The following is a 57,671-nucleotide window of genomic DNA, read 5'->3' as shown; positions in this document are numbered from 1 at the left end:
TTTTTCGTTCACGATACGAACTTCCTTTCCCTCACTAGTTTATTTGTCTTTGAGCATCTTCACCAGCCGCTTTGGTGCCGTCCGGCAGTATGCCTCAAGGATCAAGCTCTGAATCTCGTTCCAATTTAGACGGTCCGAAGTGTAAATGGAGGTCCAGCCGTGCTGGCCTATGTAAGCCGGTCTGAAAAAACGCTCGTCCTGCAAAAGGATCTCCTGTGTTTCTGGCAGTGTTTTCATCGCCAAAGAAGTTCCCTGTTCATTTTCCCCCATGATGACGAAAGGCTTGTCCTTCACACGGAAGGACGTATGGCCAAAGCCATCAATCTGCTCCGTCACTTCCGGAAACCCTTTGCAGATCTCCCGCACCTGCTGAAGCATTCCCTTGCCTGCCTCAGAAAAAATTTGTTTATGGCTTGCCACTTACGTTCCCTCCTTCGAATGATCAATGCCGAACGTTTTTTTCAGGCCGTCTTTCCCCTCTTCGGTCACCTTTACCGCACGATTTTGAGGAACACGCTGAATCCATCCCAGCTCTATTAACCGTTCTAAAACCGCTTGGCCGAGTGCACCTGCCAGATGATGGCGCCGTTCACTCCAGTCCAGACACCGGTAAGAGAACGACCGGCGTTTCTTGCTTACCGTTTCGAGTGGAATTCCCAGTTCTTTAAAAAATAGCTCACCCTTTTCCGTAACACGGAAGTTCTCGTGGTCTTCACGTAAAACACCCGTTTTCAAAAGTGCATCCGCGAGTTGGACTCCGAGGCTCCCCGCCAGATGGTCATAGCAGGTTCGTGCATACCTCATCGCCTTATCCTGTGAGGACTGCTTCAGCGATTTAATTTTGACAGGCGGTGCTATGAAAAGAAAAGACTCCATCACCTTCGCGACCTCTTCGTTCTGAATGCCGTAATAACGGTGCCGGCCCTGTTTTTCCTGTACGATCAAACCGGCTTCCTGCATTTTTGAAAGATGAAAGCTCGCTGTCTGAGGTTTGATGCCAGCCATAAAGGCAAGTTCGCTGGCCGTATGAAACCGGCCGTCCATCAAAACTGTCAGCATCGCCGCTCGTGAAGATTCACTCACGATCGAAGCAATCTCGGCTACATTCGATTGTGCCATCCACCATCGCCTCCTTTTACATCCATATTTCGATGAACATCGAAGAATTCCTGCTTTACAATAATTTAAGTCAAAAAAGGAGCGATCAACATGAAAGAAATCCAAACGATTACACCTAAAATCCTATACTATGGCACTCCCGTCATCCTGCTGAACACGCTAAACGAGGATGGCACAACCAACATCAGCCCCATTTCATCGTCCTGGGCTCTGGGAAACAGCATCATTTTAGGTATAGGGCTCGGCGGGAAGGCCATTGAAAACTTGGAAAACACACCAGAATGCGTACTGAACATCCCGGACGCCTCATTATGGGAGAAGGTCGAGAAACTCGCTCCCTACACGGGGAAAGATCCAGTTCCTTACGAAAAACAGATGCTGGGGTTCACCTGCAAAAAAGACAAGTTTACTGAATCTGGCTTCACATCCACACCATCGGTGAGCGTCCAGCCGGACCGAATCCAGGAATGCCCGCTTCAGATCGAAGCAAAAGTGGAGCAGATCCGTGTTCCTGATTATTCACCGTTCTTTGCTATCGTGGAGACACAGGCCGTAAACGTTCATGCTCATCCAGAAATCATCACAGGAACAAACCACATCGATCCTGCCCAATGGCGGCCTTTAATCTATAATTTCAGGCACTATTTTGGCCTTGGAGAAGAACTCGGGAAAACGTACCGTTCAGAGACGTAACCTAGCGAAAATTGAGCAGAGCCCCTGACAAGAGGAATTTTTGAATCAGCAGGCATAGTCCCCATCCGCCGATGCCAAGTACAATCGACAGAAAGAATGGTACAGAATGCTTAAGACATACGGCGACAACGAAAATTAAAACGATAGTGCTCGGCAAACCGTACAGAACGCCGTACAAAAACTGGCTGAGGTGATCGGCCCGCTCTCCCTGATTTTGCAGCCAGAACAAGCTCAGCAGGCTGATCAGCGGAAGAGCGGCAATGATCCCGCCATAGCGCGGTGAATGTTTGGCAAGAGCAGTAATCATACCAATGACCAGTGCCGATATTGTAATTTTAACGACCGTATACATGTTTTGCCTCCGTTCTAAGCTTCTCAAATGCGTCCATCAGACTCTGCTGCTCGTCCTTGCTCAAACGGTCCAGGACAGCCTGGAGTTTTTGTTCATCGAGTTCGGTGTTCCGTTTCAGTGCGTCTTCACCAAGCACAGTCAGTTTTACAAAAACCGTCCTTTTGTCTGAAGCTGATCGTTCTTTCTCTAAATAACCTTTATCGATCAGCCGTTTCACATGCTCGGATGCAGAATGATGCGTCACTTGCAAAACATCGGCCACATCAGCAACCGTCGCATCCTTCTTCTTTTTTACCGCCTGCATGCACCTCACGTTTTGGTGGGTTAATTTTTCTTCATGTCTGTAATGCAGCAAATAATACAGATCTGTCCATAGTTCATTAAAGAATGAAACATCCATTTTCTTCACCTCTTTTTATATCGTACAATACGATGTATTTTTAAGCAAGAGGGAGGCGCTCTTAAAACGCCTCCTTTTTTTAAACAGCTGCTGCTTTCTTTGTTTCTTTTTTAACAGTCTTGTTCAGTGGTCCCGTAACTTTTGTAAAACAGTAGATTCCAAGCATCCCGGACACGAGATAAGCGAGTGCCATCCCCCAGGATGGGACGAATGATCCGATCGTGATGCCGGCCGCTCCAAGAATTTTAGCCATCTGGAAGGTTAAGCCCTGAACCGCCATATAGGAGCTTCGCGCATCATCATTTACGATATCAGCCATAATCGATTGCTTGACCGGTACGTACATGAGCTCGCCGATCGTAGCGATAAAGATGGAAACGAGCAGCAGGGCCACCGAATTGCTGTAGCCAAGCACAGCGTAACCGGCTGTGTACATCCAAAAGCCGGTATAGATGACTTTCTGGTCCGAATATCTTCTCATCCAGCGCGTAACAAGCACGGTTCCCGCAACGACGAGCACTGTATTCAATGTCCGGATCCAGCTGATCATCCGCAAGCCGTCGAGCTGGTAGGTAAACCAGTCGCCGAACGATACCATTTGAGAGGTGAATTCGTCCTCAAGCCGTACGGAGATGTAGTTTCCTGTCTGAAACTCAATCGCGACGATGAGAGTGGATGCTAAACAAAACCACAAGAACACTTTATCTTTCATGACCGTTTTGTAGTTGTTGGCCATGTCCCTGAACACGTTGATCTTTTCAGGATCTGCGGCAGTCTTGGTGTAGGACTCCCTCATCACATAGGTGACAAGGTACAGCGTGAGGATACTGACGGCTGTTATAGCTATAAACAGTTCAAAACGGTGAGACTTAAACAGGAATCCCCCTGCAATGGAACCGAGCGCGATGGACAGGTTGACCGCCCAATAGTTGATGCTGTACATGAATTTCCGGTTTTCCTTCGTGCTGACGTCAATCAGCATCGCCTCAGCCGCCGGATTCATCAGCCCTGAGCTGATGCTTTGGATGAGCATCATGAACGATGTAACCCAGGCGGAATCATACCAGGGGGAATTGGCGGCCGTCATAAACAGGAATGCGGCCACAGTAATCAGCTGTCCGATGACCATGACCTTTTTACGGCCGACCCTGTCCGCGACATACCCTCCATAAAACCCAACCAAAATGGAGACAAACACGTTGATCAGCAGGATGATTCCCGCGAGCGCCTGACCCATTTTGTCCGACAGGTAGATCGCCATAAACGGAAAAATCATCGTTCCAACGGCACGTGTCATAAATGACGTTATAATCCTTATCTTTATATTCGGATGTAAATCTCGAAACATTCTTTCTCCCTCCTTTTACCAGTTGTTCTATCTGGAGTTTATTTTCCTCTAGTAAAAGGGGAAGAAAAAGTGTAAAATTCAGAAAAGAATTTCACCTTTTATGGAGGAAACCGGCATGGAGATCCTGGATTACTACATCACCCTGCACTTGCAGCATCCCGAACAAAAAGAGGAAGCCCCTGCAGAAGTCACCATCAGCCAGCTGGAAACCTTATTTTTCTGTACAAAGCGAAACGTCAATCTTCTCCTAAAAAGGATGGGCGAGGAAAAGTGGCTCACGTGGATCCCGGGGAAAGGGCGCGGGAACCGCTCGAAAGTGCTTTTCCATTACAGTCTGGAAGAGGCCGTCGACGCCTATTTCTCAAAGCTGCTGGCAAAAAATCTGATCACGGAGGCTGCGGAATTCCTGAACCGCCCGCTTCTTCCTGAGCATTTAGCGAAAAAGCTGCAGAGCCGTATTCAGGACAACTTCGGGCTTCATGTCAAACAGACCGTATCCAGCCGGGTGGATCTTTTGAAGATTCCGATGAGGCGTCCGCTCGCCGCACTCGATCCCGCTCATTCCTATTCGGCAGCAGAAGCTCATTTTGTCCGGCAGATCTTTGATACGCTAGTGAACTTTAATCCTGTCACCGAGAAGTTTGAACCTCATCTTGCCCACCATTGGGACGTGGATCCTGAAAGAACCGAGTGGACCTTTTATTTGCGGAAAAGCGTTCGGTTTCACCACGGGCGAATCCTTACTGCACAGGATGTAAAGTATACGCTGGACCGGCTGCGGGATCCTTCGATAAGATCACCATACCTCCATCTGTTTTCCGAGATCCATACCATCCAGACGTTCAATGACTACACAGTGAGGATTATTTTAAAACGGCCGAACGTGTTCTTTTTGCATTACTTGAGCTCCTTCCATGCACCAATTTTGCCGCATGATGTACCGATTGTAACCGGCAAGGAGCTCATTGGAACCGGTCCGTTTAAAGTAACGGAGTATAACGAAAAAGTATTTATCCTTGAAGCCTTTGATGAACACTTTAACGGCAGGGCACTGCTTGACCGTGTAGAGCTATGGTTCGTCGAGCTGAACGCTGACCGGATCGTGCACTATGAACTGCCGGGAAGTGAGGGAATGGAAAACCGCGAGATGAGGGTAGACAACAACGGCTCTCAATATTTAGTCTTTAATTTCCAAAAAGATGGCCCGCACCATGACCTTTATTTCCGCCAGGCCATCGATGAGCTCATCGACCGGAACCGCATGATCGCAGAGCTTGGCGGACGGCGAAACAGTCCGGCAAGCAGCATGTGGGCGGAGCGGAGCAAGCTTTCAGCGTTTCATCCAGCTTCCATCGACCGTGCGAGGGGCTTATTGAGCAAAAGCTCCTATCAGGGAGAGACTCTTACCTTTAAGTACTTGGACTATACGAGCGAGGGCCTCCGGGAAGCAGAATGGCTTCAGAAAACATTTTCTCGGGCCGGCATTTCCGTTGAGCTTTCTCCTTACACCCTGCTGGACCCTCAGCCGTTGGACGCTGAAATCCTCTCCAAGGGCGAAGTTCTCGAACGCGATACCCAATACGGCTTCCTCTCTTTTATAAAAAGTGAGCGGAGCATGCGTACTCTTTTGTCTGAAGAGCAAATCGGCATATTGGACGATCACCTGGCCAGGTTTACCCGTGAGGAAAGTTATGAGGAACGCGATTTAATTTTAGAGGAGATCGAAACGTACATGGAAGACGAAAAGATCCTCCTCCACTTGTATCACATCGCCAAACAATGGAACTATCCGGTGCTGTTGAAGGGCGTTCGGCTGAATGACTTCGGCTGGGCGGATTTCCGAAAGCTATGGGTGAAGCCTGAAATCGGGAATAATAATGAAAAAAGGAAATAAACGGTGTCTGGCACCGTTTATTTCCCTTTTATCTATGATTTAGTTCTTTACTGACACCGCAGTTCCTGAGCTTTCTCTGCTCTTCTTCCTGTTGATCAAAGGATAGATGATAAAACCTGCAAGGAACAAGCCAATCCCCAGAGCAAATGTTTTAATATCCGCTGTACCTGTAATAATGACCCATACCGAGTAAATAAGTGCTAAAATCGCGATAATGACGTCCATGACACGTGATCCACCGGAAGTTTCCCCTTTTAACGTCAGCTTCAGGAAAAAGACAGCTGAAACTAGATAAGGAATCAAATAAGCAAGCGTGGCTGCTGTCGTTAAGAACGTATACGCCTGGCTGATGGTGCCTGAAATGGTAGAGAAAATTAAAATCTGTGACATCACATTTGTGACTGTAAGCGCTCGTGTCGGGCTTCCCTTTTTGTTCACTTTTGCAAAGTAGGCAGGAAACGTTCCCGATTTTGCCGCCTGATAAGGAACCTCGGAGCTTAACAAAATCCACCCGATCGTTGCCCCAAATAAGGAAACGAGTGCAAGGATCGCCATCACCTGTCCGCCCGCACTTCCAATCAAAGCAGTAAGCGCGTCAACAAATGGTTTGTCCGATGCTTTTAACACGTCCTGAGGCAGGATCCCCATCGTTAGAAGCGTAATCGCCATGTAGATGACAAGCGCAACGATAAGGCCGAAGATCGTAGCGCGGCTTACATCCCGCTGTGACTTCGCGCGCCCTGATAAAATAACGGCGGATTCAATGCCGATAAACGCCCATAACGTTGAGATGGCTGCCAGTTGCACCTGGCTGAACAAACCATGTGATGTTCCGCCTTCCTCCACGACAGGTGTATAGAAATCACCGAAGTTGGAAGACTGGAATGCAAAAAGGGCAGCAACAATAAAGAGTGCAAAACCAGCAACCTTGGATGCTGTCGCAACAAAATTCAATTTCCCTGCTCTGTTCATGCTGCTTACCAAAATAAAGTGAATGCCCCAGAGCAATACCGTACATACGCCAAACGTTATGATTTTACCGAGCCGGATATCCTGTGAACCGAAGGAAAACACAACATTTTCAGCTCGCATAATCGGCAAGAACGCAGACAAGTAGCCAGCAAAGCTAGTGACCATGGCCACGTTGCTGATCCAGTTGGCTACCCAATACCCCCAAACCATGCTAAAGCTTGCTAAGTTCCCTTTTTTCTCTGATTTGAATAGCGCGCGTGCATAGCTTTGCGGTCCTGCAGTTAAGTCTGGACGGCGAATCGACAGCTTACTGAAAATGAGTGCGATCATCATCACCCCGAAGCCTGTAACGAGCCAGGCAAAGGTAACTCCTAGCGGGCTCGCCGTTTGTGCCAGTGTACTCGGAAGCATGAATATGCCTGAACCCACCATATTTCCGATAACGAAGGCCGCTAAAAGCCAGAACCCCCATTTTTTCGTTGTATCCGTTGTATGCATCTAAATCTATCCCCTCTAATATAAAAAAACGCATGGCTGTTCACCACCGCGTTTCATAGTGAAATCTGTTTTATAGTTTATTACTTTACCATGCTAATATATCAGACAGATAAAGAAAGTGTCAACCCGACGGTATCTGGTCATAGTGGTATATTTTAACTATTGCCTCTAGTTTTCCATACCTGCCTTACTAAAAAATCTTGTCCACTTTGTGTACAAAAGGTAAAATATACCTAAAATCAACAGGATGTGAATAGCACATGGAGATCACTGTGCACTTCTGGTTTAACCTCTCATTACTCATTGTATTGCTCTTTCTTTGCCTGCTTGGAACTGGAAAATCCCACGCCCAGGAGCGCTACCGTAAAATGACCTATGTCTATTTCACTGTATCCCTTGTTCTTTGTTATTTGTTCTCCTATAAGCTCAGCAGCAGCATGTACTTGGACCTTCGAAATATTCCGGTCATCGCCGCCGGTTTTTATACGGGGTATGCTCCCCTCTTTTGTTTGATGGCTGTACTATTAAGGGCCTTTTACGGGGTTGACACCGGATTTTTCTTAAATATTCTGCTTTATGCCGTGCTCGGCGTTTCCTTGTGGCGCCTCTCGCCCTGGTTCCTTAATCTCTCGTCTAACTTCAGGGTCGCTTTAGCTTCCCTCTATACATTGATCATCAGCTTTTTAACGATGATATGCACCCAGATGATGTTCTCTTCAAAAGAGCTTGTAGACGTCTGGTTTGCCTATATGGTCATTCCGCCGCTCGGTGTCGGCATGATTTTGTATTTTTTGGAGCTGATTGATAAAAATATGGTGCTGCGGGAGCATGTTGTGAAAACAAGCAGGCTTGAAGCCGTGGAACAGATGGGGGCAGCGATCTCGCATGAAATACGAAATCCGCTGACTACGGCGATGGGTTTTGTCCAGCTTCTTCAAGAAGAGGATACCTATTATGAAAAGCGCACCGAATATTTGTCCCTCGTAAAAAGTGAATTGGAATCTGCAGAAAGAGTGATTCAGGATTACTTGACGTTTTCTAAACCTTCCATCGTTTCTTTAAGCCATATCTATCTTCACGACGAACTTCATCATGTCATTAAAATACTTCATCCGTTCGCTAACCAATATTCCGTAGAAATTACAGAAAAACTGGAACCGGTATCATCCATTTATGGAGACCGGCAAAAGATACGCCAGTGCTTTTTAAATCTCGTAAAAAATGCCATTGAGTCGATGCCGAGCGGCGGACAGCTTACCATCGAATCCATCGCTACACCATTACAGGCCATGGTCCGGATTGAAGATTCAGGAGTCGGCATGACCAAACACCAGATGGACCGCTTGGGTGAGCCTTACTACTCAACGAAAGGATCCAAAGGCACCGGTCTTGGAATGATGGTCGTGTACAGCATCGTCCGAGCAATGAAAGGCAACATTAAAGTGCATAGCAAGGTCGGAAAAGGAACGGTATTCATACTTACCTTTCCCATTCAGCCCGAGTCCTTACAGCCCCAGAATTCATAATTCTAAAAGTAAAAACTCCTCTGCGGGAGTGGTTTTCATCATAGAACCCGCCATCTTAATGGCGGGTCTCGATAAATTGAAAATAGCTGCCTTTTCCGCCCACGGTGATGAACGAGTGGGTAAATAGGGCTCCTCCGCTTTTTTTGCGGACACCATTCAAGAGAATGCCGTCTGTAATGCCTGTCGCGACAAAGAAACATTGGTCACTTTTCACGAGATCATCCATCCTCAGGATTTTACCTGGATCGCTCATGCCCATCGCCACACAGCGCTTAAACTCTTCATTACTTTGACAGACGAGCTGAGCCTGAAAATCACCGCCTAAGCTGCGCAGCGCCGCTGCCGAAATGACTCCCTCTGGTGCTCCGCCTGTTCCAACCAGCAGATCTACATCAAGCTCCTCGATCGCCGTAGCAATCGCGCCTGTGACATCGCCATCAGAAAACAGCTTCACTTTTGCTCCTGCTTTGAACACCTCTTGAATGAGAGGCTGATGACGGTCTCGGTCCTGAATCATGACGGTTACCTCACTCACATCTTTTCCCAATGCGTCCGCAACAGCAAGGATATTATCCGTCAATGGAGCCTCAATATCAATTCGTCCCTTCGCTTTAGGTCCCGCAGCCATTTTCTTCATATACATGTCCGGCGCGTTCAGCAAGTGCCCCCGCTCCGCAACCGCAATGACCGTCAGCGAGTTATCCTGTCCCTTTGACATCAGCGTCGTCCCTTCCACTGGATCAACCGCAATGTCAACAGAGGGACCAGCCCCCGTGCCTACCCTTTCTCCGATATAAAGCATGGGCGCCTCGTCCAATTCTCCCTCTCCGATGACAATCGTTCCTTCCATTCCGATCGTATTCATCCGGGTGCGCATCGCTTCCGTCCCGGCTCCGTCGGCTTCGTTTTTCTTGCCCTTTCCTACCCACGGATAGGAAGCAATGGCCGCTTGCTGGGCAACTGAAAGAAAATCCAGCGCCAGCGTCTGAATATCTTCTTTTTTATCCAGGCTCATGTTCATGTTCGATTCCTCTCCTTCCGGTTTTGGACATAAAAAAAGAGGGCCGCCTTCCTGGTTGTTTTCAGTTCAGCGGTCCCCGGGATATTGCGATTACACGGTCTGGACAGAAGTGATGATGCTTTCAAAAGCGGATAAAATAAGGTAAGAAGAAGTGGCACCGGGATCCTGGTTGCCGAGCGAACGCTCTCCCAATCTGCTTGAACGCCCTTTTTTAGAAAGAAGATCTTTGGTAGATTCCATGCCTTTTTTAGCAGAAGTAACCGCTTTCGCAAATGCTGCAGTAAAATCACCGGATGTCATAAACTCCTGTCTCAGCGTTTCCAGTGCCGGCTGAAGTGTATCGATCATCGTTTTATCGCCAACCTCCGCCTGTCCTCTTTCTTTGATTCCTTCAATAAAAGCGGTCCAAAAGCGGTATAAGTCTTCACCGGAAAGCTCGTTCTTACCTTGAATTTCCTTGCCGCCTCTTAAGAATCCTGTCGCATAAAGAGGCCCGACGGTTGAACCGACAGCGCTTAGAAACGTTCTCCCTGCCATGATACTGATCTTTCCACAGTCCTCTTCATCCTGCAGTTCACCCTTCAGCTTGTCTTGAACAGCCTGCCAGCCAATCGACATGGTCACCCCGTGATCTCCATCTCCCAATTTGCGGTCTAGCTCAGACAAATAATCTTTATTTTTTTCTACTGTATCCACCACGCCCTGTAAAAAGGCTTTCCATTCTTTCGCTGTAAATGACATGTGATTTCCTCCTTAGCGTTGGATATACATCGGACAGTCAGCCGGTGCATCGATAAATTCCAGCAGTTCATCATCAAGCTTGATGAGCGTGACGGAGCAACCGCCCATCTCAAGGGATGTACTGTAATCGCCGACGAACGAGCGATGGATCTTTATTCCATTGTCATTTAAAATCTGTTCCACCCTGCGGAAAACGATATAAAGCTCCATTTTTGTCGTTGATCCCAAGCCATTGACGAGTACGGCTGCTTTTTCGCCTTCACCAAATGGCATGTCGGCTAAAATGTCGCTGACTAAACGGTCGGCCACTTGATCGGCCGGCTGCAGATCGCCTTTTTCAACACCCGGTTCACCGTGATGGCCAAGACCAATTTCCATCTCGTTTTCTTCCAGTTCGAAGCTTGGCTTACCCGTTTGCGGGAGCGAACAAGGGGATAGTCCGACACCCATCGTACGTGTCTGTTCATTCGCCTTATTAGCCACTCGGACGACGTCCCCCAAGCTATAGCCTTTTTCTGAAGCAGCACCGGCTACCTTTGTGACGAAGAATTCTCCAGCGATGCCTCTGCGCTTCTCTTTTTCCTCTTTCGGGGCGGATGCCAAATCATCTGTGACAATGACTTTGCCGACCTGAATGTCCGCTTCCAATTCTGCCAGTTCTGCGGCCATCCCGAAGTTCATCAGATCTCCAGCATAGTTGCCGTATACATAGATCACGCCGGCCCCTTTATCGATCGCTTTTGTTGCTTCAAGGATCGGATCCGGCGGGGGTGATGCAAAAATGTTTCCAACGGCAGCTCCGTCTGCCATTCCTTGCCCCACGTAGCCCATAAACGCTGGTTCATGCCCTGAGCCGCCGCCGATGAGAACACCGACTTTGCTTTCTGCCGTCTCCCTGGCTGTTACAATCGAGCGGCTGTTTTCTTCCAGCACTCTGACATGCTGCGGGTGTGCTTTTGCGTATCCGTCGATCATTTCTTCTACTACACGGTTTGGATTATTTATAAGTTTTTTCATGATGAACACTATCCCCTTTCAGAAATTCTTGTTCTTTATCGGTGATCTGCTGCACTTTTCTTCCGGAATTCCCTCCAGAAAAATGAGAATCGAGATAGGTTTTCACCACCTGTTTGGCCAGTTCTATTCCAATGACCTTGGATCCCATGGTGAGCACTTGAGCATTATTGCTTTTCTGTGCTCGTTCTGCAGAATACGTATCATGGCAAAGGGCTGCCCGGATGCCAGGGACTTTTCCCGCAGCGATCGCTACACCAATCCCGGTTCCGCAGCACAGGATTCCTCTGTCCAGTTTATTTTGAATGATGTCTTCTCCTACCTCAAACGCTACTTCCGGATAATCGACCTCGGAACACGAATGGCAGCCGTAATCTATTACCTCATGCCCCAGCTCTTGTATATAGGTTTTAATACTTTCTTTCATGTCAAAGGCATTATGGTCAGAACCCAATCCTATCCTCATTATACAACTCCCTTTCTCTCTCTTTTAGTTTTAAGACGAAATTTTCTAATTATTGTTTTCTTTCGTTTATTTTTTCATTTATTTTGTTTTATGTCAATTATTTATTTTTATTTATTTTCATTTACTTTCATTTATTACTTTTTTGGTAAAAAGAAGAACGCCTCGTAAAAGACGTTCTGTTCACCTTTAAATTCACCAACCGGCTTATGCCTTTTGTGCGGTTTTGAACTCCTGCATGGAAATCCGTTCAGCTTCTTCTGCTTCCTTTTTAGACAGAGTTACAAATTTCATCAAAACAGCACTCACGATGTATAAGCCTGTGTAGATCCAGATGATTCCCACTGTATCTACCATTCCGATAAATGCGCCTACGATGGCAGGGCCCACGAAAGTACTTAGCCCTGCACCAAGATTAAGAATGGACATCGCCGCACCTCTATTTTCTGGAGCAAGCGAAGGAATTAACGCAGATAGCGGCACGAACCCTGCAAGACATGCGCCATAGCAAGCGGCAACCGCGGTTGCTACAAAGTAATTGGGACCAGCTGCGAGCGGTACATAATAGAATGCTGCTGTAAAAACCGCACAGCCCACGCCGCCAAACCACATCACCGTGTTTCTCCAGCCGAGCTTGTCGCCAACGATCCCAAAAATAAGGTTAAAGATGATGTTGCTCGTCCAGAGCGATCCATAGATCTGCAGCCACTCCGATCGAGTGAACCCGATCTCCATCATGAACGCTGGCATGAAGACTACAAAACCGTAAGCAGCGGATGTGTTAATCGTCCTCACAATTCCACCCATGCCTATTTTCGGATTTTCAAATGCGATGGTCACGCCTTTTAACAGATATTTTAAAGCGTCGCCTTTATTTTCAAATTTCTTTTTGTGTTCTTTGTCTTTATTTAGGAAAATCGCAACGGTCGCTCCCAGTAAGACAAAGATAAGGGCGCTCCATAGTGTTTTCATCTCACCGAGCACAGGCAGCGCAAAGCTGGAATAGTAAGCGCCCAGTACGTTTAATCCGCCGCTGAAAGCGAACCAGAACCAGCCGACCGCGGTTCCAAGCTTGTCAGATGGTGCATAGTAAGTCACCCATACGAGGAAAGAATAAGCAAAGAGCGGATATCCCAATCCCCTTAAGGCATAGGTCGGAAGCATGATGGCAAGATTCATGCTCGTAATCCCAAACGTCAGGAAAACAACCGAGCCGGCTACGAACAGGAGCAGCCCGATGATCATCGCCTTCCTTGGCCCCAGCACCTCTGCCAGAACGCCTGACAGCCAGGCTGCAATCGCTACAGCAAAACCATAAACACTAAATATAAGAGCGGACTCCTGCATCGTTAGACCATGGTCTGTTAAATAAGATGAAAGCCAGCCTAATTCAAGCCCATCACCCATCATAAAAATCAAAACCCCGAAATAACCGAGAGCCATTTTCCGGTCCATTCCGATTCTGTCCAAAAGACGATCCACTTGTATTCCTCCTTTGCCCTTTCATTTGCAAGCTCGATGGCCAGCTTCCCGCCGGCAGCCATTAATTTTTACAGATTCGGATCAAGCACAACTTTCAAGGACTCTGCCCCATTCTTCACAAGCTCGAATCCTTTTTCGAATTCCTCCAATGGAAGCGTGTGCGTCACAACACCATCTGTCGGAAGGTCCCCATTGGAGATTCCTTTAATGACATGCTCATAGCAGTAAGGGCCAAGGTGGGAACCGAGGACATCCAGTTCTTTTCGGTCACTGATGATGCTCCAGTCCACCGTTACCGGCTCTTTAAATACACTGAACTCCACAAAACGCCCGAGCTTGCGGATCATGGCAAGTCCCTGTTCCACCGACTTCTGCGCCCCGGTTGCTTCAATGTAGATGTCACACCCATAGCCGTCTGTTAATTCTTTAACGATCGCGTTTACATCTTCCTTCGCCGGGTTAAGCACCAGATCAGCGCCAAACTCCTTCGCCAGCTTTAAGCGCTCTTCAAAAAGATCAAGGACAATCAGTTTTCCAGGCCCCGATTTTTTGATGGCCCCGATCATTCCAAGACCGAGCGTTCCTGCACCAGCAAGGACGACGACATCTCCAAGCTGAATCTGCGCACGCTGTACAGCGTGGAAGGAACATGCATAAGGTTCGATCAAAATGGCTTTTTCAATCGGCAGATCCTCAGGCACTTTATAATTGATGGCTTCTTTCGTAAACTTCATATACTCAGCCATGGCACCGTTTACATTGTTTTGAAACCCGTAGAGGTCGTGCTTTTCACACATCCAATATTGGCCGCGGTTACAAAAACGGCAGTCCCAGCAAGGAACGATCTGTTCGGATATCACTCGTTCGCCTGCTTCAAAACCGGTTACTCCTTCCCCGAGAGCGACGACGTGGCCAATGAATTCATGGCCCGGGATCATTGGGGCTTTAATATAAGCCGGCTGCTTTTCATCTCCCCAGAAGCTTGGTGCACCGTCAAACGCTTTTAGATCCCCGGCACAAATTCCGCACGCTTCCACCTTGACTAGAATCTCACCTTCCCCAATTTCAGGTACAGGAACCGTTTCAAACCGGTAATCTCCCGGCGCATAGGCGACAACCGCCTTCATGGTCTTCGGAATACTCACATTCTTTGTATCTTGCTCAGCTACCGTTTTCATGGTCATCATCATCTCTCCCTTTTTTTGATTAGATAACGCTTTCATTTTCTCAAAGAATAATTTGCTTTCCTCCTTTTTTATTTTTATATTCTTTCTTTTTCTATCGTTTGTTTTCATAATTACGAGGTATTGGGTTCATTATAGTCCTCATAAGTTTGAATAGTCAATTAATTTTTGAATTTTTTACATTTTGTTTTCGTTTTAATTTGTTTTATTATTGATTTACAATGTTTATGAAAGATGGTGTAATAGAATAATAAAAAGAAACAGGTGATTTTATTGGGAAAAATGTTTGTACTAGAACGACGCAAAGCCATCCTTGATAGATTAAATGAGAGCCAGAGGGTCTCCATTAAAGAACTTGCCAAAGAAATAAAAGTTTCTGAAGCGACTCTCCGTACAGACTTAACACGCATGGAAGAAGAGGGCCTATTGAAAAGAACGCACGGTGGTGCAGTTTTAGCCCAGCCGAATGAAAATGAAACAAGCTTCTCCATCCGTGAAAAGAAAAATAGAACCGAGAAGTCAGCGATTGCCAAGGAGGCTGCTGCCCTCATTGAAAATGGACAGTGCATCATGCTCGACGCCAGTTCGACGGCTCTTGAGCTCGCCCGCGTTTTAAAGGACCGCCAGATCAGGCTGACAGTGGTGACAAGCGGGATCAATACAGCCCTTGAGCTCAATGAACACCCGGATATTACCGTTATTCTATTGGGGGGCATCGTAAAACGAGGGTCACACTCCCTGGAAGGAACACTTGGCGTTAACATCCTGAGTCAGATTAATATTGATCTGCTGTTTACTTCCGCCAACGGGTTCTCTATTGAATCCGGACTTACCGACTTCAGCGTCTATGAAGTCGAATTGAAAAAAGCAATGGTTAAGGCGAGCAAGAAAGTCGTTGCCCTGCTCGACCATTCGAAATTTCATAAAAACTCCATCGCATCCTTCGCCGCTCTCGATGACCTCGACATCATCATCACGGACAGCAGTGACGCCGAAAGCGATAAACCCGCTCTCGAACAGCATGGTGTTGAATTAATTACAGTGGAAACCGAATAAAGAAAAGCAGCCTGACAAAAATTTTGCCGGCTGCTTTTTTTATTACCAGATCGTATAGCCACCATCGACGATAAAGGTTGATCCCGTCGCAAAGGTGGAAGCATTGGATGCGAGATAGATCGCCAGGCCGCCCAGTTCATGCGGCTCTCCCAGCCGTTTCATCGGTACAAGATCGAGCACATGCGCAAGTTCTCCTTCCGGCGCAAAGATCGGTTTGGTCATCTCTGTTTTCATATAGCCCGGCGCAATCGCGTTCACCCGAATGTTGTAGGGTGCCCACTCGGAGGCAAGACATTTGGTCATCATAGCTACCGCTGCTTTTGAGGCATTGTACGCGCACTGCGCTTCCGTATTGGCGATAAAGCTCGACATGGAAGCGACATTAATGACCGAGCCGCCGCCTTTTTCTTTCATCACCTTACCCACATATTTAGAGAGCAGGAAAACCCCATTCACGTTCACGTCCATCGTTTTCTTCCAATCTTCCAAACTCTGTTCCTCTACCGTAATCTTCTGGCAGATCCCCGCATTGTTAACAAGAATATCAATGGAACCGAAATCGCTTACAATTTCATCAATACAGCTTTTCACCTCAGCCTCTTCGGTAACATCCATTTGAAGACCCAGCGTTTTTACCTGGTGACCCGCGAGCCCTTCAGCACTCTGCTTTGCTGTGCTCTCATCCATATCCGCGATCACTACGTTTGCTCCGGCCTGTGCAAGTGCATCAGCCATTGCTTTCCCCAATCCTCTTCCTCCGCCTGTCACAAGTGCCGTTTTCCCTTTTAAACTAAAAAGCTGCTGATAGTCCATACATATCCTCCCCAAAATAAAAGTTATGTAGAATTCTATCATTTACTTTCGTTTTGTCAATTTTATTTTTGTTTTATTTCATTTTTTCAGAAATTAGTTGGTAGGAGCGGTTTCGATGGCCTCCCGAAGATGAGAGGTTCATAGAATGGAGGATTTTTGCGGCGACAGAAGGTGAGGATAGCTGAAGAAAATGGCGCAGCTCGCGGTTTGTAATGCGGTTTCCGATCAGGGCTGCATAATCACTGAGCGCTGCAAGATAAGCCGTTTTAGAGGAAAATGAGCAGTCTGTACAAAACCATTTTCCATAAAACCTGGTCATCGGCAAGTGATTACAGTTTTGGCAATGCACGCCTGTCAGCATTTCATGAGGGGCAATTTCATAAAGTGAAAGAACGTCCGGCGTAAAAAGCGTGTGGGATTTAAGAAGCTGTCTGGAAATTTTATTGATGTCTTTTAGGGGCACTTCTTTGTCGTATTTTTGCTGGAATGAGGCGATTCGGAAGGGGATATCTTTGTTTTGGGTTACTTTTTTGGAGGACTCGGGGGAAAGCTTAATAAGAGAATTTTTTATGACGGTTTTGGGATGACTGATTACGACCAAGGTTTCGATGGGGAGCTGAGTCAGTTTATTCTTTGAAAACCAGGTCTGAAGCTGTATTTTTTGCAATTCAGCCTGAAGGATAGGGTCAGCAAATGCTTCCTCCTTTTCTTTAGTGATTCTGATTAACTGTTTGAAGTTAACATCAAAAATGAGGGTGCCAGCGATGTTTTTCACCTCTAAGATTAACGCGAAACGCTGGGAAAGTATGAGGGTATCGAGTTGGAAGTGCCGATTTCCGTCAGGAAGCCTGAGGTCGTGGAAGATGCTATATTCCTTCTCTGGTAAAAAGCCCAAAGGATAGTCCAACGCCTTTTCGCCCCAGTAGCCCGCCTGCCTTTTGGCTAGATCCGACTCAATATCTGGCCGTTTGGGATGATTTTTGGGGATTCGCCTTAATAGGGCCTCGAGAGCAGTTAAATATTGCGGGAATGTCCGCTCCTTTATGATCAAATTATCACTTCTCCTTTCTTTTCGGTAATTATTCCAGTTGGTTGGGATGGATTCCTGCTACCGTTTGTTGATTATTTGTGTGCATGTTTGTTTACGTGCAGGTTTTGTAGGTTTACCGTCCACTTTTTGTCGATTACCGTCCACTTTTTACGGTTTACGTGCCGCTTTGCCCCTTTTACATGCCAAACACTGCACGTTACATGCCAAACACTGCATCCGCACCCACACAACTAGCCCTTCAAAAAAAACGTCCCGCTCAACAAAGCGGGACGCCGAACCTAATTATTCTGCAGTGCTTCTGCTTCTGCACCGTTTTTCAGGCGCTTCAGTCCATGCATCAACGAACCGTTCTCCTGTCCGAAGAAATCATGCAGCTCTAAATAATAGCGGTACATCTCTTCATACAGCCTTACGTTCTCTGGAATGGGCTTGAAGGTTTCTTCCTTCACACTGGCCATATGCTCAGCTGCTTCAAAAATGGAATCATAGCCTCCTGCCTCACTTCCGGCTGCAACTGCTGCGTACATTGCAGCACCAAGTGCGGTTGTCTGGCGAGAGTCGGCGATTTTGATTTCCCGTTTCGTCACATCTGCATAAATCTGCATCAAAAGGTGATTGCGTTCAGGAAGTCCGCCAACCGCAAAGATTTCATCAACTGCCACGTCTGCCTCAACGAAACTCTCGATGATCCTTTTTGTTCCGAAGGCTGTGGATTCCAATAAAGCACGATAAATTTCTTCAGGCTTGGTGGCCAATGTTAAACCAACGATTGCTCCAGATAAATTTGCATCCACAAGAACAGAGCGATTGCCGTTCCACCAGTCCAGCGCAATAAGCCCCGACTGGCCCGGCCTATAGGCTGCTGCCCTCTTTTCCAGTAATTGATGGACATTCAATCCGGCATCTGCCGCTTCTTTTTTTACATAGTCAGGGGCGGCTTCGTCAACATACCACGCAAAGGAGTCTCCGACTGCGACCTGCCCCGTTTCATAGCTGATGAAGCCTGGAATAATGCCGTCCTCTACAATGCCGCATACACCTTTTATCGGTTGTTCCACATCAGAGATCAGCATATGGCAGGTGGAGGTACCCATCGCCATTACAAGCTGGCCTGGTTGAACAGCCCCGACAGCCGGAACACCGGCGTGCGCGTCAATAATACCTACCGCGACCGCGATCCCCGGCTTCAATCCCGTTAGAGCGGCCATTTCTTCTGTTAGCTCTCCTGCTTTTTCACCGATGGACAAAACAGGGCCGCGCATTTTTGTCTCGACGATGTTTTCAAGCCGAGAGTCCAGCGCCTTAAAAAAATCCGCGGAAGGATAGCCCTCTTCTTTATTCCAAAACGCTTTATAGCCGCACGTATTGCTGCTTCGGACGATATGACCGGCAAGCCTCGAGGTGACCCAATCCCCTGCCTCCATGAACAGATCTGTTTCTTCAAAAACCTCGGGAGCTTCCCTCAAGACCTGCAGAATTTTAGGGAACATCCATTCCGATGATGCTTTTCCGCCGTAGCGCTTGAGAAAGCCCTCGCCCCTTTCCTCTGCAAGCCGTGTGAGCTCGTCCGCCTCAGGCTGTGCAGCATGATGCTTCCATAACTTCACCCAGCTATGCGGCAGGTTCTCCCAGCCAGGCTTCAAACAGAGAGGCTCTCCATCCTCAGTTAGCGGCATGATCGTGGAAGAAGTAAAATCGATGCCAAGACCGATCACATCTTCTGCACTTACCTTTGCCTGTCGAAGGATAGCGGGAACCGATTCACGCAGAACATCAAAATAATCCTCGGGATGCTGCAGCGCCCAATCCGCTTCCAGCACTGTGCCCCCAGGAAGTTTCTTGTCCATTACACCATGTTTGTAAACGGTAACATTTGTAGCGATTTCTTTTCCAGTAGCAGCATCCACGAGCAGAACTCGCCCGGATTCTGTTCCATAATCAATGCCGATGACATATCTTTTCTGCAAAACAGCAACCTCCCTTGATGTATTGCTCTTTTGTAGAATAGTACTACACTTTTTCGGGAAACGCACAAAAAACAAACCTCATCCCTGCTTCAGAACCCTCAAAAACACTTCCATTGCCTTCGTCCGAAATTCCGTATCCTGCGTGACCAGCGTGAACTGGCGCTGCACCGGAAAGCCCGTCAGATCAAGGACTCTAAGCGTTCCTAGAGCCAGCTCCTTCCGTATCGTCCATGTGGAAAGAAAAGAAATGCCGAGCCCCGCTTCAACCGACTCTTTAATGATCTGTGTGCTGCCGAACTCCATGACCGAACCTGGAGTAAAGTGGTGGTCAGTAAACATCTGCTCAGTTGCCTCACGGGTTCCGGACCCCTGCTCGCGGACAATCCACGTTTCATTCTCAAGATCCAAGAACGAAACCTCTGCCTTCTGAGCAAGCTCATGTCCGGCTGAAACAACTACCACCAAGCTGTCTGCCGAAAACCGCTCCATTACGACGTGCTCATCTGTCATCTTACCTTCAATAATTCCCATATCAATCTGCCGGGTTGCCACTTGATGAACGATTTCTCGGGTGTTGCCGATCATGATGGACGGATGGATCCTCGGAAATTCCAAACGGATCGATGCGATGATGTGAGGCAGGATATATTCACCAAATGTATAGCTTGCACCAATGCTCAGTCTGCCGCTCGGTTCACTCATCAAGTCAGCGACAAGCACATTCATCTTCCCGTGCAATGATAAAATTTCCTTCGCGTGATGATAGACGATCTCACCAGCCTTTGTCATCTGCACCATCTTGTTGCTGCGCTCCAGCAGTTTCGCGTTCATTTTCCCCTCTAAGTTTTTAATGTATCGGCTCACTGCCGGCTGGGTGATATGCAAAGCTTCGGCAGCATTCGAAAAATTGGCTTTTTCAACGACTGTCACAAACACGTACAGCTCCTGATCCACAGTCTCTCCCCTCCGTTTTTAAACATATGTTTAAATCTTAGTTTAACTCATTTATAACAAATCAGTTATCATCAGCATCCAAAAGAGTGATTTTACTTATACAGCGTACGGGAGTAACATGAAATCATACAGGAGGAATGGCCTATGGAATACACCGAAAAATCGAATAACATCGTAAAAGGTTCGCGCCTGTTTTGGCTTGCTGGCATTGGTTTTACCTTTTTTATCGCAATCCTGGGATTAGGCTTATCCAAACTGCCTGGATTCGATCACATTGGACCGCTTGCCAGTGCGATCCTGATTGCAGTCGTTTTCCGGCAAGTTTCCGGCTATCCTGAAAAACTCAGGTCAGGAATCGAGTTTTCATCAAAAAGACTGCTGCGCTTTGCAATTATTTTATATGGATTAAAACTAAACATCGACATTATTTTTCATCAGGGGCTGCCTCTGCTCGTCCGGGGCATCGGATCCGTTGCCTTCGCTATCCTTGTGATGTACGCACTATCCAAATGGCTGAAAGCTGACGCTTCGATCTCCCTGCTGCTTGGTGTTGGTACAGGTGTGTGCGGAGCAGCGGCCATTGCCGCCATCTCCACGATCGTAAAATCCAGGGAAGAAGACACGGCGATCAGCGTCGGGATCATCGCCTTGATGGGGACGCTGTTCTCTATCCTTTATACTGTGCTCCTGCCCTGGCTCCCCTTGTCGGACACCGAATATGGAACGTGGGCGGGCATTTCCCTGCATGAGATCGCCCATGTCGCATTGGCGGGTGCACCGGCCGGCCAGGATGCTTTGACGGTGGCCTTGCTCGCAAAACTGGGGCGCGTCTTTCTGCTCGTTCCGCTCTGCTTTTTCTTTATGTATCGGATGAAAAAACGCTCACCCGAAAAGCATGAAGACGCGGCAAAAGTAGAGTTCCCCTGGTTTCTCATCGGATTCATCGTCATGAGCCTGATCGGCAGTTATATCTTGGGTGGCGTCATTCCCGTCTCCTCACGAGTGCTGGATGACATCTCAAACCTCAGTACCTGCATCCTTACGATGGCGATGGTCGGACTCGGCTTGAACATCAGCTTCCATGCACTTCGAGACCGTGCACTTCGTCCGCTCGCCGCGATGACTGTGACCTCGGTCATTTTATCCGTGCTTGCCTTTTTCACCGTTTAAACCTTCTTGGAACTTTAATTCAGGAAGGTTTTTTTTATGATTAATCGTGCTTCATTTGTTATATTTAATAATGTGTAATAACTGATAGGTTTGTCAGCGGCCTCTTGAAGGAAGCAAACGGCGACTCTCTTAGAATGTATCTGGACGTACATGAGGAAGAGGAGCGTCTGACGAAGAAGATGGCCGTTGATCACAAACCGTTACAAGGAGATATCATTTATGAGAAAAAATTGGATCCGGCAAGTGGCTGTCATTGTTCTTGTCTGGATGGCGTATATGTTTTCGTTTGTGGACAGACTTTCGTGGCCTCCTGTCCTTCCTCTTGCTGCAAAAGAGATGGGATTGTCAGCGGCCGATGCGGGAAGCTACATGACTGCGTTTTATATCGGGTATGTGATTACACAGTTTCCGGGCGGCATACTGACCGACCGGTTCGGCTACCGGAAAGTGCTGCTGAGTTCGTATTTTATGATGGGGATTTTCACCCTTACGATGTCGACCGTTCATTCTTTTGAGCAGGGATTTGTCTTCCGGCTTCTGGCAGGGCTCGGCTCTGGTGCAATCTTTGCGGCATCTCTCGCTGCTATATTCGATCATATCTCCCCTAAACGAAGAGGGATCGCGATCGGCTTTTTCATGACAGCCACTTCGCTTGGAGTGACTGTTGTGAACTTGTTTGTACCTTCGGTTGCTGCCGCTCACGGCTGGCGTTCTGCTTTTATCGTTGCAGGGCTTCTGCCCATCGCGGGCATCGTGCTAAGCTTCTTTTTCCTGAAAGAAACCAGCAGCTATCAAGGAACAAAGAAATCTGTCTCTTCCATGAGTGAGATCCTCACCGTTCTAAAAAATAAAAACCTCATTCTCGCAGGAATTGCAGGATTTGGCGGGCTTTGGGCAACCTGGGGAACCGCCACTTGGGCCAATGCGTACTTAAACCATTCGCTCCACCTTTCGTTAGTTGCGGCGGGCAAAATGATGGCTGTTTATGGCATGGCGGGTCTTTTGTGCAAGCCGCTCATCGGATTCGTGTCCGACTATCTTAATAAAAAGACGATCGCGTTTTGGGCGCTATTTTTGTTCGCACCCGTGCTTATTTGGTTTGGTGTAAACACACATACAGGAATTCTCTTCACACTCACGGCGATCCTTGGGGTCACAGCGTTCATCTATAGTCCCGTGATGACCGCCATTATCGGCGAACTGGTGGAAGAGCGGCTTGTCGGGACAGCGATGGGCCTCGTCAACGCGATTTGGCAGCTCGGTTCACTCATCTCCCCGCTTGTTGTCGGCATGGTGGTGGATGCTACCTCAAGCTACTTCTACGGATTCCTTGTACTCGCTTCTGGTCCGTTAATCGGTGCCATCATGATGCTTTTCGTCCAAGCAAAAGCAAAAAAGGCACAAAAGCTCAACGCCGCATAAAGGCTGGTGCAGCGAAAAAGCCGCTCATCCCCCATGAGCGGCTTTTTTCATTCTTTTTTTATTTTCTCTGTTCCTTCAGCAATTGATGAAGCCGATCTGGGAAGTTCGTGAACATGCCCGTTACACCCCAGTCGATCAGGCGCTTCATATCAGCGGTTTCGTTCACCGTGTACGGATGCAGCTGAAGCCCGCTTTTTACTACCTTTTGAACATAGTTTTGATCGAGATACGTAAAGTTCGGCCCGATTCCAACGGCATATTCTTTCCATGCGGCGATTTCAGCGTCAGTTGCGACTGCTGCTTCTTTATAAGACAGCAATTGGACGAGTTTGATCGACGTATCCAGTTCCTTCACCCTCAGAAGGCTTTCCTTACTGAACGATTGAATCAATAAAGTGCGCTTATTGATTCTGTATTTATCCACAAGACGAAGAAGCTCTTCCTCCATGCCCGGGTAAATATCTGGCGCTTTTGTTTCAATGTAATAGTTTCTATGTTTGCCAAACCGCTTAAAGATCTCTTCTAATGTCGGAACCTTTAGACCAGCATAATCTTCATTGGCATATTGCGGATACTTTTCATTAAACCAAGAACCGGCGTCCAGCTGCTTAATTTGTTCCAGCGTCAAATCTTTCACTCGGCCCATTCCGTCCGTTGTCCGGTCTACAGTTTCATCATGCATCGCAATGAGCTGCCGTCCTTCGTCATCTGCAGATCAATTTCAATGTAATCTCCATGAAGCCTTTCACCCATTTTATAAGAGGTGATCGTATGTTCAGGTGCATAGCCTGAAGCCCCTCGATGGGCTACGTCTACGACTTTCGTTCTGTGATCAGCCGCCTCCACTTGTGTAACCACTCCCGATCCCATTCCAATCAATGCAGCAGACAATGCCATCGTTCTCATGATTCCCTTCATCTTGCCCTTTCCCCTCTTTCATTCACAGTCTCTTAATCTATCATTGGATAAAAATTGAAATCCGCTATGATCATATCAGAGAAAGTGAATTGTAAAAAGGGTATTTTTACCTACGATGTAAATGAATGGAACAATTAAGCCTTAAAAAGGCCATGCCGTTTAAGGAATAAGGAAAATTTTCTGCTTGCATAAAGTTAGGATAATAGTAACAGATCAATGTTAAGACAGTTAAATTTTTGGTAAAGCATTGATTGAGCATCTCTTAAGATTACGTGAACTTTTTGTAAACAGGCGTATTTTAAGACCGGATAACAGTGTAAACATCCTTTAAAAATGCATCATAATCCAAGTCATTGGCAATAACAGAATAATCATTTTGGCCTGGATTGATCACCGGGTGATCCCTAAAGTCGGCTACCGTGATGCCTTGGCCAAATGTGGATGCGGCTTCGACAATCTGAACATTTCTTTTTACGTACTTAAAGTTGGACGGATTAACAAGCGCACTGACAGGAACCAGGTCATGGAAAAACAGCGAATAAACTTGATAGCGATTTACAGGTTATAACCGCCCTTCAGAGGGGGCTGAGTCTGGCAACAGCGGCCTTGCTTCTCACTGGACAAATTTCAAACAACGGGGTATTTGTGACAACAGGTGGATTTCGTCCCTCTTTAGGAGGACCCTTGACCGCGATTAGAAGGCATTGGGAGCGGACAGGCTGCCACCACTCTTATCGATGTCATTGACAGCGGCCTCGCCATCCTGCTGATTGCTGACCAAATCCGTGTGACAGGAAGCTTCATCGGTTCCTCACGCTTCACAATTAATGTCAGTGGACCCATTTTCGGCGTTCCTAAGCCTGTTCCTTCCCTTCCTTACATCAAACGGGAGTCCGCCTTCTTCCAAAAAATTGTGTCCAGACATTTCAATGTGAACCCTGCGATTTTTAAACAGCATTAAACGAGTGTTTAATAAGAAAAACACCTATGCTTCCCTTACGGGGATGGCATAGGTGCTCCTGAATCGACTTATTCCGTAATTCCTACCTTATTTAAACCATCTTCTGTTGCGTCAGTCTCTTCACTTCCTGTACCATACAGATCCACTGCTGATTGAATGAGCGCTCTGCGTGCGTCTTTAAAGTTAGAGGTTGGCGTTAGATAAGTGGTTAACGCGCGGTAGTAGATTTTTCCGAGTTTCTCTTTGCCGATCTGAACACCAGTCAGGTAGGCTGCGTGGTTGATAATAGAGGAGTTAATATGAACACCGCCGTTATCAAGACTGAGAGGCAGTTTGTAGAACTCGTCCATGTGTTTTGGATACATCCCTTTTCCGTTGCCATATGGGACATAGGCGGCATTCACCGGGTACTTGTCCGGCTGGCTTAAGCTTCTGAGAGATGGCCGTCCGCTTTCCACTGCTTCCTGTGCCATCGCATCCTCGCCTACTTCCCAATCATCTGAATCGATCAAGGCACCGAAAATGTCGGAGAACGCTTCATTTAGCGCCCCGGATTCGTTACGGTACAGGAGGCCGGCAGAATGGGTGGTTACTCCATGGGTCATTTCGTGCCCTGCAACATCGAGTGCCGCAGACAGAGGAATAAAGAACGTGCCGTCCCCGTCTCCATAGGTCATCTGCTCGCCGTTCCAGAACGCGTTGTTATAGTCCACGCCATAATGGACAGATGAGATGATCTCCATCCCTTTACCATCAATGGAGTTGCGTCCATGCTCATCTTTATAATAGTGGTATACTTCCTCGGAGTTGTAATGGGCGTCAACGGCTGCACGGTCATAGTCACTCTTGTACGAAGCACTTTTGTTGGCAAACAGCACGCCTGGGAGGTTCACTTCAGCCGAACGCCACTGATTTTTAAAATCATACGTTGAAATTCCTGCAAGATTATCATGAGATATGTCTTTTAAGAAGAAGGTGGTTCCATTTCCATCCTTTAAATTTTGGTGGGAGATATGTAGATTACGGTGAGCTCCTTTTACACCGATCCCTGAGCCTTTAGAAGCCTTCAATTCGTCTGCATGCATTAATCCATTATATTGATCGATGACTTTTCCTGTTTTGGCATCGACAAAAACGAACCAGTTACCCGGGTTTTCACCAAGAAAGTTTACGTTTACTTTATAGGCGGTGTGCATTTTTCCGTTGTATGGATAAACAACGAGCTGAGTCGTCGGCTCGTAGTCAATTGAGTCAGGAGCTTTTACCGATCGTTTCGCGATTTCTAAAGCTTTGCCCGAGGAGATGGCTGCTGTTGTATCCAATTCGGCTTCCTCTGCCGTATTATTGTAATAGCCTGTGACACTGGCAATACTTCCGTCCTTTCTATAGTGGACAATGACTTCTGTACCTTCAACAGGTAAACCATTTTTGGATTGGTGCAGACGAACATGCGTCATTCCGAGCTTATCCGATTCCACCTTCTTTTCTTTAAGATGTCCTTTTGGATCCTTTAAACCGAATTTTGATTTATTTTCCTGTAAGTAGGCAATGGCGTTAGCTGCATTTTTGTGGCTGAATTTCGGAGATTTTACCTCAGTAATGAACACAGGCTTTGAATCAGTGCTGGCAATGGCGGATGCGGAAGAGGCCGCAAATGGAGATGCAAAAAGTGAAGCGGTTAAAACCATTGGAATGACATACTTCTTTTTCACTGAATTTCCCCCTTTTGTAAAATATTGTTACATTGCAAGTATAATAGAGCGTGAGGAACGAGAATATAGACTACATATACTATTTTCATATTAATTTTAAATCATCAGTTAATAGATAGATGTACCTATAAAGACCAAAATAAAAACCAAGATGGTCACTTCGCACCCCTTGGCCCCTACTTTTTATAATATCGTCCGAATATCCCACAGTTCCGGGAAAAATCTTTGGTCGAGCACCTTCTTCAAATAACCGACACCAGAGGAACCCCCAGTCCCCATCTTAAACCCTATGATTCTCTCAACCGTCTTCATATGGCGGAAGCGCCATTGCTGAAGCCAGTCTTCAATATCTACGAGTTTCTCAGCGAGCTCATACAGATCCCAATATTGGTTTGGATAACGGTAGACCGTGGTCCACGCTTGGCGAACCGAATCATTCTCTTGATACGTGCGCTTTACGTCACGGTTGAGCACTTCTTCATCGATTGCCAAACCAGCCTTGTTCAATGCACGGATGGCCGCATCATAGAGGCTTGGCGCTTCATAAGCCTTCTTCAACTCTACTAATAGTTCAGGATCTTTCTCATAGATTTTCAATACATGCGGCGTCTTATAACCAAGCGCAAACTCGATCATTCGGTACTGGTAAGACTGGAACCCGGACGCCTGTCCGAGCGAATCCCGAAACTCCATGTATTCGGAAGGCGTCATCGTGGACAGTACGTCCCACGCCTGAATGATCTGTGACTGCGTTTTTGACACCCTCGCCAGCTTTTTGAACGCACTGGACAAGTCGTCGTTCGTGATCGATTCAATCGCTGAATGCATTTCGTGAAGAATGAGTTTCATCCACAGCTCACTCACCTGGTGGATAACGATGAACAGCACCTCGTCATGATGGCCGGAAAGCCGGCGCTGCGCTGATAAAATTTTATCCAGCTGCAAATACTCACCGTAGGTCATACTATTTTTAAAATCCGTATGGATATTGGTCTCCGAACTCGTTGCATTCACGTCTTGCTGGCCATTGTTGTTCAGCATCAAAATCCCCTCCATGTTAACGCTTCCAGTCAATCTCTTATCATCATACCTCAACACTAAAGAGGATGACCACAAGCTTTTTTCTTAAACGTGTGTTTAATTGGTATAATGTAAACAACATTACTTAGAGAAAAGGAGTCCTTCCACATGACTGATTTTTCATCCCAGCACGCTCGTGAACAGCTTGATCACGAGATGATTATGATTGAAGTGAACCTTGATGACTGCAGCAGTGAAGTGCTTGGCTTTACGATGGACCAGCTGCTGTCTGCGGGTGCCAATGATGTGTATTACACTTCCATCTATATGAAAAAGAATCGTCCAGCTTATAAACTGTCTGTTCTTACTACTCCCCTCAGACAGCCGGAACTCGAAGAGATTATTTTCAAAGAAACGACCAGCTTCGGCCTTCGCTTTTTTCCTGTTTCCTGTCACCGTCTCGGAAGGGAATTCTACATAGCAAAAACAGCGTGGGGCGAGGTTTCAGTCAAGATCGGAATCTATCAGGGAAAAAAGATTAAGTTTTCACCGGAATTTGAGGACTGCAGGGCTTTGGCCGAGAAGCATAATCTCCCGCTTCAAACGATTTATGACGGGGCAAAAAACATGGCCATCAGCCATTATAAATAAAAAGACCCTGTCCTTTCAGGAAAGGAACAGGATCTCACAAAGATAATAGATTCCAAAGATGACGCTCAGAAGACCGGTGCTTCGTGTTAATAAAAGGTTAAGCCTCTTATGATCCGAAGCCCAGGAATAAGGCATGCCGATCAGAATGGTAGCGAGTACCATGCTCAGAAGGGTTCCTGCACCAAAGACAAGCAGATATAATAAGCCCATATACTTGTCATCGATGGTGCTGAGGAATAAATAAGCCACACCGGTACTGCCTGCGAGGCCATGCAGTAAACCGACAATCAGCGGTCTCAGCATCCAGCCGTTTTTGTCACGAGCTGCGGTGTGCTCCTGCTTTTTTTCTGTGCTCAGGGAGTAAAATGCTTTTACACCGAGGTAAATGATCATGGCACCGATAATGCCTTCAAGGAGTTTTTCCACGGAATGAGAGATGAGCAGGTTGAAATAAATAATAGCGCTGCCGATCAAGACGATTGTCGTCATATGCCCGACTCCCCACCAGGCCCCGACAAGAGCGGAAAACCGGGCTTTTTTCTTTTGGCTGACGATTGTCGTCACCGCCACAATGTGGTCCGGATCAAGGGCATGCTTCAGTCCGAGCAGCAATGCCATGATTAAGATGGTCGTAAACTCCATATGTATCTCCTATTCTCTTTTTGTTTATTTTCTCATAATTGTCGTTAATTGACCAAGGCCTTCTACTTCTACCGTCACTTCATCTCCGTCCTTGAGCCAATTCCTCTCGCCCTCAGGCTCACCCATGATCACACCTTCAGGGGTACCGGTTAAAATAAGATCACCGGGATAGAGAGTCATATGCTGTGAGATATAGCTGATGATCTCCTCACAGGAAAAAATCATATCCGATGTATTGGAATCTTGGCGGACAGATCCGTTTAAGACGGTCTTCAGCGGCAAGCGGTTCGGATCTTCTATCTCATCGTCACTCACTAGGTAAGGCCCGGCCGGACTGAAGCCGTCACACGTTTTACCGAGCAGCCATTGCCCGGTTTTAAATTGAAGATCCCTTGCCGAGAGATCGTTGGCCGTACAATACCCATAAACATAATTTCTTGCTTCTGCAACTTCCACATTGCGGGCCGTCTTCCCGATCACCAGCCCTAACTCCACTTCGTAATCCACTTGCAGGGAACGCTCCGGTAATCTGACCTCTTGCAGGTGTCCTGCGAGGGTATTGGTGAACTTGCTGAATAAAATCGGTGTTTCCGGCAATGCCATGTTCGACTCTTCCGCATGCTTTTTGTAGTTTAAACCCACACAGATTATTTTTTGCGGAGAAACCACACATGGTCCGAGAGTAAGTGAATCCTCACGGTAAAACACGTCATCCGACGCGATTTCTGTATCTGCCAGTCGTTGAAGAGCTTCCTTGCCCTTTTCTCCCTTTAAAATCAGTTCATCCATGGTTTCTGGAATCCCCTCAGCATCGGCCATCAATAGATGGACAGCTTCCTTTACATCCAGAACACCCCGCTCGGTTTTTACACCAAGCGCCCATTCTCCATCTTTTTTAAACGTCAGCGTTTTCATATGACATCTCCTTTTTAAATGAAATAGGAGGATTACATGACGGTGCCTGGCACCATCATGTAATCCTCATCTTTATTATCCTTTGACAAATACGGTTTTGATCGACGTATAGAATTCGATGGCAGCCTGCCCCTGTTCCCTGGAATGGGAGCTGGACTGCTTCATCCCGCCGAACGGCGCCTGCAGCTCCACACCTGCTGTTTCTGCATTAATCCTGACAAGTCCTGCATCCATATCATTGATAAAGGAGAGCATGTGGCTGATATTGGTCGTGTAGATCGAAGCACTCAATCCGTATTCCACATCGTTCGCCAGCTCGATCGCTTCTTCCAGCGTACTTACTTTAATCAATGCAAGTACTGGTCCAAAGATTTCTTCCTGAGAGATGGCCATGCCTGTCTCTACATTTTCAAAGATCGTTGGCTCCACATAGAAACCATCCTTTGCGACATCCTCGGTCAGCTGACGTCCGCCATAGAGGAGCGCCGCCCCTTCTGCCTGTCCCTTTTCGATGTAAGATAACACCGTCTCCAGCTGCTTTTCGCTGGCACAAGGGCCCATCCACGTTTCCCCGTCGAGTCCAGGACCGACCTTCAGCTCTCTGACTTTAGCCAGCAGTTTTTCTTTGAAGACATCATAAACATCCTCATGGATGATGACCCTGCTCGTCGCTGTACACTTTTGCCCTGTTGAACGGAGCCCCCCGCTGATCGTACCATCCACGGCAAGATCAAGATCCGCGTCAGCGGCAATTATGACCGGGTTCTTTCCGCCCATCTCCAGCTGATATTTGGCTCCCCGCGAGAGAGCTGCCTGTCCGATCGCTTTTCCTGTCGCGTTCGAACCAGTGAACGTGATTCCATTCACATCCGGGTGCTCCACGATCGCTTGTCCGACGACAGAGCCGGTGCCTGTCACCATGTTTACGACTCCGGCAGGAATTCCCGCTTCAGCCAGGCATTCGGTGACCTTAACGGCAGTAACCGCCGCTTCTTGTGCCGGTTTAATCACGATCGTGTTCCCATAAATAAGCCCGGGTGCCATCTTCCAGATCGGAATCGCCACTGGAAAATTCCATGGTGAGATGACCCCGACGACTCCGAGAGGCACTCTCGTTGTAAACATGAGTGCTTCATTATCGGTGGAAGGAATGACGTCACCCGTCTTGCGCATCCCTTCTCCCGCATAATAGCGAAGGATTGCAACGCCTCTCAACGTTTCTCCCTTTGCTTCAGCGAACGTTTTTCCCATCTCGTACGTCATCGTTTCTGCGATCTCATCCGCCCGGCTTTCCAAGATGCTCGCTGCTTTATATAAGTATTCGCCTCTTGCCGCACCTGAAAGCTTCTTCCAGGCCACTTGCGCTCTCTTAGCAGCAGATACCGCCTGTTCCACATCTTCCTTGCCGGATTTTTGAACGTAGCCGACCGTTTCATATTTGTTCGCTGGATTTATACAAGGGATCGTCTCATTTGTGGATGCTTCTACCCATTCACCGTTCACATAGTTCAGAAAGGTTTTCACTTGTGTTTGTACCGTCATTTTTCATCTCTCCCTTTAATTTATTAGATTCGGTTAAAGCATATATCTGAGTTTCTTTTATTTTGGACATCGAAAAGCAGATAGGAAAAAACTTGCTTAAATCCTTCTGCTTTTCAGAAGGCGGTTAAAACGTAGGCCCGATTCTCCAAATACCAAAATCATGCTGCTTGAGCACTTCCGATTTTGTGAGTTTTCCTGAAGAAACCTCTTTAATTTCTTCAAAGATCCGTTTTCCCGCCGCTTGAATGGTTTCTTCTCCATCGATGATCGTCCCGGCGTTCAAATCCATGTTATCCCTCATCTTTTCGAACATGGCCGTGTTGGTGGAGATCTTGATCACTGGCGCGATCGGTGATCCTGTCGGCGTGCCGCGGCCGCTCGTAAACAGAACAACCTGAGCCCCGCCGGCGACCATACCTGTCAGCTGTTCGATATCATGTCCCGGTGTATCCATCCAAACGAGACCCTTTTGGGTCGGATACTGTGCATAATCAATGATCTCCTGCAGTGGACGGCTGCCAGATTTGTTGGAAGCGCCAAGCGATTTTTCTTCCAGTGAACTCAAGCCCCCTTCAATGTTTCCGGGACTCGGATTACCGGTTCTGATATCAACTCCCATCAGGATGGCCCTGCTTTCCATCTGTTCGATCACTTCATACACCCGCTTCGCTACCTTTTCATTCACGGCTCTCTTCGCCAATAAATGTTCAGCACCGATCAGCTCTGTCGTTTCCGCCAAGATGGCCGTTCCGCCGGCATCCACGACCATATCACTCACAACTCCGACCGCCGGGTTTGCAGAGAGGCCGGAGCAGGCGTCCGATCCTCCGCATTCCGTACCAATGATCAATTCGCTAAAATCGAAGGGCTCCCTGCGCTGAGCGGAGGCATCCTGAACCATTCTCGCCGCAACCCGTGCCCCTTCAGCGATCGTCATCAAGGTGCCTCCATGGTCCTGAATCGAAACGACCTCCACTGGTTTGCCGCTCTTGGCGATCTCTCCAGCTACGCTTCTTGCCTGATGGGTCTCACAGCCCAGGCCAAGGACCACTACACCGTACACGTTCGGGTTCAATCCCATTCCTACATACGTGCGAAACGTCTGGTCATAGTCCTCTCCCACCTGTGCACAGCCATGCTGATGGATGAAGCTCACAGTTCCGTGCACAAGTTCCGTAATTTGTTTTGCGGCCTGGGTGGCGCACGTGATCGTCGGAAGGATCAAAACATGATTCCTTACGCCCACTTTCCGGTCCGGCCTCCTGTACCCTAGCAATTCGTTGGTGTTAAACTCTGGATTCAACTTTATCCCCCCTTCCTCTTATGCCTTCCAGATTATGAACGTGAACATGCTCTCCGGTTGCAATGTCAGCAACCGCCCTGCCGATGACTTCACCGTATTTCAAAATTTCCCCGCCTTGTCCAATCGGTTTCACCGCAAATTTATGGCCGAAGCGAATGTCCTGCTTCAGTTCCACCTCGTGTACTTTTTCTTCGCACCGGACATGGACCAATGCCCCTTGTGGAAGATCCATTAAGGCGATTGCCACATGGTCCAGCGGTTTCATCATGATCGTTTTATAGTTCATATCCACTGCCTCCTTTAAAGAAAAGCGCAAGCGCCTGATAGATCCGACAACTGCCTCGCCGTTAAGCCGCCATCCGCCACAAAATGGCTTCCTGTGACAAAAGAAGACTCGTCACCTGCCAGAAAGAGCACGACATTCGCGATTTCTTCAGGCGTTCCCATCCGGCCGATCGGCTGGCGCATCTCATTTGTTCCCGGGCACCCGCTATCCCCACACCTGCATTATTCACAAGGTGTCCAGGGTGCCGAACTTTTCGGCGGCCCTTTCTACCACTCGCTTCATGTCCGCTTGCTTTGTCACATCAACGGAAGTAAACTCTGCAGCCGACTCTCTGCCAGCATTGATGTCTTCCGCTACTCTTTTTCCTTCCACTTCATCAATATCACCGATAACCACATAGGCGCCTTCTTCTGACAGCCGTTTGGCAATGGCCTCGCCGATTCCTGAACATGCCCCGGTGACAAGCGCGGTTTTTCCGTAAAGTTTCAATGAATTCCCATCTCCCTGAAGATTCAGTCTTTTTAAGGGTTAATGAGCCGTTGGGATCTTGCTTTCCTGCTTTTTCACCGGGTTGTTCAAAACACCGATCGAAGAAATCTCAATCTCAATCCGGTCGCCTTCCTTTAAAGTAAATTCATTCGGCGGCACAATGCAAGTTCCTGTCAGAAGAACGGTTCCGTCAAACAATTCGTTATCACGGGCAAGAAACTCTACCAGCTCATCAAATCTTCTTTTCAGCTGCTTCGTATTGGCCGTTCCTTCCACCACTTTTTCATCCGCCCTGTAGATTCGGCACGCAAGGTCAAAGGAATACGGATCATCTACCGCTTCAGCCAGCAAGATGACCGGACCGATGGCACACGAGTGCTTCCACACCTTGGCCTGCGGAAGATACAAAGGATTCTCACCCTCAATGTCCCGGCAGCTCATATCGTTTCCTGCCGTATAACCGAGAACCTTTCCGCTCTTGCTCAGCACTAGCCCAAGCTCCGGTTCAGGAATCTGCCAGTCAGAATCACTGCGTAAATAGACGGGCTGCCCGGGTCCAATGGTACGGGCCGCTGTTGACTTAAAAAAGATCTCCGGGCGTTCGGCTTCGTATACTTTGTCGTAGAATGTGTCCGCATCTAATTTCCCTGCGGTAGCTTCATAGTTTCTGGCATCCTTGCTCTTTTCATAGGTCACACCTGACGCCCAAACTTCCGGCGCCGCAATCGGAACGGCGAGCTGCAGTTCATCAAAAGCTTCTTCAATCGGCTCTTGTCCCGCGATCAGATCCTTCACATATTGAATCGTTGGTTTGCCTTCACGTTCAGAAGCGTAAACAAGCTCCATAAAGTCAGAATGAGGAAGGTCGTATACTCTTTCATCATCTGCCAGCGCTGCTAATACAATTGTTTCTCTTTTGTTTTTGTATCGTAAAATTCTCATTGGTCACTCTCCTTGGTTTTATATTATAAAACTGAGTTTTCATAATTGGTTACACTCCTGCCATGAGGAGTGCTGTCATGATCAGCTGGAAGAAGCTTTTACACCGAAGCCAAGCTCATGGGAGATTTTCTCCGCTGTATCTTTCAGCATACTGACAATCTCGTTTACCGTTTTTTTATTGATGCGGTGAACAGGCTGAGACATGCTGATGGCCGCGATGACGTTCCCGGAGTGATCCCTGATCGGTACGGCGGTGCAGGAAACGCCAGGTTCGTTTTCCTGGTTATCGACGGCATACCCCTCTTCCTTTACTTTATCCAATTCTGCCAGAAAGTCTTTTTCATTCGTGATCGTTTTCGGAGTCTGGCTGATATACTCATAATCCTTTAAAATGGAATCCAGCTCATCCTGGCCTTTGAACGCAACGAGAGCTTTTCCGACAGCACTGCAATGAACCGGAATTCTGCGTCCGATCCTTGAATAGAGGATCGTGGCAGCGGAACCTTCTACCTTTTCGATGTAAACGCCTTCTTTTCCATCTAAAATAACGAGATGGATCGTGTTTCCTGTTTTCATGGAAAGTTCCATCAAATGCTTTTTTGCAACGGAACGAATGTCCAGGTTATGAATGACAAAGTTGCCCCTTTCGAACAGCTTCATTCCCAGCTTGTACTTTCCATTTTCAGGATTCTGCTCAATGTATCGATAATGCTGAAGCGTCTTTAACAAGGAATGGACGGTACTTTTATGAAGGTTCATTCTTGAACTGATATCCGTAATTTTCAACTCGGTTTCATATTCATCAAAAAGATCCAGAATTCGAAGTGCACGGTCTACGGACTGAATAATCGGCATTTTTCAATCACCCTTTAACAGAAGATTAGTAGGCTTGTCTTTCCCTAATAGTAACATACCTCATATTGGAAAGAATCACATTAACGTATATTGTCAGTAAGCGAGAGTGATTGACGTGCACCTTTAACGATTGAAACAAACTGCTCTGCGTTTTGCTGAATCCAAGTATAATCCTTGGTTCGAACGGCTTCTGAAGGGACGAGGCTCCCTCCTATGCCGACTGCTGCAGCGCCGGCCTTGATATAGGCGGCCGTATTATCAAGATGAATCCCTCCTGTTGGAACGACTGGGATATGTGGAAAAGGAGCTCTGATGTCCTTTACATATTTCGAACCCAGGACAGAAGCCGGGAAAAGCTTCACCATGTCAGCTCCCCACTCCATCGCTTGAATCATTTCTGATGGGGTCATCACTCCCGGCATCACTACTTTTCCATAGCGGAGTGCCATGCGGATGACCTCCTCATGCAAGGAGGGGCTAAACAAGAACTCAGCGCCGCTTTGAATGGCCAATCTGGCAGATTCACCGTCAATAACCGTTCCCGCCCCTACGATCGCCCGGCCTTTAAGCTGATCTGACAATTCTTCGATCACCCGAAAGGCATCCGGAGAGTCCACCGTTACTTCTATTGCGCTGACTCCTCCTTCTGCAATACTTTCTGCGATGGGAGCGATTTGTGCTCTCGGCATCCGGCGCATGACAGCTATTATGCCGCTTTTCGTTAATTCCTGAAGCAAGTTCACTTTTGACAGCATACCGTTGCTCCTCTCATCTAAGGATTTCCTCATTCTCCTTTAATAGTTGATCAAAATAAGGATAGCCTTCCACATCTCCAGAAACCGTTACAGCATAGGCCCCTACCCGGTTACCCAGCTTAACTGCCTCCTCATACGTCCATCCTCTTAACAGGCCGGAAAGAAAACCTGCGGCAAAACCGTCCCCGGCACCAATGGGATCCACCACATGGGAAACATGGAAACCTTCAATATAACCTCTTTCATTGCCATTATCATAATAGGCGCCTTCAGCCCCTAATTTCACAACGGCCGCCTTGCTTCCATTCCTCAAAAGGTTCCGGGCCACTTCCTCAGGCTGAGATCGGCCGGTCATCAGGGTCCCCTCTTCGATTCCCGGAAGGACGATATCACTTCGCGAAGCGATTTCCACTAAGGTTTCTTTTGCCTCTTCCTTGCTCCAGAGCTTCAACCGGATATTAGGATCAAAAACAACCGTCACTCCGTGCTGTTTTGCCAGAGCAATGGCATGGAACACTGAATCTCGGCAGCTTTCGCTTAACGCCGGAGTAATACCGGTTACATGCAGATACTTTGCCTTGGCCAGATAGTCTTCGTCAAGGTCTTCCGGTATCATCCGGCTGGCCGCGGAATCTGAGCGGTAATAATGCACCTTGGGCTCCTGTTCTGTACGCTTTTCTTTGAAAAAAACCGCGGTAGGGCTTGCCTGGTCGAATACCACCCTGGAGGTGTCGACTCCTTCCCCCCTGATAAAATTCCGGACATATAAACCAAAGTCATCATTCCCAAGCCTGCTGAACCATCCTGCTTGATGTCCCAGCCTCGATAGGGCGATGGCCACATTTGATTCTGCTCCTCCAATCGTTTTTTCAAATTGTCCCGCAAAGCGGAGAGGGACGGCTGATGATGGATGGAAGAGGACCATCGTTTCACCGAACGTTACGACGTCCATACTTTTTCACCGTACACGGGGATGGCAATGCCTTCAGCGCCCTTTTTGGAGACCTTGAGATGAGGAGCATACCGCTTGATCATCTCCAGTCCAAGCTTGGCTCTTCTCACTCGTTCCTTCGAAAGGGCAATCGATGTCGGTTCAAGATGGGAACCTGAAGGATAAATGTTCGGTGCGTTCCGCAAGCCGAATTTGATGTAAACTGGAGCGGCTACACGGATGATCTCAGGAATTTCATAATGCCGGATAAACCCGCCGACATCGTCCGGCACTTCAACATAAATATCGATCGGAAGGTCAACTGCCTGCCTGATCGCCGCCAGCCTCGACAGCGTCAGATCGGTCGGCACATTGTAGGTTCCGGCCCCGATCTGCTCCATCAGGCGGATGGAAACGGGGTTGGCCTGGGCGACCTGTACGGAAACTTTGACGATAAGATCCGCCGGCAGTTCTCCCATTTTCTTGAACTCGTTCACGAGCGACAGCAACCCCTCATCCGCTACCAGGATGCTCCTGATTCCTGCGTTGCATGCCCTCTTTATATCTTCTATGGAATAAACGAGCTGGTCCATTCCCTGTACGCGCAGTCCGGCTATTTTTCCGGCACTCGCCCACTGCATGGCTGATACGTCCCATGTTCCCCTCGGCCCTACAAACAAACTCACCTCAAGATTTTCCCGCTTCCCAATGGCTGACATCTGTTCAAGTTCTTCATCCGTCAGCAGCATGATGCCGCTTCCCTGTGAAATCCTGTGGATGTCCACCTCATACTTCTCACACGCTTCTACGACAGCCTCAAAAGAAGCCGGGCCTTCCACACTGGGGATCTCCACCCGATACTGTGCCCCATCCGGGAAAGCTTTTGATGAATCCGGAAGTTCATGGCAGTCTCGTCCCGGGAATCCTAGTTTCTCAATCGCATTTCTTGTCTGTTCCAACTTCCATTCCACCTTTCTGTTTTTGATTACTTAACGTTCAGCCAATTTCAGGGAAGCGATATCTTTTCTATAATCGAGATCAGCTTCTTCAAACACTTGCAGCGGGACAACTCCGTGCGCCGCATCGGTATGGCTGGTCAAACGGTTGCTCGCTGCCACCGACCGCTGACGCTTGCGGATCGTCTTCATCCGTCTTTCTGCCAGGGCTTTCCGCTGCTGCCGTATATGATCAAACGCAAATACCTGCTCGCCTTTTTGAAAAGAATCTTCTTCCATGAACTGAATCGAACGCTCCCTAAAATCAAGGAACAAAACATCACCTGTCTGAAGGTAGAGAATCCCACCATCTTCCTTCGCTTCAGGCGTCATGTGGCCGACAGCAGCTCCGTACGTTACGCCTGAATAGCGTCCATCACTGATGAGAGTCGCCAGTTTTTTCAGCTTACGGCTGGCATTGATATGCTGCATCGGGGTAAACATTTCAGGCATGCCAAACGCTGCAGGTCCTTGCCCCGATACCACTACGGCTATTTTTAGAATACTTTCCTCCACCATCGCCTCGAACAACGGGTCATAGGCAAGTTCAGCATACGCCGAATACTGTTCGGGCGCATTCTGCTTCAGAGCCGCAAGAAGATTCTCTTGAGAGAACTGACGATCATTTTTCAGCTTCTCCAACAGATCGGCATCAAGCAAGCCTTCATTCGCATCCTCTTCATTTTCATAATAAAGGACAAAGGCTGCCTTCTTATCAAACTCATCAAGCTGCAGGGTGGTCATCCCGCTGATTTTCACGACAGCACTCTCGAAAAAATTCCCCGTCAGTACATCCACTCCACTGTATGGCCGCCTCGGCTTTGAAAGGATGACAGGGTTCTGTGCAATCCTTTCGATGGGACTCTTTCCATCCTTCTCCAGCCGGTCCCGCCAGCTTGTTCCGGTTACGGTCGGTGCATCCACATCCATCGGAACTCCGTTCTGGATCAGTTCATAAAACAGTGACTCCATGCCCCGGCTGTTGCCTGAGCAGCACTGCATGGCCAAGGCAAAAATATCCCTGCCCTGGGTCAAACTGTAATCGAACAAATCGGGCACCGGCACCTCGTGATGAATGCGGTCGAGTTCATGAAGGCTGAACGTGTAGCCGCCATACAGCATGCCCGCCACTATATGCATCATCAAGTTGGTCGATCCTCCTGAAGCGCTGTGGATCCGGATCGCATTCTTGATATTTGACGCCATGATATTCGAAACGCCAAAGGCCGGCTGATTAATCATGACAGACAGTGAATCGAGTGCCTTATTGATCTGCTCCTGTGCTGGCGGATCCGTAAGGAGCTCCAGTTCAGGATGGACGAGCCCCATTCCCGCTACCAGATGACGGGAACTGTTGCCTGTTCCATTAAAGGCGCATACACCGCCAAGCCCGTCACACGTATGGACTGCAAGGCGTTTTTCATAGTCATCATGTGCGGCCTGGGTGATGAATCCTCTTTCTTTTGCCCGCTGCAGCACCCCCTGAAAGGCAGTGTTGGAAGAGCATTGAAGGATGTAGGCCATGGCATCGCGAAGATCAAAGGCAATATCCTCAGCACCTCCGTCTTCTGCAGCTTTCGCTACGGCTTCAAGCTCTTCGAATAAATCTGCAGGAATGGTACCTCCCTGCAAGACGTGTGCTGGTGCGAATGTCGCAAAAAAAGGTGCCTCCCCCCTGTAATTGCGGATGCGATCCAGATGAGCCAGGGCGCTTACAACGCCAAGAGGCTGTTTATCACAGCCTTGAATGACGAAAGCGCCATGATAACTATGAGCTTCGATCTGATTCACCACCATTTCCGCCACCGCGTTTCTGCTTTGAAGCGAATAGCTCATCCCCTGGTTGCTTTGAGCTGTCCCATCACACATAACAGGCGTTGAGAAATAAAAGGGAACACCGCCGTTCTGCCATATCCGTAAAGCGGCTCTGGCAGACGTCTGAAAATCCATGATATGTGCCGGATGGTCAGGCGAACCTCCGATGATAGCGATCCTCGGCGCATTCTCATGAAGCCGATTGTAGATCTCCTCCAGTGTCCAATCCGGCGCTTCTCCTTCGTAGGCGTGTCCGACGATCTGCTTTGACCGGTCCAGGAGGCCAGCGACACAAATCGGTTCATTGGCCTTTCCCTGAACATTGTCACGATACGGGTTATAGGTGTTCTGAATATAGGGGTACTCCATGTTCTTTCACCGCCTCTTTTTCTTTTACCACTCAGCTACACTGCCGTCTGTATTTCTCCATACAGGATTTCTCCATTCATGGCCCCGTTCAGAAGCCTCTTTCACACGTTCCTCATTTACTTCAATGCCAAGGCCGGCTCCTTGAGGAATCTCGACAAAACCCTCGTCGTATTTAAAATCAGAGGCATCCACAAGATAATCCAGTAAATCACTGCCCTCGTTGTAATGAATGCCGAGGCTCTGCTCCTGAATGATCGCGTTAGGCGTACAGGCATCGAGCTGTAATGAAGAAGCCAATGCAATAGGCCCAAGCGGACAATGAGGAGCAACCGAAACGTCGTATGCTTCAGCCATGGCTGCTATCTTTTTACATTCCAGAATACCGCCGGCATGGGAAAGGTCTGGCTGAATGATGTCAACATATCCGTCTGCCAGCAGCTGCTTGAACCCCCATCTTGTGTACTGCCTCTCTCCTGTCGCGATAGGAACGGTAGTGTATCTGGCAATTTCCCTCAATGCTTCGTTGTTTTCAGGCAGCACCGGCTCTTCAATAAACATCGGACGGTAGGGCTCCAGTTCTTTGGCCAGAATCTTAGCCATAGACTTGTGGACTCTCCCATGAAAATCAATCCCGATTCCAAAATCCTTCCCTACTGCATCACGGACGGCCCCTATTCGGTTAATGGCGTCTTCAACCTTTGAAAAAGAATCAATATAGTCCATTTCTTCTGTTGCATTCATTTTTACAGCGGTGAAGCCCTGCTCTGATTTTATTTTTGCTTCAGCCGCGACATCACTCGGCCTGTCACCGCCGATCCACGAATACACTCTGATCTTTTCACGGGCCTTGCCTCCCAGCATTTCATAAACAGGCATATTATATAATTTGCCCTTGATGTCCCATAACGCCTGCTCGATTCCGGAGATGGCACTCATAAAAACCGGCCCTCCCCGATAGAATCCCCCGCGGTACATGACCTGCCAATGATCCTCTATACAGCGCGGATCCTTTCCTAAAAAATAGTGGCTCAGTTCATTCACACATGCTTCCACTGTACTCGCTTTGCCTTCAACAATCGGTTCTCCCCATCCCGAGATGCCTTCGTCTGTTTCAATTTTTAAAAACAGCCACCGGGGAGCTACTTTAAAGAGCTGAAAACCCGTGATCTTTGTCATTTGGCCTCCTTTTTTGGCAATGCCACATTTCCATTTCACAAGAGCAGCAGGGCGATGATGGTTCCTGCACTGCTGTATAGAAAGGCAAAGCCAATGTTCCAGAATGAAATGCGGTATGGATTCTGATGCAGCAAACTTCCAGTTAACGAAACGGTAATGTTATAAGGTCCTGCCATAACGGTGGAAAGACCGGAAGAGATCAGGACGATCGCAAAGCTAAGTGGATTGATCTGGCCCAGCAGAGGCTGAATGACTTCACCGAGAATGCTGATCGTTACGAGCGGATGAAACCCAATCATGGCAAGCCCCAGAAAGATGACCTGAATCATCAGAAACAGATAAAAGGGCACATGCTGAACAGAAGCAAACGGCTGCTGCAAATAGTCCAGGAAGGATGTTTCTTTCAGCGTACTTATCATAAAACCGGCGGCCAAAAACAGAACCATATAATTTTGCTGCGAACCGGCTCTCCTCCGCCATTCTCTTAAACTATAAGAACCAAACGATTTAATCCTCTTAATGAGTAGCGCCCAGATAATTGAATACGGGATGATGACAAGGGCAACGGACATGAGAAAATTTACTTCGAGCCACCTTTTGGCTGCAATTACAGTGATGATAAACACGCTCAGATACACAAGAAGGATGGCTGCTTTATTGAGTGTTCCCGGATCAAGCGGCACATCCTCCATCGCGGCAGACTGCTCAATCCTGTATCTCCGGTAACGCAGGCCAATCAGCCAGTCAATCATTAAGAGAATCATAGAAAACAAGAAAAGCCATGGCAGCAAGCGACCATAATCAGAGTGTGTGATATCCACACTGATCGCCACCAGGATTTCCATCGGGCTCCATGCCAGGCAAAGGGCATATCCCCTGAGCATCGCCCGGCTGATGAAAAGATCTCGTACACGGTCTTCCACCTTCTGAAGATTGCGGCGCAATACGGATTCCACGAGCGGGATGGTGGCTATGTTTAAGAATGATCCCAGCAGAAAACTGGCAAGAGAGCTTCTATAATAGAGCTGTCCAAGATGGCCGGCGCGCCGCTTGAGCAATTTATTTACGCTTTTATCGTACCGGCCAACGATGATAATGCTGTTGATAAAAGGAAGAACATAGAAGATCACGAGCAGAACCACCGTTGAATTCATGTAATGCGGAAGTTCAAGAAACGGCTTCTGCAAATACAGATAAAGCGAGAAGCCGACGACCATGAAAACCGTGCCGGTGGTTTTGTACAAGCCTGATGCCTTGGGAAAGGAAAGAATGAGAGAAAGCAGGGCAAGGATCCCCGTCACTTCATCAAGCATGATGCTGTCCAAAAACAGGTTCACCGTATAGGAAAGAACCATCATGCTGTAAACAGCGAGAAGAATCACCCTTTTTCGCCAGCTAAATGAATGGCCGCCGGTTCGGACAGCACTTCGATTTCCTTTTGTCCTGCCGCTTCCTCCATCAGGCTTTCCGAGATCCAGATATGCTCCAACTCCAGTGTATTTTTTATTCGGACGACCCTGGCTTTTGAAAGATCGTACGCATTGCAGGTTTTGATCGCCGCTTTAACAGCCATTTCCTCGCTTTCGAGTACCATCGGCACTCTGATGACGTCGGTGACCGTACTCGTCAAGGCGTTGGCATACCCTTTTTCCCAATGGATGCTGTTCAACAATGCCCTTGTTGTCATATCTGCCATGCCGATTCCGTTTGCGTTTCCATGTGTCTTCTCGGTCAGGCCGAGTACGGCAATCCGTGACACTTTAGGCCCGCCAAACGCATATGGGGTAGCATACCTGCCTGTAATGTTCGGGTCCATTCCGTCGCCCGAAATATCTTTTCCGATCTCGTCGACGATCAGCACATCGATCGGATCAAACATGATCTTTGGCATAAGCTGCTTCGCTTCCAGCAGAAGGCCAGGCTCTCTCTGTTCCAGTTCTTCCGCCGGAACCGCCACGATTTTGGCCGGCCGGTCATAAGCGTTCTCAATGGATCCCAGTCCAAAAATAATAGGAACCTTGGAGAGAACGATCTTAGCCATCTCCGGAACATGTTCGGCCATGTGTTTAAAACTGTAGGCATGGGCAGCTTCTGCTCCTTTTTGCTTTCCAAGGCCGATCGTAATCATCTTCATCAATCCGCTCTCGACAGGACCGCGAAACGCGGTATGCGGCTTGATCCGGTTAATGACGATGACCTTATCCGCTTCATACGCATGTTTATCGGTATACACCGGAAGGCCGTTTGGCAGCATGCCAGTCTGCACGACCTCCATGCTCGAAAGGATGGGCGCACCCACGGATGCCTCAGTAACACCAAGCTGTTCCAGCACCTCCCGCTGGCCTTCTGCCGTCGCTCCCCCATGGCTTCCCATGGCAGGAACGATGAAAGGCGCCCCTCCGGCTGATTCAACAGCAGCTGCAGTTTCCCTGACCAGGATAGGAAGGTCGGCGACCCCCCGGCTTCCAACCGCAATGGCCACCCGGTCTCCAGGAGATACTCTGGATAAAAGGCCGGTATCCTGAAGGGTTTTCCGAACCTCCTCTGCTGTGTCCTCAAGCATTGGTGCATGGAAGACCTGCTTTACTCTCAACATTTTTGGAAGGGGTATGTCATGAAGAAGCTGTGATATGATTTCCATCCATCTTCCTCCTCAAATGGTGCTTCTCTTTATTGGTTTCTTGCTTTATCTACTTCATCCATCATTTGATTGACCAGATCTTCTCCAAATTTTTTGGCGTATTTATCAGTCACCGGCTTGATGATCTCTTTCATCTTTTCTTTTTCCGCATCTGATACTTCATTGACCTTCATTCCTGCCTTTTCAAGATCCTTCAGCGCTTTTTCATTTTCTTTGCGGTTTAAATCACGCTGATATTTACCGGCTTCCACCGCGGAATCTTTCATAATCTTCTGCTCTTCTTCAGAAAGCCCGTCCCAGAATTTTTTGCTGACGAGAAAAACAAACGGAGTGTAGACGTGTTTCGTCATGCTTAAGTAAGACTGAACTTCATCATATTTGTTCGATTTGATGGTTGCGAGCGGGTTTTCCTGGCCATCTACCGTTTTCCCTTCCAAAGCGGTAAATACTTCTGAAAAAGCCATCGGTGAAGGATTGGCCCCCAGCTGTTTAAAGGCATCCAGATGAACCTCGTTTTGCATCGTTCTGATCTTCAGCCCTTTAAAATTTTCCGCCGTTTTTACTGGATGTTTACTGTTCGTCAGGTTACGGAAGCCGTTCTCCCAATATCCGAGTCCTATCAGATTGTGCTCAGGCAGTTTCTTCAAAAGCTCCTGTCCCACTTTTCCGTCCAGTACCGCATAAGCCTCTTCCTCGGTATTGAAGACGAAAGGAAAATCAAATATACCGTATTCCTTGATCATTCCAACAAGAGGAGATGTAGAAGGAACCGTCACCTCCTGAAGCCCGCCCTGCAGTGCTTCTGTCATCTTCTGATCATCACCAAGAGTGGCACTGAAGAAGTTTTGGACTTTCATTTTCCCGCCGCTCTTCTTCTCCACCAGCTCTTTGAACTTGATCATTCCCTGTCCTTCAGGATGGTCTTCATTCAACCCGATTCCTGCTTTGATCGTTCGTTGTTGAATTCCACTCTTTCCTGATCCTGAAGCGGATCCTCCAGACTTGCTGGCGCCGCAGCCTCCAAGAACCAGCATCCCTGGAAGGACGATACCCAATGCCAGCTTTTTCACCCAATGATTCATCTTATTTCCCCCTTGAATTGAAATGGCTAACTCATCACATAACGGCTTTCCGGCTGACTGGACTTAAGGTGTGATTGCTCTTTCACTTGAACGTTGACGAGATACTTCGGATATTCCTTGCACATCAGCACATCGACGGCTCCCAGCGCCGCTTTCGTCCTCATCTCTTTTGCTGCTTCCTCGGAATACCACGCGACATGCGGTGTTAAAATGACGTTTTCCATAGAGAGGAACGGGTGACCGGCAGAGATGGGTTCTTCTTCGATCACGTCCAGAGCCGCACCTCCGATTTTTCCTGATTCCAATGCATCGATTAAGGCTTGTTCATCCACGACCGGCCCCCTGGAAGTGTTGATGAGAAGAGCGGTGTCTTTCATCACGGAAAACAGTGAGGCATTGATCATCCCTCTCGTTCCATCCATTAACGGAGCGTGTACGGAAATGACGTCTGATATACGGCATAGCTCCTCAAGGCTGACGAGTTCGACCCCTTTTTTCAGCGCATCTTCTTTTGAAAAATACGGATCAAAAGCCACCACTTTAAACCCGAGAGGCTTGGCCTTCTCAGCAAGGCTTTGCGGAATCTTGCCAAAGCCTACAAGCCCGAGCACCTGGCCGCGAAGACGGTGGATCGGCTGGGTGACTTTAAAATCCCACAGACCCTTCTTCACGTTTTGGTTAGCGGCCACGACTTTTCGTTTGGCAGAAAGCAGAAGAGCCAGCGCATGGTCCGCCACTTCGTCCATACAATAATCCGGGACATTGGCGACACAGATTCCCTTTGCAGTCGCAGCATCCAGATCAATCGTGTTTACACCGACACCGTAACGCGTGATCACTTTGCACTTTTCCAGCTTCTCTATGACCTGCTTGCTGATGGGAGCGTACTGATTCACCAGTGCGTCCGCATCCCGGCACGCCTCGATGACCTCTTCTTCTGTCCGGCATTGTGCCGCAACCAGTTCAATTTCGGGATAGAGATGAAAAACGGCTTCTTCATACCGCAGATCATCATATTCCCAGTCTGTGACTACCACTTTAAACTTGCTCATAACTTTCACTCCTTATTAATCAGGTAAACCATCCAAGCGGAACCATAACGAGGGACGGGAATAAGATCAGCAGGACCAGCACGATCACTTCCACCAGAAGAAACGGCCATATCCCTTTCATGATGTCCTCCATACTGATCTTGCTGATTCCGCAAACAACGTTCAATACTGTACCCACCGGAGGAGTCAGGAGGCCGATCGCATTATTGATAATAAACAGAACCCCGAAGTAAACAGGGTCAATCCCCGCCTGCTGGATAACAGGCATTAAAACAGGGGTAAGGATAAGAATCGTCGGGGTCATGTCCATCGCTGTCCCAATCAGAATGACTAGCAGGTTGATCATTAATAGGATGAGCAGCGGATGGTCCATGAGCGGCTCGAGCAGCCCAATGACTTGAGCAGGCAGATTAGCTACCGTGATCAGCCACGAGGATACGAGCGCTGCGGCAACAAGAAACATTACGACACTTGTCATTTTTGCCGACCGCACCAAGATGCCGTAAAGCTCTGAAATTTTCAGTTCACGGTAGATGACCAGTCCGACGAACAGAGCATATACGGCCGCAACAACCGCTGCTTCAGTCGGTGTAAAAATACCGCCGCGCAGGCCGCCGATAATAATGACCGGCAATAGAAGCGCCCAAAACCCTTTTCTCATCGAGATCAGGATTTCTTTCATCGATTTACGGGGCTGAACTTTGACCTTATCCTTGTGTGCGACAATGGCCCATGTCACACAAAGCCCAACTGCCAGCAACATTCCTGGCACAATTCCAGCCATGAAAAGCTTGGTGATGGATACTCCGCTCGTTACTCCAAATATGATAAAACCAATACTTGGCGGGATGATCGGTGCAATGATCCCCCCCGAGGCAATGAGTCCGCTCGAACGGTTAACATCGTAGCCGCTCTTCACCATCATCGGGATCAAGATTGCTCCCAATGCAGCGGTATCAGCAACAGCAGATCCTGACAAACTGGCAAATAAAACGCTTGCAATAATAGCCACATAACCGAGGCCGCCTCTGATATGTCCGACCATCGACATGGCCATCTGGACGATGCGCTGAGAAAGGCCGCCGGCGTTCATGGCTTCACCTGCCAGCATAAAGAAAGGAATGGCCATCAGGGGAAAGTTGTCAGCTCCGTTAATTAAGTTTTGAGCAATGATCTGGCTGTCGAAGATGCCAAGAAAGAACATAAGTGCAACACCGCTTAAAAGCAGCGCAAACGCTATAGGCATTCCAAGTGCCATCGTTCCGAGCAGTGAACCAATAAACACTCCAATCATGCTTGTTTCTCCTCCTTCCCAAGTTCATTTTCCTGAAAATCTATCAATTCTTCTGAATCGCTGATCAGGATGAGATCTTTTTCCTGCAGCTTGTTGGATAGCACTTTGTATAGATTGTTGATAAGGATCAACCCCATCGCCACACTGACCAGAATTCCGGTCCCATAAACAAAGGAAAGAGGCAGGCCAGTAGCAGGCGCTTTGCTGTCCATGTTGATCATGGTCATTTTCCAGCTGCCTTCAAGAACAAGGAAGAGAACAAACAGCATGAGCAGATCACTGATTACGAGTACTACTTTCTTTGCTCCCTTGGGCAACCGCCTGACCAGCATGTCTACCCCCAGGTGCTCCTTGCTTTTAAAGGCACCGATCGCACCGAGGAATGTGAGCCATATGAACAAATACCGCGACATTTCCTCCGACCATGTAATCCCTGAGTTAAAAAGGTAGCGCAATACAACGTTTCCAAATACAAGAATGACCATCATCCCCAATGCTGCGGCCATAAATATATTCAGCAGTCTTTCTAAGTACTTTGAGACCTTTTCCATCTTTTTCCCTCCTTTCATCCCGATCTTATTGTTCAGCTTTTATCCTTTTAACGAGATCCTCGGCCCAATCATATTGCTTGTAGAATTCGTCGTACATCGGCTGTGCTGCATCTTCCATTTTCTTTTCGAACGCTGCATCAGGTGTTGTAAATTTCACGTTTTTGCCTGACAGGAATTTTTTATCAGCATCATAACTTTTTTCCATCAGGCCAAATTCATAGTCAGCAGCGGATTTGGATGCTTTTTCAATGATTTTTTGCTGTTTTTTGGACAGTCCATTGAAAAATTTGCTGTTAATGATGTAGATGTTCGGACTAAACATATGCTTGGATTCCAGTACATTGCTCTGAACCTCATACCAGCCGGACGCCCGTAAAGTAGCCACAGGGTTATCCTGGCCATCCACCACCTTTTGTTCGAGAGCAGAAAACACTTCAGAAATCGGCATCGGCGTCACATTCATCCCCAGCAGCTTCCCTAGCTTGATATAGTTAGGGATATTTGGCATCCTCATCCGAAGCCCTTTAAGATCGTTCATGTCCTGAAGGGCTTTGTTGCTCGAAAACATCCTGAACCCATTTGCGCTCCATGCCAGGGGCTTTACTCCATGCTTCTTTTCCATGTCTTCTGTAAGCTCCTTGCCGATCGGCCCGTTCAGTACCTTCTTCACATGTTCATAGTCCTTAAAAAGAAACGGCCACTCCGGCACCGCCATTTTTTCAATATCGGCCTGCATGATCAGCCCCGGTATCCCCATTTCAATCGTGCCGTTTCGCACCCCGTCGTAAAATTCCTTTTCCGCCCCAAGCGTGCTGTTATCGTAGATCTGAACCTTCAGCGTACCGCCCGATTCCTTTTCCACCATCGGCTTGAACTTCTCCCTGAGTGCTACGTTCTGTGGATGATCTTTAGCAAAGTAGTTGGCGATTTTGATCGTCTTTGTCTTTTCTCCTGAGGAGGAAGATGAAGACTGGCTTCCACAGCCTGATAACAAAAGAGATGATAATAATGCCGCGACCATCATAACCCCTAAACCTTTCTTTAACTTCATGGAGCTCACCCATCCTTTTTTGTTTTTTGAAAGCGGTAACATCTCTGCGCAAAAAAATTTGTTTTTTTACTTCTCAGGTGATTTTGTTCTACATTATAAAACCAAGTTCTCGTTATTCTCCGAAGAAAAGGCATTGCTCCCTCAATAGAATGTGCGTTGGACGTTCTTCTCTGGGTGCAATGCCTTGGTTGTTTTATAATATAAAACTCAGTTCTGTGTTTTCATTTTCTGTGATAATCATAGTACATCGTGTCAAAGTGTGTCAATTTGTTTTTTTGCTTTTCTGAAAACTAGAGATATTGTACTATTTTTATTTTAAAAGTAAGTACGGAAGGAATCCGTTGCAGAGTCGATGAGAAAGATCGTTTCTAAATAAGAGCTTCATAGAGCACCGAAAAAGGGTCCTCAGACGGCTGAGGTTCCTTTTTGTGAGGTGTTTTTGGGATCCAGCCATAATTGATCGATCTGAATATTCTCACTTATGCCCTAAAGCGTTACTTGCGGTTCGACATGACTTATTCACGGAAAGTCAGAGTTTACTCACCGTTTTCCACCATTTACTCACAGAACACATCATTTTCATAAAACGGGCCCATCAGCGAAATCAGGTAAACTATCATTCAAATAAAATAGCACGCAGGACATTCGGATGCTCAAAATCTTTCTGGCCGGCGCCGTAGCCGATCCTGTCGATGGCGCGCGCTGGCATGTATCCATAATCATCCGCTAAAGCTTTTAGAAAGCCAGCCCCGGTTGGCGTCGTTAATTCACCTCTTACATGAAAATCTTCAAGAGGAACTCCTCTCAGGATTTCCGCAGTGGCTGGAGCCGGAATCGGATAGAGTCCGTGAGCCATCTTGACTTTCCCATGGCCTGTCGGCACCGGTGAGGCTGTAATTCTATCAATCTCCAGACTTTCAAGAGCCAGGCAGACGCCAATAATATCAATGATGGAGTCCATCGCCCCGACTTCATGGAAATGGACCTCTTTTGGATCCATCCCGTGAATTTTACCTTCTGCCTCAGCGATCACTTCAAAGACCCTTTGACTCCTGTCTTTTACCCTAGCAGGCAGTTCGCTCGTTCGAATCATCTCTAAAATTGTGGATGCTTTGCGATGTTCGTGGTGGTGATGATGGGTATGTAAATGGTCATGCGAATGCTCATGGCTGTCCGAATGCCCGTGGCTGAGCGAAGAATGGTCTTGGCTGTGCGAATGCCCTTGATGAGAGTGGGCATGATGGTGGGAATGGCCTTCTTCTTCATGGTCATGGTGATGTCCTGCATCTGTATTTACACCTGCCATCACCAATTCAGCCGCGCTGAACTGAAGATCCAGCAGATTGGAGGAGATTCCTCTTTTATCGACCCGTTTCACCGATATAGAAAACGGATCGATCGGCAATTTTTTTAAATGCTCCGTAATATAAGCAAGGTCTGCTCCTAAATCAATGAGCGCAGACAAGGTCATGTCGCCCGATATCCCATACTGGCAATCAAGATAGAGCTGTTTCATGCTGGACCCCCTCTGTGGCAAGTTTAAGAATCAGCGCCGCTTGGTAGGCAGCCCCGAATCCGTTATCAATATTTACGACGCTCATGCCTGAAGCACAGGAAGTGAGCATGGCGAGAAGCGGCGTCAATCCTTGCAGATGTGCCCCGTAGCCGACAGAAGTCGGAACCGCAATGACGGGCCGCTGAACCATGCCTCCTACGACACTCGGCAGTGCCCCTTCCATTCCAGCCACGACGATAAGCACACTGGCCTTTGTGATTTCCTCACGGTAGGCAAGCAAACGGTCGATGCCTGCGACACCGACATCATACAGACGGTTTACATTACAGCCCATCCAATCCGCCGTAACTGCCGCTTCTTCGGCAACAGGAAGATCTGATGTGCCTGCACATAGCACCATTACATCACCGCCGTATTTATCCCTTGGTGAACCGTATAGAAGAATCCGTGAAACCGCATGATAATGTGCATCCGGATAGGCTTTCGTTAACACAGCTGCCTTTTCTTCTGATAGCCTCGTAACCATCACCTTGCCATGGGTTTCAATCAGCGTCGCCATGATCTGCTCGATTTGTTCCGCCGTCTTCCCTTCTCCGTAAATGACCTCGGGATAGCCTGTACGCGTCTCGCGATCCAGATCTACTTTACTGAAGCCCAAGTCTTCAAACTTTTTCATCCGATCCGCCCCTCTCACATTGTTTTTGCTTCGGCAAGGACCTTATTCATGCTTCCGCTCTTATAGCCGGTAAGGTCCATCGTCACGTACATATAGCCAAATTCCTGCAGCCTGGAGGTGATTTCCTCATGATGATGAAGAAGCTTTGGCATCTCTTGGGGCTCCACTTCAATCCGGGCCATATCCCCGTGAGTGCGCACCCGTACCTGGCGGATGCCAAGTGCGCGGATGGCTTGTTCTGAACGGTCAATCTTCCGCAGCTTTTCAATGGTGATCTCTTCGCCATACGCAATCCGTGAAGAGAGGCACGCGAAAGAAGGCTTATCCCACGTAGTCAGACCCATGGCTTGAGAAAGCTCCCGGATTTCACTCTTATACAGATCCGCTTCCTGAATCGGACCCCGTACGTTATATTCCCTCGCTGCTTTTGTGCCGGGCCGGTGTTCTCCCATATCATCGGCAATAAGGCCAAACACCATGTTTTCATAGCCGTGCTCCTGCATGATCGGTATGAGATGCTCAAACAAGCTCTTTTTACAAAAATAACAGCGGTTGGACGTATTTTCGGAGTAGCCTGGAATGCTCAGTTCTGACGTTTCAATGATCTGGTGCCTGGCACCGAGAAGGGATGCTAGCCGTTTCGCCTCCTCCAGCTCTTCAAAAGGGTAGGTCTCGCTATCGGCGGTCACCGCCAGCACGTTGTCCCTGCCAAGCGTATCAAGCGCCACCTTCAGCAGGAAGGTACTGTCGACCCCGCCTGAAAAAGCAACAACAACCGTCTTCATCTCACGTAAAATCTCTTCCAGTCTCTCAAACTTAGTGTGCAGCAATGTGACCCCTCCGTTCTTCGACATAAGGAATGGTAAGCGGCCCTAGCGGCAATACTGCAATCGTCATTCCCGGTCCGTACTTTTCTTTCAGCGCCTCAAGAGTCCCTTCGATATCATGAGTGGGCTCAAGAATGGCTCCTCTCACCTGTTCATCTGTGAGTGTTGAATATACATAAACATCCGCCCATACCTGGGTCACCGCCTGTTTTTGCACCTGCCATTGATCGAACATCTTAAACTCCGGATCATTGATCAGATCAAGCAGAGCTTGAGGTGTTTGGGCAAACTGAAAGATCTTTGAGTAGTTTCCGTGATCCGGCAGCCCGTCTGAACACTCAGAAGCAATAATGATCGTTCCCCCTTCTTTTACGATCTTATGGGCGGCGCTCATCCCCTTGACGGCCTGATACAGATTTTGGTCAAGCGGATAACCCGAATTTGAGGTAATGACGACGTCAAACCGTTCTTCGCACTGAATCATGGCATGCTCTTTCACAAACGCGCAGCCTTTGTCATGGGCTTCATACAATTCACCGGCAAACACATTCGTGATCTCTTTTTCCCGGTTCAAGGTCACGTTCAGCATGAAATGAGGTTTGCACATTTGATTGATCTCGCGGGTCATCTCCTGAACGGGATTATCCACCATATTCCCCCAGGTGGAACGCGGATCTCCTATCATTCTCGCATTATGGAACGTCATGATGGTCTCAATTCCGGCAATGCCAGGCATGATTCCCTTAGGGCCGCCGGAAAAGCCGGCAAAAAAGTGAGGTTCAATAAATCCGGTAACGATGCGGAAGTCAGCCTCCACATACTCCTTGTTCAAACACACATCACAGCCGAACCGGCTTCTTCCCAAATTCACAAGGGATTCGTTATCATGGCATTGGTTATTGATGATCCTGACATTGTCCACGACCCAATCGCCGAGCATCTGAACGAACTCTTCCCTCGTCTGGTCCCTGTGGGTTCCCGTTCCGTTAATGATGACAAAATTCCGAAGCGGCACGTGATCCAGTTCCTTGATCAACAGCGGAACAAGCTTGTCGTTCGGTGTAGGTCTTGTAATGTCACTGATGACAATCGCCACTCGATCCGTCGGTTTGACCATTTCTTTCAGCGGCGGCGTGCCGATTGGTTTCCGCAATGATTCCAGCAGAGCCTGTTCATCATCTTCAAGCCCAGCTAGGTTGTTTGGCTCCACAATAAAAGCGGATTCAGGCAAACGGAGCTTCAGTCCTTCTTTTCCATATAACAAGGTCGTTTCCATTTACGCTCTCTCCTTCTAAATAAGCTGATCAGGCTGTGGTCGGGGGAACACGTTCCTCCTGGCTGGAGCTGCTTTCCAATTCAAACTTCTCCAGCCGGCCATTGATTCCTTTTCTTCTTTGATACTTGTCCATTAAAATGACAGCGATCGGACATAAAATAGCGGTCGTCAACGTGGCGATGGAGATCTGTGCCGTAGCTATGTTGACAATTTCCTTGTAGGACTGGGCTTCTGCTGCACTCATCATTCCCGATCCCGCTGCAACGGAGGCTGCCGCGGCGATGGCAGCGGGCGTGCCGGCGGCGTTCCCGGCGGTGGAAGCTTCAGAAACCGGTGCGATATAGCTGTTTTCCCTGAATAATTTAAACACGAGAATGCCTGTGAATCCTGTAAGAACCGTAGTTAAGACCCCGATCGTAAGGCCCGCTGTAACGACCGAAGGATTAAAGAAACTAGCCAGGTTCATACCGGCTCCGAGAGCAAAGGCAAAGAACGGAACAGGCAGGATCTCTCCCGCTTTAAGAAAGTCGCGAATATCTTCGTCCAAATTTCCGAGAATCATCCCGATCGCGATCGGCAACAGAACGGCAATGAAAGCGATGATCGGAAAGCTGGATCCCAGAAGGCCCAATGACATTAACGTAAAAAACGGGCCATCGTTCAAGGAGAGAACTGCTACTGCCCCAACGTCGGACCGATTTCCATACTGGCCTGTCAGCGCGGCATACATTCCGCCGTTTCCGTTCGTCATCGCAGCAATAATGGCCATTGTGGACAACCCGAAGAGACCGTCCATCGGGTTAAAAAAGTAGCCAAACAGAAGACCGATAACGAGGCCCGTCAAATATTTGGAAACAACGAGGAGCACTCCCTTTTTCAGAGCCGCTCCTCCAACCCGTAAATTCATCTGGCTTCCTGCACAAAAAAGGAACAGAGCGATCAGTACGAGTGCACTGTCTTTAAACAGTTCCTGCGAGAAGCCGCCGATTCTCAAAAACTCGTAATAGCCTTCCGGTGTTTTTGCTACACCAAGTGACTCTAAAAATTTCATCACAGGAGGAAGGTGAAGCTGATCGATCGTATTAAGCAGCGCACCGAACAATAACGGCACGACCATGAGACCGCCGGGCACTCTATCAATCGTTTGTTTAAGCTTCATCGTCTAGACCCTCGCTTTCCGTTTGGCTGAATAAACGTTCTTACGAGCTGCTCTGCACTATACTCCAGCAATTGAGGCGCACGCTTCATGGCCTCCCCGAGTGATAATGGCTGCTGAATCATACTTGTGATACTGATGACTCCGTATTGATAGAGAACTTCTGTACCCTCTCCGACGGATCCGGCAAGGATAAGGGTTGGAACATTACTCTCTTTGGCCAGCTGCGCGACCCCCATCGGTGTTTTTCCTGAAGCTGTCTGGTAGTCGACCCTTCCTTCACCCGTGATGACCAAGTCGGCTCCGTCCAAAGCCTGCGGCAGCCCGGCATACTCGGTGACAACATCCACTCCCCGCTTCATCTGTGCCGGAAAGAACGCTTGAAACGCACCCCCGATGCCCCCTGCGGCTCCCGCACCAGGCATATCGTGAAGCCTGACTCCTGTCGCTTGCTCCACCAGGTCCGCCCAGTGGACAAGGTTATCATCGAGAATTTTCACCATCTCTTCTGTTGCCCCTTTTTGCGGGCCGAATACGGCTGATGCGCCTTCCTTGCCGACGAGCGGATTTTGCACGTCTGAGGCGATGAGAAAAGAGCATTCTTTGACCCGCTGATCGAAGCCGGAAAGATCTATTTTTTTTATTTTATGAAGCTCACCGCCACCGAATGGAATGCTGCTGCCGTTCTCATCCAGGAACTTTAAACCTAATGCCTGAAGCATTCCCGCTCCGCCGTCATTTGTAGCAGAGCCTCCTATGGCCAACACAAAGGAACGAAACCCGTCATCCAGTGCCTGTTTCATTAATTGTCCTGTACCGTATGTCGTCGCTGTCAGAGGATTAAGGTGTTCAGGAGAAACAAGACAGAGGCCTGAGGCAGAAGCCATCTCGATGACACATGTCTTCTCATCTCCTAAAATGCCGTATTCAGCATTCAGATCATTGTGAAGCGGACCCGTTACCCGTACAGTTTTTTTCCTTCCTCCCGTTGCTGAAACCAATGTGTCCAGCGTTCCTTCACCACCGTCGGCCGCCGGAACAAGGATCGTTTGGATGGAAGGGTCGGCATTCCTGACCCCCCGTTCAATAGCTTCTGCCGCCTCCACCGCTGATACGCTTCCTTTATAGGAATCGGGAGCGATCACAATCTTCATCATTAAACCTCCTCTTTAGAAAACGCTTTCAGTTTGCATTTTTTTATATTATACTTATCTGAATATTAGAAATCTATGGTCAAAACAACCAGAAACACAGGTTTAATATTTGATTCTTTTGTATGATTTAACTAAAGGAGGCTGTTATGCTCACAACGGAAATTGCCGAGATGATCGTCAAGGAAACGTCTGCCCGTTTAAACCGAAACGTCAATATTATGAGCAGCAAAGGAATTATCATTGCTTCGTGCGACCCGTCCCGCCTTTATCACATGCATGAAGGGGCACTCGAGGTGTTGCAGACCAAACAGCCTTTCACAATACCGACGGATCATGAGGGAAAATGGAAAGGAGCACAATCCGGCATTAACCTCCCTATTATTTTTGATGAAAAAATTGTCGGTGTGATCGGAATTACTGGAGATCCTGAGGAAATGAGGGATTTTGGGGGACTTGTTAAAATGACAACCGAACTTCTGATCAAACAGGCCTACATGGCTACACAGGCAGAGTGGCAGCAGCGCACGAAAGAAATGATCATCGAAAACCTTCTTAAAGAAGACCCTGCTATGGAACATATCGAGCGCCGGCTTAACCTTCTTCAAATTAAACTTGCTCCTCCCTATCATACCCTGGTTATTCAGCTGGAGGACCGTTCTCTTTCCGATACGATCATTCTTCAACAACTTGAAAAAGCAGCCGGTGCAGCCGGCTGCCTGATCGGCTTTGTGAACACCAACCGATTATGCATCGCCTTATCCGGTATGAAAGATGAAATCGTCCACAAGAGAATAGAAGCGATTTATCAAGTGCTGAAATTTCTTAAACTGACCTTCCGCCTGGCCTTCAGTACCCTTTATGCGGATCTTCAAATGTTTCACCGCTCCTATGAAGATTGCTCTCTTGCGCTTGAAATCAGCAATAGCAATCAGGAAGTGGTCTCTTTTGCCGAACTTGAAGCAAAAGCTCTTATTTATCAGACAGAAACGGCAGCAGGAACAAGGCTCCTCCAGCGCGTGCTCCACCGGTCGCTGCGCCCTTTTATCGAAACTCTTCAGGTGTTTTTTGAACATCACCTTAACATGCAGAAAACGGCAGACTGCCTCCATATTCACCGAAATACATTGATTTACAGGCTCAATAAAATTAAAGAACAAACTGGTTATGACCCCAGGAGTTTTAGGGATGCCCTAACGCTGCAAATGGCGATATGGCTCTTGGAAAAAAAGGAAAAGGGAGCTCATATTTCATAAAAAGGAGGATGGCACAAAGTTTGAGTCATCCTCTCTTTCAATAAATCGATGTCATGCTGAAGCAGTCGCATAAAGAATCACCTTGCACCTTAAGGCAGGGGTTTAAAACCTGCCGGATTAGGTAATGGAAAAGTATAAACATTTCTTTTACCGCCAAGCCATTGGATAAAAACATACACGAATGCTTCTCACTGCTATTTTCACTAGAAAAAAGGAGGAGAACGATCATGAAGTATGAAAAAATTCTTGTGGCGCTCGATGGATCGGAAGGAAGCCAGCAGGCACTGGAACATGGAATCGAGCTGGCAAAGAACCTGGGTGTTGAATTGACGCTCGCCCACGTATTGAACGAGACGCCTTATCCGCTATATGGAGAAGGATATTCGATGGCAGCCTATCAGGATTCGATCGAACAGGAAGTCAGACAGGCCGCCACCATGGAGAAAAGCCATGGAGAGGAGCTGTTGGCAAAAGCGAGAGACGCTGTTCCAGAGACATTTATCAGTGTGAAAACCGAACTGCTCGAAGGAGAAGCCGCACGCTCCATCTGCAGCTATGCCACCACCCATGACATGGACCTGATTATTATGGGCAGCCGCGGTCTCAGCGGTTTCAAGCGTTTGGTTCTCGGCAGTGTCAGCCAAAGAGTACTGTCAGAAGCCAGCTGCCCGGTATTGGTAACGAAATAGGACAAAAAAGCTTGCCGGCTAGACTGACCTAGCGAT

55 protein-coding genes and 2 pseudogenes (1 of these 57 running past the window's edge) are annotated in these 57,671 nt (G+C 48.0%); 9 read left to right on the top strand and 48 right to left on the bottom strand.

The window, feature by feature from the left end:
• The 3 genes in view from ABHN01_RS03925 to ABHN01_RS03915 are tightly spaced (at most 42 nt apart) and all read right to left on the bottom strand, a layout consistent with a single transcriptional unit that may run on beyond the window.
• On the bottom strand, window positions 1-12 hold the 5' portion of the coding sequence (locus tag ABHN01_RS03925) for a dipeptidase (protein ID WP_429874454.1). It extends 1,365 nt beyond the left edge of the window; the window shows 12 of its 1,377 coding nt (coding positions 1-12); the start codon lies at window positions 10-12; its stop codon lies beyond the left edge, outside the window.
• Between the two features lie 27 nt (window positions 13-39).
• Entirely contained in the window at window positions 40-378 is a 339-nt protein-coding gene (locus ABHN01_RS03920; RefSeq protein ID WP_290399023.1) for an MmcQ/YjbR family DNA-binding protein, read from the bottom strand.
• Window positions 379-420: 42 nt separating this feature from the next.
• Window positions 421-1,119: an ArsR/SmtB family transcription factor gene (locus ABHN01_RS03915; protein WP_429874453.1), complete on the bottom strand. Its 699-nt coding sequence runs from the start codon at window positions 1,117-1,119 to the stop codon at window positions 421-423.
• A gap of 90 nt (window positions 1,120-1,209) precedes the next feature.
• Between ABHN01_RS03915 and ABHN01_RS03910 the strand changes: the two genes are divergently transcribed.
• Window positions 1,210-1,812, top strand: coding sequence for a flavin reductase family protein (locus ABHN01_RS03910; RefSeq protein ID WP_429874452.1), 603 nt, complete (start codon window positions 1,210-1,212; stop codon window positions 1,810-1,812).
• 1 nt (window position 1,813) lies between these two features.
• Here ABHN01_RS03910 and ABHN01_RS03905 read toward each other — a convergent pair whose 3' ends face one another.
• The 3 genes from ABHN01_RS03905 to ABHN01_RS03895 form a co-directional block, all read right to left on the bottom strand.
• Entirely contained in the window at window positions 1,814-2,164 is a 351-nt protein-coding gene (locus ABHN01_RS03905) for a DUF3147 family protein (RefSeq protein WP_429874451.1), read from the bottom strand.
• The gene (locus ABHN01_RS03900; RefSeq protein WP_429874450.1) at window positions 2,148-2,564 is read right to left on the bottom strand and encodes a MarR family winged helix-turn-helix transcriptional regulator; all 417 of its coding nucleotides are present in this window, start codon (window positions 2,562-2,564) and stop codon (window positions 2,148-2,150) included. Before ABHN01_RS03900 ends, ABHN01_RS03905 begins: the two co-directional genes overlap by 17 nt.
• Window positions 2,565-2,643: 79 nt before the next feature.
• The gene (locus ABHN01_RS03895; protein WP_429874449.1) at window positions 2,644-3,912 is read right to left on the bottom strand and encodes an MDR family MFS transporter; all 1,269 of its coding nucleotides are present in this window, start codon (window positions 3,910-3,912) and stop codon (window positions 2,644-2,646) included.
• A gap of 115 nt (window positions 3,913-4,027) precedes the next feature.
• On the opposite strand from ABHN01_RS03895, the gene ABHN01_RS03890 reads away from it, so the two are divergent.
• Complete coding sequence (locus ABHN01_RS03890) at window positions 4,028-5,806, top strand: ABC transporter substrate-binding protein (RefSeq protein ID WP_429874448.1); 1,779 nt, start codon at window positions 4,028-4,030, stop codon at window positions 5,804-5,806.
• A 39-nt stretch (window positions 5,807-5,845) separates the two neighbouring features.
• On the opposite strand, the gene ABHN01_RS03885 is transcribed toward ABHN01_RS03890, so the two are convergent.
• Window positions 5,846-7,276, bottom strand: coding sequence for an amino acid permease (locus ABHN01_RS03885; protein ID WP_429874447.1), 1,431 nt, complete (start codon window positions 7,274-7,276; stop codon window positions 5,846-5,848).
• Between the two features lie 260 nt (window positions 7,277-7,536).
• Here ABHN01_RS03885 and ABHN01_RS03880 point away from each other — a divergent pair, with 260 nt between their 5' ends.
• Window positions 7,537-8,802, top strand: a complete 1,266-nt coding sequence (locus ABHN01_RS03880) for an ATP-binding protein (RefSeq protein WP_429874446.1) — start codon at window positions 7,537-7,539, stop codon at window positions 8,800-8,802.
• Window positions 8,803-8,857: 55 nt separating this feature from the next.
• Here the strand turns inward: ABHN01_RS03880 and glpX are convergent, their stop codons facing one another.
• From glpX to ABHN01_RS03850, 6 genes are all read right to left on the bottom strand, one after another.
• Window positions 8,858-9,817, bottom strand: coding sequence for a class II fructose-bisphosphatase (gene glpX / locus ABHN01_RS03875; RefSeq protein WP_429874606.1), 960 nt, complete (start codon window positions 9,815-9,817; stop codon window positions 8,858-8,860).
• A gap of 96 nt (window positions 9,818-9,913) precedes the next feature.
• Complete coding sequence (dhaL, locus tag ABHN01_RS03870; protein WP_429874445.1) at window positions 9,914-10,564, bottom strand: dihydroxyacetone kinase subunit DhaL; 651 nt, start codon at window positions 10,562-10,564, stop codon at window positions 9,914-9,916.
• A 12-nt stretch (window positions 10,565-10,576) separates the two neighbouring features.
• Complete coding sequence (locus ABHN01_RS03865; RefSeq protein WP_429874444.1) at window positions 10,577-11,581, bottom strand: dihydroxyacetone kinase subunit DhaK; 1,005 nt, start codon at window positions 11,579-11,581, stop codon at window positions 10,577-10,579.
• Window positions 11,562-12,044 carry a ribose 5-phosphate isomerase B gene (rpiB, locus tag ABHN01_RS03860; RefSeq protein ID WP_429874443.1) on the bottom strand — a complete coding sequence of 161 codons (483 nt, stop codon included), beginning with the start codon at window positions 12,042-12,044 and terminating at the stop codon, window positions 11,562-11,564. Before rpiB ends, ABHN01_RS03865 begins: the two co-directional genes overlap by 20 nt.
• A 204-nt stretch (window positions 12,045-12,248) precedes the next feature.
• Window positions 12,249-13,496, bottom strand: a complete 1,248-nt coding sequence (locus ABHN01_RS03855) for an MFS transporter (RefSeq protein ID WP_429874605.1) — start codon at window positions 13,494-13,496, stop codon at window positions 12,249-12,251.
• 95 nt (window positions 13,497-13,591) lie between these two features.
• Window positions 13,592-14,710: an MDR/zinc-dependent alcohol dehydrogenase-like family protein gene (locus ABHN01_RS03850; RefSeq protein ID WP_429874442.1), complete on the bottom strand. Its 1,119-nt coding sequence runs from the start codon at window positions 14,708-14,710 to the stop codon at window positions 13,592-13,594.
• Window positions 14,711-14,989: 279 nt separating this feature from the next.
• Here ABHN01_RS03850 and ABHN01_RS03845 point away from each other — a divergent pair, with 279 nt between their 5' ends.
• Window positions 14,990-15,763 (top strand): DeoR/GlpR family DNA-binding transcription regulator, encoded by a 774-nt coding sequence (locus ABHN01_RS03845; RefSeq protein WP_429874604.1) that lies wholly within the window; start codon window positions 14,990-14,992, stop codon window positions 15,761-15,763.
• A 42-nt stretch (window positions 15,764-15,805) separates the two neighbouring features.
• On the opposite strand, the gene ABHN01_RS03840 is transcribed toward ABHN01_RS03845, so the two are convergent.
• The 4 genes from ABHN01_RS03840 to ABHN01_RS03825 form a co-directional block, all read right to left on the bottom strand.
• Window positions 15,806-16,576, bottom strand: a complete 771-nt coding sequence (locus ABHN01_RS03840; protein ID WP_429874441.1) for an SDR family NAD(P)-dependent oxidoreductase — start codon at window positions 16,574-16,576, stop codon at window positions 15,806-15,808.
• Window positions 16,577-16,649: 73 nt separating this feature from the next.
• Window positions 16,650-17,627: a nuclease-related domain-containing protein gene (locus ABHN01_RS03835; RefSeq protein ID WP_429874440.1), complete on the bottom strand. Its 978-nt coding sequence runs from the start codon at window positions 17,625-17,627 to the stop codon at window positions 16,650-16,652.
• A gap of 278 nt (window positions 17,628-17,905) precedes the next feature.
• Window positions 17,906-19,594: a ribulokinase gene (locus ABHN01_RS03830; protein WP_429874439.1), complete on the bottom strand. Its 1,689-nt coding sequence runs from the start codon at window positions 19,592-19,594 to the stop codon at window positions 17,906-17,908.
• A gap of 78 nt (window positions 19,595-19,672) precedes the next feature.
• Window positions 19,673-20,548, bottom strand: coding sequence for a LysR family transcriptional regulator (locus ABHN01_RS03825; RefSeq protein ID WP_429874438.1), 876 nt, complete (start codon window positions 20,546-20,548; stop codon window positions 19,673-19,675).
• Between the two features lie 144 nt (window positions 20,549-20,692).
• Here ABHN01_RS03825 and ABHN01_RS03820 point away from each other — a divergent pair, with 144 nt between their 5' ends.
• Window positions 20,693-21,718 carry a YeiH family protein gene (locus tag ABHN01_RS03820; RefSeq protein ID WP_429874437.1) on the top strand — a complete coding sequence of 342 codons (1,026 nt, stop codon included), beginning with the start codon at window positions 20,693-20,695 and terminating at the stop codon, window positions 21,716-21,718.
• Between the two features lie 219 nt (window positions 21,719-21,937).
• Window positions 21,938-23,140 carry an MFS transporter gene (locus ABHN01_RS03815; protein WP_429874436.1) on the top strand — a complete coding sequence of 401 codons (1,203 nt, stop codon included), beginning with the start codon at window positions 21,938-21,940 and terminating at the stop codon, window positions 23,138-23,140.
• Between the two features lie 58 nt (window positions 23,141-23,198).
• Here ABHN01_RS03815 and ABHN01_RS03810 read toward each other — a convergent pair.
• The 4 genes and pseudogenes from ABHN01_RS03810 to kynA all read right to left on the bottom strand — a co-directional run bounded on the left by ABHN01_RS03810 (window position 23,199) and on the right by kynA (window position 27,772).
• Window positions 23,199-24,058, bottom strand: a pseudogene (locus ABHN01_RS03810) (glycerophosphodiester phosphodiesterase).
• Between the two features lie 672 nt (window positions 24,059-24,730).
• Complete coding sequence (locus ABHN01_RS03805) at window positions 24,731-24,901, bottom strand: hypothetical protein (RefSeq protein WP_429874435.1); 171 nt, start codon at window positions 24,899-24,901, stop codon at window positions 24,731-24,733.
• A 186-nt stretch (window positions 24,902-25,087) separates the two neighbouring features.
• On the bottom strand, window positions 25,088-26,731 hold the full coding sequence (locus ABHN01_RS03800) for a M4 family metallopeptidase (protein ID WP_290398060.1): 1,644 nt from the start codon (window positions 26,729-26,731) through the stop codon (window positions 25,088-25,090).
• A 183-nt stretch (window positions 26,732-26,914) separates the two neighbouring features.
• The gene (gene kynA, locus ABHN01_RS03795) at window positions 26,915-27,772 is read right to left on the bottom strand and encodes a tryptophan 2,3-dioxygenase (protein WP_429874434.1); all 858 of its coding nucleotides are present in this window, start codon (window positions 27,770-27,772) and stop codon (window positions 26,915-26,917) included.
• A gap of 147 nt (window positions 27,773-27,919) precedes the next feature.
• Here kynA and larC point away from each other — a divergent pair, with 147 nt between their 5' ends.
• On the top strand, window positions 27,920-28,402 hold the full coding sequence (larC, locus tag ABHN01_RS03790) for a nickel insertion protein (RefSeq protein WP_429874433.1): 483 nt from the start codon (window positions 27,920-27,922) through the stop codon (window positions 28,400-28,402).
• A gap of 15 nt (window positions 28,403-28,417) precedes the next feature.
• Here the strand turns inward: larC and ABHN01_RS03785 are convergent, their stop codons facing one another.
• The 27 genes and pseudogenes from ABHN01_RS03785 to ABHN01_RS03655 form a co-directional block, all read right to left on the bottom strand.
• Window positions 28,418-29,044, bottom strand: coding sequence for a cytochrome c biogenesis protein CcdA (locus ABHN01_RS03785; RefSeq protein WP_429874432.1), 627 nt, complete (start codon window positions 29,042-29,044; stop codon window positions 28,418-28,420).
• A gap of 24 nt (window positions 29,045-29,068) precedes the next feature.
• Window positions 29,069-29,959 carry a fumarylacetoacetate hydrolase family protein gene (locus tag ABHN01_RS03780; RefSeq protein ID WP_429874431.1) on the bottom strand — a complete coding sequence of 297 codons (891 nt, stop codon included), beginning with the start codon at window positions 29,957-29,959 and terminating at the stop codon, window positions 29,069-29,071.
• A 75-nt stretch (window positions 29,960-30,034) separates the two neighbouring features.
• Window positions 30,035-31,501: an alpha-ketoglutaric semialdehyde dehydrogenase GucD gene (gucD, locus tag ABHN01_RS03775; RefSeq protein ID WP_429874430.1), complete on the bottom strand. Its 1,467-nt coding sequence runs from the start codon at window positions 31,499-31,501 to the stop codon at window positions 30,035-30,037.
• Between the two features lie 124 nt (window positions 31,502-31,625).
• Window positions 31,626-32,804: a UxaA family hydrolase gene (locus tag ABHN01_RS03770; RefSeq protein ID WP_429874429.1), complete on the bottom strand. Its 1,179-nt coding sequence runs from the start codon at window positions 32,802-32,804 to the stop codon at window positions 31,626-31,628.
• Window positions 32,788-33,090, bottom strand: a complete 303-nt coding sequence (locus ABHN01_RS03765; protein ID WP_429874428.1) for a UxaA family hydrolase — start codon at window positions 33,088-33,090, stop codon at window positions 32,788-32,790. Before ABHN01_RS03765 ends, ABHN01_RS03770 begins: the two co-directional genes overlap by 17 nt.
• Before the next feature lie 14 nt (window positions 33,091-33,104).
• Window positions 33,105-33,266, bottom strand: a pseudogene (locus tag ABHN01_RS03760) (SDR family oxidoreductase); the annotation flags it as partial.
• Window positions 33,267-33,315: 49 nt separating this feature from the next.
• Window positions 33,316-33,579, bottom strand: a complete 264-nt coding sequence (locus tag ABHN01_RS03755) for an SDR family NAD(P)-dependent oxidoreductase (RefSeq protein WP_429874427.1) — start codon at window positions 33,577-33,579, stop codon at window positions 33,316-33,318.
• 39 nt (window positions 33,580-33,618) lie between these two features.
• A complete protein-coding gene (locus ABHN01_RS03750; RefSeq protein ID WP_429874426.1) occupies window positions 33,619-34,521 on the bottom strand; it encodes a fumarylacetoacetate hydrolase family protein in 903 nt (300 codons plus the stop codon).
• An 81-nt stretch (window positions 34,522-34,602) separates the two neighbouring features.
• Complete coding sequence (locus tag ABHN01_RS03745; RefSeq protein WP_429874425.1) at window positions 34,603-35,376, bottom strand: IclR family transcriptional regulator; 774 nt, start codon at window positions 35,374-35,376, stop codon at window positions 34,603-34,605.
• Between the two features lie 80 nt (window positions 35,377-35,456).
• Entirely contained in the window at window positions 35,457-36,131 is a 675-nt protein-coding gene (locus ABHN01_RS03740) for a bifunctional 4-hydroxy-2-oxoglutarate aldolase/2-dehydro-3-deoxy-phosphogluconate aldolase (RefSeq protein ID WP_429874424.1), read from the bottom strand.
• 13 nt (window positions 36,132-36,144) lie between these two features.
• Window positions 36,145-37,083 (bottom strand): sugar kinase, encoded by a 939-nt coding sequence (locus tag ABHN01_RS03735; RefSeq protein ID WP_429874423.1) that lies wholly within the window; start codon window positions 37,081-37,083, stop codon window positions 36,145-36,147.
• Window positions 37,071-38,021, bottom strand: a complete 951-nt coding sequence (locus ABHN01_RS03730) for a U32 family peptidase (RefSeq protein WP_429874422.1) — start codon at window positions 38,019-38,021, stop codon at window positions 37,071-37,073. Before ABHN01_RS03730 ends, ABHN01_RS03735 begins: the two co-directional genes overlap by 13 nt.
• A gap of 30 nt (window positions 38,022-38,051) precedes the next feature.
• The gene (locus ABHN01_RS03725; protein ID WP_429874421.1) at window positions 38,052-40,241 is read right to left on the bottom strand and encodes a dihydroxy-acid dehydratase; all 2,190 of its coding nucleotides are present in this window, start codon (window positions 40,239-40,241) and stop codon (window positions 38,052-38,054) included.
• Between the two features lie 24 nt (window positions 40,242-40,265).
• Complete coding sequence (gene dgoD, locus ABHN01_RS03720; protein WP_429874420.1) at window positions 40,266-41,417, bottom strand: galactonate dehydratase; 1,152 nt, start codon at window positions 41,415-41,417, stop codon at window positions 40,266-40,268.
• 35 nt (window positions 41,418-41,452) lie between these two features.
• Complete coding sequence (locus ABHN01_RS03715) at window positions 41,453-42,799, bottom strand: hypothetical protein (RefSeq protein WP_429874419.1); 1,347 nt, start codon at window positions 42,797-42,799, stop codon at window positions 41,453-41,455.
• Window positions 42,796-44,058 (bottom strand): lactate racemase domain-containing protein, encoded by a 1,263-nt coding sequence (locus ABHN01_RS03710; RefSeq protein ID WP_429874418.1) that lies wholly within the window; start codon window positions 44,056-44,058, stop codon window positions 42,796-42,798. Before ABHN01_RS03710 ends, ABHN01_RS03715 begins: the two co-directional genes overlap by 4 nt.
• Window positions 44,059-44,087: 29 nt before the next feature.
• Entirely contained in the window at window positions 44,088-45,140 is a 1,053-nt protein-coding gene (locus tag ABHN01_RS03705) for a TRAP transporter substrate-binding protein (RefSeq protein ID WP_429874417.1), read from the bottom strand.
• Between the two features lie 26 nt (window positions 45,141-45,166).
• Window positions 45,167-46,192, bottom strand: coding sequence for a C-terminal binding protein (locus ABHN01_RS03700; RefSeq protein ID WP_290398041.1), 1,026 nt, complete (start codon window positions 46,190-46,192; stop codon window positions 45,167-45,169).
• Between the two features lie 19 nt (window positions 46,193-46,211).
• Window positions 46,212-47,486: a TRAP transporter large permease subunit gene (locus ABHN01_RS03695; RefSeq protein WP_429874416.1), complete on the bottom strand. Its 1,275-nt coding sequence runs from the start codon at window positions 47,484-47,486 to the stop codon at window positions 46,212-46,214.
• Window positions 47,483-48,037, bottom strand: a complete 555-nt coding sequence (locus tag ABHN01_RS03690; protein ID WP_429874415.1) for a TRAP transporter small permease — start codon at window positions 48,035-48,037, stop codon at window positions 47,483-47,485. Before ABHN01_RS03690 ends, ABHN01_RS03695 begins: the two co-directional genes overlap by 4 nt.
• 25 nt (window positions 48,038-48,062) lie before the next feature.
• Window positions 48,063-49,088 (bottom strand): TRAP transporter substrate-binding protein, encoded by a 1,026-nt coding sequence (locus tag ABHN01_RS03685; RefSeq protein WP_429874414.1) that lies wholly within the window; start codon window positions 49,086-49,088, stop codon window positions 48,063-48,065.
• Between the two features lie 616 nt (window positions 49,089-49,704).
• Entirely contained in the window at window positions 49,705-50,604 is a 900-nt protein-coding gene (locus ABHN01_RS03680; protein ID WP_429874413.1) for a LarC family nickel insertion protein, read from the bottom strand.
• Complete coding sequence (gene larB / locus ABHN01_RS03675) at window positions 50,585-51,280, bottom strand: nickel pincer cofactor biosynthesis protein LarB (protein ID WP_429874412.1); 696 nt, start codon at window positions 51,278-51,280, stop codon at window positions 50,585-50,587. The genes ABHN01_RS03680 and larB overlap by 20 nt, the downstream gene beginning before the upstream one ends.
• A gap of 14 nt (window positions 51,281-51,294) precedes the next feature.
• A complete protein-coding gene (gene larE / locus ABHN01_RS03670) occupies window positions 51,295-52,134 on the bottom strand; it encodes an ATP-dependent sacrificial sulfur transferase LarE (RefSeq protein WP_429874411.1) in 840 nt (279 codons plus the stop codon).
• Window positions 52,097-53,383, bottom strand: a complete 1,287-nt coding sequence (gene larA, locus ABHN01_RS03665) for a nickel-dependent lactate racemase (RefSeq protein ID WP_429874410.1) — start codon at window positions 53,381-53,383, stop codon at window positions 52,097-52,099. Before larA ends, larE begins: the two co-directional genes overlap by 38 nt.
• Window positions 53,384-53,411: 28 nt before the next feature.
• Window positions 53,412-54,542, bottom strand: a complete 1,131-nt coding sequence (locus ABHN01_RS03660; RefSeq protein WP_429874409.1) for a 2-keto-3-deoxygluconate permease — start codon at window positions 54,540-54,542, stop codon at window positions 53,412-53,414.
• Window positions 54,539-55,693 carry a glycerate kinase gene (locus ABHN01_RS03655; protein WP_429874408.1) on the bottom strand — a complete coding sequence of 385 codons (1,155 nt, stop codon included), beginning with the start codon at window positions 55,691-55,693 and terminating at the stop codon, window positions 54,539-54,541. The genes ABHN01_RS03660 and ABHN01_RS03655 overlap by 4 nt, the downstream gene beginning before the upstream one ends.
• A gap of 146 nt (window positions 55,694-55,839) precedes the next feature.
• On the opposite strand from ABHN01_RS03655, the gene ABHN01_RS03650 reads away from it, so the two are divergent.
• Together ABHN01_RS03650 and ABHN01_RS03645 are read left to right on the top strand one after the other, a co-directional pair.
• Window positions 55,840-56,946: a CdaR family transcriptional regulator gene (locus ABHN01_RS03650; RefSeq protein ID WP_429874407.1), complete on the top strand. Its 1,107-nt coding sequence runs from the start codon at window positions 55,840-55,842 to the stop codon at window positions 56,944-56,946.
• Between the two features lie 227 nt (window positions 56,947-57,173).
• Complete coding sequence (locus tag ABHN01_RS03645; protein ID WP_429874406.1) at window positions 57,174-57,635, top strand: universal stress protein; 462 nt, start codon at window positions 57,174-57,176, stop codon at window positions 57,633-57,635.
• The last annotated feature ends 36 nt before the right edge of the window (window positions 57,636-57,671 follow it).

Source organism: Fictibacillus sp. NRS-1165, assembly GCF_050468105.1.
In the GTDB taxonomy this organism is placed as follows: Bacteria; Bacillota; Bacilli; order Bacillales; family Fictibacillaceae; genus Fictibacillus_C; species Fictibacillus_C terrinigri.
Note: the sequence above shows the minus strand (reverse complement) of the source record. Positions and strands in the feature narration are given on the sequence as shown.

Coding starts and splice junctions, on each gene's coding strand:
- dhaL (WP_429874445.1), bottom strand. CDS start 10,564: ATGTCATTTACAGCGAAAGAATGGAAAGCCTTTTTACAGGGCGTGGTG.
- ABHN01_RS03780 (WP_429874431.1), bottom strand. CDS start 29,959: ATGAAAACGCTGACGTTTAAAAAAGATGGAGAATGGGCGCTTGGTGTA.
- ABHN01_RS03915 (WP_429874453.1), bottom strand. CDS start 1,119: ATGGCACAATCGAATGTAGCCGAGATTGCTTCGATCGTGAGTGAATCT.
- ABHN01_RS03885 (WP_429874447.1), bottom strand. CDS start 7,276: ATGCATACAACGGATACAACGAAAAAATGGGGGTTCTGGCTTTTAGCG.
- ABHN01_RS03820 (WP_429874437.1), top strand. CDS start 20,693: ATGGAATACACCGAAAAATCGAATAACATCGTAAAAGGTTCGCGCCTG.
- ABHN01_RS03645 (WP_429874406.1), top strand. CDS start 57,174: ATGAAGTATGAAAAAATTCTTGTGGCGCTCGATGGATCGGAAGGAAGC.
- rpiB (WP_429874443.1), bottom strand. CDS start 12,044: ATGAGGATAGGATTGGGTTCTGACCATAATGCCTTTGACATGAAAGAA.
- ABHN01_RS03910 (WP_429874452.1), top strand. CDS start 1,210: ATGAAAGAAATCCAAACGATTACACCTAAAATCCTATACTATGGCACT.
- ABHN01_RS03890 (WP_429874448.1), top strand. CDS start 4,028: ATGGAGATCCTGGATTACTACATCACCCTGCACTTGCAGCATCCCGAA.
- ABHN01_RS03900 (WP_429874450.1), bottom strand. CDS start 2,564: ATGGATGTTTCATTCTTTAATGAACTATGGACAGATCTGTATTATTTG.
- ABHN01_RS03655 (WP_429874408.1), bottom strand. CDS start 55,693: ATGAAGATTGTGATCGCTCCCGATTCCTATAAAGGAAGCGTATCAGCG.
- larA (WP_429874410.1), bottom strand. CDS start 53,383: ATGGAAACGACCTTGTTATATGGAAAAGAAGGACTGAAGCTCCGTTTG.
- ABHN01_RS03765 (WP_429874428.1), bottom strand. CDS start 33,090: ATGAACTATAAAACGATCATGATGAAACCGCTGGACCATGTGGCAATC.
- kynA (WP_429874434.1), bottom strand. CDS start 27,772: ATGCTGAACAACAATGGCCAGCAAGACGTGAATGCAACGAGTTCGGAG.
- ABHN01_RS03690 (WP_429874415.1), bottom strand. CDS start 48,037: ATGGAAAAGGTCTCAAAGTACTTAGAAAGACTGCTGAATATATTTATG.
- ABHN01_RS03815 (WP_429874436.1), top strand. CDS start 21,938: ATGAGAAAAAATTGGATCCGGCAAGTGGCTGTCATTGTTCTTGTCTGG.
- ABHN01_RS03695 (WP_429874416.1), bottom strand. CDS start 47,486: ATGATTGGAGTGTTTATTGGTTCACTGCTCGGAACGATGGCACTTGGA.
- ABHN01_RS03805 (WP_429874435.1), bottom strand. CDS start 24,901: ATGGGTCCACTGACATTAATTGTGAAGCGTGAGGAACCGATGAAGCTT.
- ABHN01_RS03845 (WP_429874604.1), top strand. CDS start 14,990: ATGTTTGTACTAGAACGACGCAAAGCCATCCTTGATAGATTAAATGAG.
- ABHN01_RS03855 (WP_429874605.1), bottom strand. CDS start 13,496: ATGGACCGGAAAATGGCTCTCGGTTATTTCGGGGTTTTGATTTTTATG.
- ABHN01_RS03850 (WP_429874442.1), bottom strand. CDS start 14,710: ATGATGACCATGAAAACGGTAGCTGAGCAAGATACAAAGAATGTGAGT.
- ABHN01_RS03880 (WP_429874446.1), top strand. CDS start 7,537: ATGGAGATCACTGTGCACTTCTGGTTTAACCTCTCATTACTCATTGTA.
- ABHN01_RS03865 (WP_429874444.1), bottom strand. CDS start 11,581: ATGAAAAAACTTATAAATAATCCAAACCGTGTAGTAGAAGAAATGATC.
- ABHN01_RS03685 (WP_429874414.1), bottom strand. CDS start 49,088: ATGAAGTTAAAGAAAGGTTTAGGGGTTATGATGGTCGCGGCATTATTA.
- ABHN01_RS03650 (WP_429874407.1), top strand. CDS start 55,840: ATGCTCACAACGGAAATTGCCGAGATGATCGTCAAGGAAACGTCTGCC.
- ABHN01_RS03750 (WP_429874426.1), bottom strand. CDS start 34,521: ATGAGAATTTTACGATACAAAAACAAAAGAGAAACAATTGTATTAGCA.
- ABHN01_RS03840 (WP_429874441.1), bottom strand. CDS start 16,576: ATGGACTATCAGCAGCTTTTTAGTTTAAAAGGGAAAACGGCACTTGTG.
- ABHN01_RS03895 (WP_429874449.1), bottom strand. CDS start 3,912: ATGTTTCGAGATTTACATCCGAATATAAAGATAAGGATTATAACGTCA.
- ABHN01_RS03785 (WP_429874432.1), bottom strand. CDS start 29,044: ATGGAGTTTACGACCATCTTAATCATGGCATTGCTGCTCGGACTGAAG.
- larB (WP_429874412.1), bottom strand. CDS start 51,280: ATGAAAAAGTTTGAAGACTTGGGCTTCAGTAAAGTAGATCTGGATCGC.
- ABHN01_RS03745 (WP_429874425.1), bottom strand. CDS start 35,376: ATGCCGATTATTCAGTCCGTAGACCGTGCACTTCGAATTCTGGATCTT.
- ABHN01_RS03725 (WP_429874421.1), bottom strand. CDS start 40,241: ATGGAGTACCCCTATATTCAGAACACCTATAACCCGTATCGTGACAAT.
- ABHN01_RS03705 (WP_429874417.1), bottom strand. CDS start 45,140: ATGAATCATTGGGTGAAAAAGCTGGCATTGGGTATCGTCCTTCCAGGG.
- dgoD (WP_429874420.1), bottom strand. CDS start 41,417: ATGACAAAGATCACGGGTTTTCAGCTCTTTAAAGTAGCTCCCCGGTGG.
- ABHN01_RS03920 (WP_290399023.1), bottom strand. CDS start 378: ATGCTTCAGCAGGTGCGGGAGATCTGCAAAGGGTTTCCGGAAGTGACG.
- ABHN01_RS03700 (WP_290398041.1), bottom strand. CDS start 46,192: ATGAGCAAGTTTAAAGTGGTAGTCACAGACTGGGAATATGATGATCTG.
- ABHN01_RS03905 (WP_429874451.1), bottom strand. CDS start 2,164: ATGTATACGGTCGTTAAAATTACAATATCGGCACTGGTCATTGGTATG.
- ABHN01_RS03680 (WP_429874413.1), bottom strand. CDS start 50,604: ATGAAACAGCTCTATCTTGATTGCCAGTATGGGATATCGGGCGACATG.
- glpX (WP_429874606.1), bottom strand. CDS start 9,817: ATGAGCCTGGATAAAAAAGAAGATATTCAGACGCTGGCGCTGGATTTT.
- larE (WP_429874411.1), bottom strand. CDS start 52,134: ATGTCGAAGAACGGAGGGGTCACATTGCTGCACACTAAGTTTGAGAGA.
- ABHN01_RS03735 (WP_429874423.1), bottom strand. CDS start 37,083: ATGGACGTCGTAACGTTCGGTGAAACGATGGTCCTCTTCCATCCATCA.
- gucD (WP_429874430.1), bottom strand. CDS start 31,501: ATGACGGTACAAACACAAGTGAAAACCTTTCTGAACTATGTGAACGGT.
- ABHN01_RS03660 (WP_429874409.1), bottom strand. CDS start 54,542: ATGAAGCTTAAACAAACGATTGATAGAGTGCCCGGCGGTCTCATGGTC.
- ABHN01_RS03710 (WP_429874418.1), bottom strand. CDS start 44,058: ATGGAAATCATATCACAGCTTCTTCATGACATACCCCTTCCAAAAATG.
- ABHN01_RS03740 (WP_429874424.1), bottom strand. CDS start 36,131: ATGCTGTCAAAAGTGAACTTGCTTCAGGAATTAACGAAAAGCGGCATA.
- larC (WP_429874433.1), top strand. CDS start 27,920: ATGACTGATTTTTCATCCCAGCACGCTCGTGAACAGCTTGATCACGAG.